The 57671-nt window shown below is 71.6% G+C and carries 50 protein-coding genes, 2 tRNA genes and 1 pseudogene (1 of these 53 cut by a window edge); 41 read left to right on the forward strand and 12 right to left on the reverse strand.

What is annotated here, in order from left to right:
* Positions 1-88: 88 nt before the first annotated feature.
* The 12 genes from ilvD (at position 89) to BKD30_RS01880 (ending at position 13745) form a co-directional block, all read left to right on the forward strand.
* On the forward strand, positions 89-1792 hold the full coding sequence (gene ilvD / locus BKD30_RS01825) for a dihydroxy-acid dehydratase (RefSeq protein WP_076701160.1): 1704 nt from the start codon (positions 89-91) through the stop codon (positions 1790-1792).
* 260 nt (positions 1793-2052) lie between these two features.
* Entirely contained in the window at positions 2053-4002 is a 1950-nt protein-coding gene (locus tag BKD30_RS01830) for an acetolactate synthase large subunit (RefSeq protein ID WP_076701163.1), read from the forward strand.
* Entirely contained in the window at positions 4002-4514 is a 513-nt protein-coding gene (ilvN, locus tag BKD30_RS01835) for an acetolactate synthase small subunit (RefSeq protein ID WP_076701166.1), read from the forward strand. The genes BKD30_RS01830 and ilvN overlap by 1 nt, the downstream gene beginning before the upstream one ends.
* A 52-nt stretch (positions 4515-4566) precedes the next feature.
* Positions 4567-5592 (forward strand): ketol-acid reductoisomerase, encoded by a 1026-nt coding sequence (gene ilvC, locus BKD30_RS01840; protein ID WP_076701169.1) that lies wholly within the window; start codon positions 4567-4569, stop codon positions 5590-5592.
* Between the two features lie 109 nt (positions 5593-5701).
* On the forward strand, positions 5702-6205 hold the full coding sequence (locus BKD30_RS01845; protein ID WP_076701172.1) for a hypothetical protein: 504 nt from the start codon (positions 5702-5704) through the stop codon (positions 6203-6205).
* 26 nt (positions 6206-6231) lie between these two features.
* Positions 6232-6453, forward strand: a complete 222-nt coding sequence (locus tag BKD30_RS01850) for a hypothetical protein (RefSeq protein WP_076701176.1) — start codon at positions 6232-6234, stop codon at positions 6451-6453.
* Positions 6454-6576: 123 nt separating this feature from the next.
* On the forward strand, positions 6577-8220 hold the full coding sequence (gene serA / locus BKD30_RS01855; RefSeq protein ID WP_235861275.1) for a phosphoglycerate dehydrogenase: 1644 nt from the start codon (positions 6577-6579) through the stop codon (positions 8218-8220).
* A gap of 99 nt (positions 8221-8319) precedes the next feature.
* A complete protein-coding gene (gene metG / locus BKD30_RS01860; protein ID WP_076701183.1) occupies positions 8320-9873 on the forward strand; it encodes a methionine--tRNA ligase in 1554 nt (517 codons plus the stop codon).
* Between the two features lie 329 nt (positions 9874-10202).
* The gene (locus BKD30_RS01865; RefSeq protein ID WP_218189236.1) at positions 10203-10826 is read left to right on the forward strand and encodes an alternate-type signal peptide domain-containing protein; all 624 of its coding nucleotides are present in this window, start codon (positions 10203-10205) and stop codon (positions 10824-10826) included.
* Positions 10827-10841: 15 nt separating this feature from the next.
* A complete protein-coding gene (locus BKD30_RS01870) occupies positions 10842-11495 on the forward strand; it encodes a signal peptidase I (protein WP_083955917.1) in 654 nt (217 codons plus the stop codon).
* 47 nt (positions 11496-11542) lie between these two features.
* Entirely contained in the window at positions 11543-12607 is a 1065-nt protein-coding gene (locus tag BKD30_RS01875; RefSeq protein ID WP_076701192.1) for a 3-isopropylmalate dehydrogenase, read from the forward strand.
* Between the two features lie 49 nt (positions 12608-12656).
* The gene (locus BKD30_RS01880) at positions 12657-13745 is read left to right on the forward strand and encodes a branched-chain amino acid aminotransferase (protein ID WP_076701195.1); all 1089 of its coding nucleotides are present in this window, start codon (positions 12657-12659) and stop codon (positions 13743-13745) included.
* A gap of 6 nt (positions 13746-13751) precedes the next feature.
* Here the strand turns inward: BKD30_RS01880 and BKD30_RS01885 are convergent, their stop codons facing one another.
* Together BKD30_RS01885 and BKD30_RS01890 are read right to left on the reverse strand one after the other, a co-directional pair.
* Entirely contained in the window at positions 13752-14213 is a 462-nt protein-coding gene (locus BKD30_RS01885) for a hypothetical protein (RefSeq protein ID WP_076701197.1), read from the reverse strand.
* Positions 14210-16681, reverse strand: a complete 2472-nt coding sequence (locus tag BKD30_RS01890; RefSeq protein ID WP_076701200.1) for a molybdopterin oxidoreductase family protein — start codon at positions 16679-16681, stop codon at positions 14210-14212. The genes BKD30_RS01885 and BKD30_RS01890 overlap by 4 nt, the downstream gene beginning before the upstream one ends.
* 276 nt (positions 16682-16957) lie before the next feature.
* Between BKD30_RS01890 and BKD30_RS01895 the strand changes: the two genes are divergently transcribed.
* Both BKD30_RS01895 and BKD30_RS01900 read left to right on the forward strand, forming a co-directional pair.
* Positions 16958-17389, forward strand: a complete 432-nt coding sequence (locus BKD30_RS01895) for a hypothetical protein (protein WP_159440529.1) — start codon at positions 16958-16960, stop codon at positions 17387-17389.
* A gap of 110 nt (positions 17390-17499) precedes the next feature.
* A complete protein-coding gene (locus tag BKD30_RS01900) occupies positions 17500-18279 on the forward strand; it encodes a fumarylacetoacetate hydrolase family protein (protein ID WP_076701205.1) in 780 nt (259 codons plus the stop codon).
* A 216-nt stretch (positions 18280-18495) separates the two neighbouring features.
* Here the strand turns inward: BKD30_RS01900 and BKD30_RS01905 are convergent, their stop codons facing one another.
* A complete protein-coding gene (locus BKD30_RS01905) occupies positions 18496-19113 on the reverse strand; it encodes a LysE/ArgO family amino acid transporter (protein WP_076701348.1) in 618 nt (205 codons plus the stop codon).
* Positions 19114-19357: 244 nt separating this feature from the next.
* Between BKD30_RS01905 and gltX the strand changes: the two genes are divergently transcribed.
* The 4 genes from gltX (at position 19358) to BKD30_RS01925 (ending at position 21960) form a co-directional block, all read left to right on the forward strand.
* On the forward strand, positions 19358-20860 hold the full coding sequence (gene gltX, locus BKD30_RS01910; protein ID WP_235861316.1) for a glutamate--tRNA ligase: 1503 nt from the start codon (positions 19358-19360) through the stop codon (positions 20858-20860).
* A gap of 5 nt (positions 20861-20865) precedes the next feature.
* Positions 20866-21654 carry an HAD family hydrolase gene (locus BKD30_RS01915; protein WP_076701353.1) on the forward strand — a complete coding sequence of 263 codons (789 nt, stop codon included), beginning with the start codon at positions 20866-20868 and terminating at the stop codon, positions 21652-21654.
* A 120-nt stretch (positions 21655-21774) separates the two neighbouring features.
* Positions 21775-21846: transfer RNA gene (locus BKD30_RS01920), tRNA-Gln, on the forward strand.
* 41 nt (positions 21847-21887) lie between these two features.
* A tRNA-Glu gene (locus BKD30_RS01925) sits at positions 21888-21960 on the forward strand.
* Between the two features lie 66 nt (positions 21961-22026).
* Here BKD30_RS01925 and BKD30_RS01930 read toward each other — a convergent pair.
* A complete protein-coding gene (locus BKD30_RS01930) occupies positions 22027-23265 on the reverse strand; it encodes an alpha-hydroxy acid oxidase (protein WP_076701208.1) in 1239 nt (412 codons plus the stop codon).
* A 308-nt stretch (positions 23266-23573) separates the two neighbouring features.
* Here BKD30_RS01930 and BKD30_RS01940 point away from each other — a divergent pair, with 308 nt between their 5' ends.
* A complete protein-coding gene (locus BKD30_RS01940) occupies positions 23574-24080 on the forward strand; it encodes an N-acetyltransferase (RefSeq protein WP_076701213.1) in 507 nt (168 codons plus the stop codon).
* A gap of 42 nt (positions 24081-24122) precedes the next feature.
* Here BKD30_RS01940 and BKD30_RS01945 read toward each other — a convergent pair whose 3' ends face one another.
* Positions 24123-24662, reverse strand: coding sequence for a DUF1697 domain-containing protein (locus tag BKD30_RS01945; RefSeq protein ID WP_076701216.1), 540 nt, complete (start codon positions 24660-24662; stop codon positions 24123-24125).
* On the reverse strand, positions 24659-25474 hold the full coding sequence (locus tag BKD30_RS01950) for an IclR family transcriptional regulator (RefSeq protein WP_083955920.1): 816 nt from the start codon (positions 25472-25474) through the stop codon (positions 24659-24661). The genes BKD30_RS01945 and BKD30_RS01950 overlap by 4 nt, the downstream gene beginning before the upstream one ends.
* A gap of 95 nt (positions 25475-25569) precedes the next feature.
* Here BKD30_RS01950 and leuC point away from each other — a divergent pair, with 95 nt between their 5' ends.
* The 12 genes from leuC to rsmD all read left to right on the forward strand — a co-directional run bounded on the left by leuC (position 25570) and on the right by rsmD (position 39183).
* Complete coding sequence (leuC, locus tag BKD30_RS01955) at positions 25570-27012, forward strand: 3-isopropylmalate dehydratase large subunit (RefSeq protein ID WP_076701355.1); 1443 nt, start codon at positions 25570-25572, stop codon at positions 27010-27012.
* Between the two features lie 31 nt (positions 27013-27043).
* On the forward strand, positions 27044-27640 hold the full coding sequence (leuD, locus tag BKD30_RS01960) for a 3-isopropylmalate dehydratase small subunit (protein WP_076701218.1): 597 nt from the start codon (positions 27044-27046) through the stop codon (positions 27638-27640).
* A 215-nt stretch (positions 27641-27855) separates the two neighbouring features.
* Positions 27856-29184, forward strand: coding sequence for a UDP-N-acetylglucosamine 1-carboxyvinyltransferase (murA, locus tag BKD30_RS01965; RefSeq protein ID WP_076701221.1), 1329 nt, complete (start codon positions 27856-27858; stop codon positions 29182-29184).
* Between the two features lie 58 nt (positions 29185-29242).
* A complete protein-coding gene (locus tag BKD30_RS01970; protein ID WP_083955921.1) occupies positions 29243-30070 on the forward strand; it encodes a lysophospholipid acyltransferase family protein in 828 nt (275 codons plus the stop codon).
* Positions 30067-31104, forward strand: a complete 1038-nt coding sequence (locus BKD30_RS01975; RefSeq protein WP_076701223.1) for an NAD(P)H-dependent glycerol-3-phosphate dehydrogenase — start codon at positions 30067-30069, stop codon at positions 31102-31104. Before BKD30_RS01970 ends, BKD30_RS01975 begins: the two co-directional genes overlap by 4 nt.
* Positions 31101-32252, forward strand: coding sequence for a D-alanine--D-alanine ligase family protein (locus tag BKD30_RS01980; RefSeq protein ID WP_076701226.1), 1152 nt, complete (start codon positions 31101-31103; stop codon positions 32250-32252). The genes BKD30_RS01975 and BKD30_RS01980 overlap by 4 nt, the downstream gene beginning before the upstream one ends.
* Complete coding sequence (locus tag BKD30_RS01985) at positions 32249-32764, forward strand: DUF3515 domain-containing protein (protein ID WP_076701229.1); 516 nt, start codon at positions 32249-32251, stop codon at positions 32762-32764. The genes BKD30_RS01980 and BKD30_RS01985 overlap by 4 nt, the downstream gene beginning before the upstream one ends.
* Before the next feature lie 172 nt (positions 32765-32936).
* Positions 32937-34001: an LCP family protein gene (locus tag BKD30_RS01990; protein WP_083955922.1), complete on the forward strand. Its 1065-nt coding sequence runs from the start codon at positions 32937-32939 to the stop codon at positions 33999-34001.
* An 88-nt stretch (positions 34002-34089) separates the two neighbouring features.
* Positions 34090-35175, forward strand: a complete 1086-nt coding sequence (thiL, locus tag BKD30_RS01995; RefSeq protein WP_083955923.1) for a thiamine-phosphate kinase — start codon at positions 34090-34092, stop codon at positions 35173-35175.
* Positions 35165-36250 (forward strand): DAK2 domain-containing protein, encoded by a 1086-nt coding sequence (locus tag BKD30_RS02000; RefSeq protein WP_235861286.1) that lies wholly within the window; start codon positions 35165-35167, stop codon positions 36248-36250. Before thiL ends, BKD30_RS02000 begins: the two co-directional genes overlap by 11 nt.
* 35 nt (positions 36251-36285) lie before the next feature.
* Entirely contained in the window at positions 36286-38583 is a 2298-nt protein-coding gene (locus BKD30_RS02005; protein WP_076701368.1) for an ATP-dependent DNA helicase RecG, read from the forward strand.
* Positions 38584-38619: 36 nt separating this feature from the next.
* Positions 38620-39183, forward strand: a complete 564-nt coding sequence (rsmD, locus tag BKD30_RS02010) for a 16S rRNA (guanine(966)-N(2))-methyltransferase RsmD (RefSeq protein WP_076701232.1) — start codon at positions 38620-38622, stop codon at positions 39181-39183.
* Positions 39184-39217: 34 nt separating this feature from the next.
* Here rsmD and BKD30_RS02015 read toward each other — a convergent pair whose 3' ends face one another.
* A complete protein-coding gene (locus BKD30_RS02015) occupies positions 39218-40444 on the reverse strand; it encodes an aminotransferase class I/II-fold pyridoxal phosphate-dependent enzyme (RefSeq protein ID WP_173892999.1) in 1227 nt (408 codons plus the stop codon).
* A 120-nt stretch (positions 40445-40564) separates the two neighbouring features.
* Between BKD30_RS02015 and coaD the strand changes: the two genes are divergently transcribed.
* The 6 genes and pseudogenes from coaD (at position 40565) to BKD30_RS02045 (ending at position 44946) form a co-directional block, all read left to right on the forward strand.
* A complete protein-coding gene (coaD, locus tag BKD30_RS02020) occupies positions 40565-41050 on the forward strand; it encodes a pantetheine-phosphate adenylyltransferase (protein ID WP_076701238.1) in 486 nt (161 codons plus the stop codon).
* A gap of 113 nt (positions 41051-41163) precedes the next feature.
* Positions 41164-41703 (forward strand): YceD family protein, encoded by a 540-nt coding sequence (locus tag BKD30_RS02025; protein ID WP_076701256.1) that lies wholly within the window; start codon positions 41164-41166, stop codon positions 41701-41703.
* Between the two features lie 15 nt (positions 41704-41718).
* Entirely contained in the window at positions 41719-41922 is a 204-nt protein-coding gene (gene rpmF / locus BKD30_RS02030) for a 50S ribosomal protein L32 (protein ID WP_076701258.1), read from the forward strand.
* A 61-nt stretch (positions 41923-41983) separates the two neighbouring features.
* Positions 41984-42667: pseudogene (rnc, locus tag BKD30_RS02035) on the forward strand (ribonuclease III); the annotation flags it as partial.
* 216 nt (positions 42668-42883) lie between these two features.
* On the forward strand, positions 42884-43849 hold the full coding sequence (mutM, locus tag BKD30_RS02040; RefSeq protein WP_076701261.1) for a bifunctional DNA-formamidopyrimidine glycosylase/DNA-(apurinic or apyrimidinic site) lyase: 966 nt from the start codon (positions 42884-42886) through the stop codon (positions 43847-43849).
* Between the two features lie 98 nt (positions 43850-43947).
* The gene (locus BKD30_RS02045) at positions 43948-44946 is read left to right on the forward strand and encodes an HNH endonuclease (protein ID WP_218189237.1); all 999 of its coding nucleotides are present in this window, start codon (positions 43948-43950) and stop codon (positions 44944-44946) included.
* A gap of 691 nt (positions 44947-45637) precedes the next feature.
* On the opposite strand, the gene BKD30_RS02050 is transcribed toward BKD30_RS02045, so the two are convergent.
* Complete coding sequence (locus tag BKD30_RS02050; protein WP_076701266.1) at positions 45638-45835, reverse strand: hypothetical protein; 198 nt, start codon at positions 45833-45835, stop codon at positions 45638-45640.
* A 44-nt stretch (positions 45836-45879) separates the two neighbouring features.
* Here BKD30_RS02050 and BKD30_RS02055 point away from each other — a divergent pair, with 44 nt between their 5' ends.
* The gene (locus BKD30_RS02055; protein WP_143588010.1) at positions 45880-46209 is read left to right on the forward strand and encodes a hypothetical protein; all 330 of its coding nucleotides are present in this window, start codon (positions 45880-45882) and stop codon (positions 46207-46209) included.
* On the opposite strand, the gene BKD30_RS02060 is transcribed toward BKD30_RS02055, so the two are convergent.
* The 3 genes from BKD30_RS02060 to BKD30_RS02070 all read right to left on the reverse strand — a co-directional run bounded on the left by BKD30_RS02060 (position 46206) and on the right by BKD30_RS02070 (position 51038).
* The gene (locus BKD30_RS02060; protein WP_076701371.1) at positions 46206-47180 is read right to left on the reverse strand and encodes an NAD-dependent epimerase/dehydratase family protein; all 975 of its coding nucleotides are present in this window, start codon (positions 47178-47180) and stop codon (positions 46206-46208) included. The genes BKD30_RS02055 and BKD30_RS02060 overlap by 4 nt on opposite strands.
* Before the next feature lie 97 nt (positions 47181-47277).
* Positions 47278-50019: an alpha/beta fold hydrolase gene (locus BKD30_RS02065; protein ID WP_076701373.1), complete on the reverse strand. Its 2742-nt coding sequence runs from the start codon at positions 50017-50019 to the stop codon at positions 47278-47280.
* Positions 50013-51038: a 3-oxoacyl-ACP synthase III gene (locus BKD30_RS02070; protein WP_076701271.1), complete on the reverse strand. Its 1026-nt coding sequence runs from the start codon at positions 51036-51038 to the stop codon at positions 50013-50015. Before BKD30_RS02070 ends, BKD30_RS02065 begins: the two co-directional genes overlap by 7 nt.
* Positions 51039-51291: 253 nt before the next feature.
* Here BKD30_RS02070 and smc point away from each other — a divergent pair, with 253 nt between their 5' ends.
* The 3 genes from smc (at position 51292) to BKD30_RS02085 (ending at position 57271) form a co-directional block, all read left to right on the forward strand.
* Positions 51292-54894 carry a chromosome segregation protein SMC gene (smc, locus tag BKD30_RS02075; RefSeq protein ID WP_076701274.1) on the forward strand — a complete coding sequence of 1201 codons (3603 nt, stop codon included), beginning with the start codon at positions 51292-51294 and terminating at the stop codon, positions 54892-54894.
* 158 nt (positions 54895-55052) lie between these two features.
* Complete coding sequence (locus BKD30_RS02080) at positions 55053-55850, forward strand: YrzE family protein (protein ID WP_143588011.1); 798 nt, start codon at positions 55053-55055, stop codon at positions 55848-55850.
* A gap of 131 nt (positions 55851-55981) precedes the next feature.
* Positions 55982-57271, forward strand: coding sequence for an APC family permease (locus tag BKD30_RS02085; RefSeq protein WP_076701375.1), 1290 nt, complete (start codon positions 55982-55984; stop codon positions 57269-57271).
* A 9-nt stretch (positions 57272-57280) separates the two neighbouring features.
* Here BKD30_RS02085 and BKD30_RS02090 read toward each other — a convergent pair whose 3' ends face one another.
* Positions 57281-57671, reverse strand: the end of a protein-coding gene (locus BKD30_RS02090; protein ID WP_083955931.1) for an MFS transporter. 899 nt of this gene lie beyond the right edge of the window; the window shows 391 of its 1290 coding nt (coding positions 900-1290); its start codon lies off the right edge, out of view; it ends in the stop codon at positions 57281-57283.

Genomic DNA, 57671 nt, shown 5'->3' on the forward strand with positions numbered 1-57671 from the left:
CCGGGCGAGCGGCGCGCCGGGAGCCGCCCCGTCGTCACGGAGCCGTCCCGGAGCCGACTCGCACGTCGGAGCGGCATAGACTCCGGGCATGAGCGTTGAGAACACGGTGGACATCAAACCTCGCAGCCGGGACGTGACCGACGGGCTGGAGAAGACGGCAGCTCGCGGCATGCTCCGCGCGGTCGGGATGGGCGACGAGGACTTCGGCAAGCCGCAGATCGGCATCGCGAGTTCGTGGAACGAGATCACCCCGTGCAACCTCTCCCTGGACCGGCTCGCGCAGGCCGCGAAGGAGGGCGTGCACGCCGCCGGTGGCTACCCGCTGGAGTTCGGGACGATCTCCGTCTCGGACGGCATCTCGATGGGCCATGACGGGATGCACTTCTCACTCGTCTCCCGGGACGTGATCGCCGATTCGGTGGAGACCGTGATGATGGCCGAGCGCCTCGACGGCTCCGTGCTGCTGGCCGGCTGCGACAAGTCGCTGCCCGGCATGTTGATCGCCGCGGCACGCCTGGACCTGGCTTCCGTGTTCCTGTACGCCGGGTCCACCATGCCCGGCCGGGTCAAGCTCTCCGACGGGCAGGAGAAGGAAGTCACCATCATCGACGCGTTCGAGGCGGTCGGCGCGTGCGCGGCCGGGCTGATGAGCCGCGACGACGTCGACCGGATCGAACGCGCCATCTGCCCCGGGGAGGGCGCCTGCGGCGGCATGTACACCGCCAACACCATGGCCTCGGTGGCCGAGGCCATGGGCATGTCCGTGCCCGGCTCCGCCGCCCCGCCGTCGGCCGATCGCCGCCGTGACAACTTCGCGCACCAGAGCGGCGAGGCCGTCGTCGAGATGCTGCGGAAGGGCATCACCGCCCGGCAGATCATGACCAAGGAGGCGTTCGAGAACGCCATCTCCGTGGTGATGGCCTTCGGCGGCTCCACCAACGCGGTGCTGCACCTGCTCGCGATCGCCCGGGAGGCCGAGGTCGAGCTCACCCTGGACGACTTCTCCCGGATCGCCGACCGGGTCCCGCACCTGGGCGACCTGAAGCCGTTCGGCCGGTACGTGATGAACGACGTCGACCGGATCGGCGGGGTGCCCGTCATCATGAAGGCCCTGCTCGACGCCGGCCTGCTGCACGGGGACTGCCTGACCGTGACGGGGAAGACCGTCGCGGAGAACCTCGCCGACATCAACCCGCCGGACCCGGACGGGAAGATCCTGCGCGCCCTGGCGGACCCGATCCACCCGACCGGCGGCATCACCATCCTCACCGGCTCGCTCGCGCCGCAGGGTGCGGTGGTCAAGTCCGCGGGGTTCGACTCGGACGTGTTCGAAGGCACCGCCCGCGTGTTCGACGGCGAGCGCGCGGCGATGGACGCCCTCGAACACGGCACCATCACCGCCGGCGACGTCGTCGTCATCCGCTACGAGGGACCCAAGGGCGGCCCGGGAATGCGGGAGATGCTCGCCATCACCGGTGCGATCAAGGGCGCGGGACTGGGCAAGGACGTGCTGCTGCTGACGGACGGCAGGTTCTCCGGCGGCACCACCGGGTTGTGCGTGGGGCACGTGGCCCCCGAGGCGGTCGACAGCGGGCCCATCGCGCACGTGCGCGACGGCGACCGGATCCGGCTGGACGTCGCCGCCAAGACCCTGGACGTGCTCGTCGACGAGGCCGAACTGGCCGCCCGGGCCGAGGGGTTCACCCCGCGCGTCCCCCGGTTCACCACCGGGGTGCTGGGCAAGTACGCGAAGCTGGTCCACTCGGCGTCGGAGGGCGCCTGGGTCGGCTGAACCGCCACCGGTGGACGGCTCGTCTCGCATAGTGAGACGGGCCGTCCGCGTGTTGACACGATTGTCGCGCCGGGACGACACTGGGGTCATGCAGAAGCTGATTGTCGTCGTACTCGACCGGCGCGTGGCGTAGGAGGCCTCTCCGCAGCTCCTGCAACGCACGCCCAACCCCGGTGCCGCAAGGCTGAGGGGTTTTTTTATTGCACGGCGCTCCGGCGCACCGCGGGCGACCATCACGAGCGAGATCGAAGGACCAACCGATGAGCAAGGGACAGACTGCCAGCCCGGCGCTGATGGCACACACGTCCCGGGCAGGCGCGCCAGCCCGGGAATCCGCACCGGTGCCCCCGGCGGTCCCGACGGTCCCCGATGGCGGCCGTGCCCCCGGGACCACCGCCGCGACGACCGCCGTCGCCCCCTCCGCCTCCTCCGTCCAGGGCCCGAACCGCGTCGTCGAGCCGGTGCAGATGACCGGCTCCGAGGCGATCGTGCGGACCCTGGAGGAGCTCGGTGTCACCGACGTCTTCGGCCTGCCCGGCGGTGCGATCCTGCCCACCTACGACCCGCTGATGGACTCCACCCGGATCCGGCACATCCTGGTGCGCCACGAACAGGGCGCCGGCCACGCCGCCCAGGGCTACGCGATGGTCACCGGCAAGGTGGGGGTGTGCATCGCCACCTCCGGGCCCGGCGCCACCAACCTCGTCACCCCGATCGCCGACGCGCACCTGGACTCGGTGCCGATGGTGGCCATCACCGGTCAGGTGTCCAGCGCCGTGATCGGCACCGACGCCTTCCAGGAGGCGGACATCGTCGGCATCACCATGCCGATCACCAAGCACTCCTGGCTCGTGACCGATGCGCAGGAGATCCCCCGGGTCCTCGCCGAGGCGTTCCACATCGCCGGCAGCGGACGGCCCGGTCCCGTGCTGGTGGACATCTCCAAGGATGCCCAGCAGGCAGCCATGACGTTCAGCTGGCCGCCGAAGGTCGAGGCCGCCGGCTACCGGCCGGTGCTGCGGGGCCACGCCAAGCAGTTGCGTGAAGCCGCCCGGCTGATCGCCGGCTCCTCCCGGCCGGTCTTCTACGTGGGCGGCGGCGTCGTCAAGGCTCACGCCGCGGAGGAGCTGCGTCACCTCGCCGAATACCTGGGCGCACCGGTCGTGACGACCCTGCAGGCGCGTGGCGTCTTTCCCGACTCCCACGACCTGCACTTCGGTATGCCGGGCATGCACGGGGCCGTGTCCGCCGTGGCCGCGCTGCAGCAGGCGGATCTGCTGATCACGCTCGGGGCCCGCTTCGACGACCGGGTCACGGGCCAGCTCTCCAGCTTCGCGCCGGGGGCGAAGGTGATCCACGCCGACATCGACCCGGCGGAGATCTCGAAGAACCGGACGGCCGACGTGCCGATCGTGGGCTCGGTCAAGGAGATCATTCCGGACCTCACGGACGCCCTGACCGCCGAGTTCGAGCACACCGGCCGGCCGGACCTGAGTGCCTGGTTGGCGACGCTGCGCCGGCTGCGGCAGACCTACCCGCTGGGCTGGACCGAACCGTCCGACGGACTGGTCGCCCCGCAGCAGGTGATCTCCCGGATCGGCGAGCTGACCGGGCCGGAAGGCGTGTACGTCGCCGGCGTGGGCCAGCACCAGATGTGGTCCGCGCAGTTCATCAGGTACGAACGGCCGCACGCGTGGCTGAACTCCGGGGGAGCGGGCACCATGGGCTACGCCGTGCCCGCCGCGATGGGGGCGAAGGTCGGCAACCCGGACCGCGTGGTGTGGGCGATCGACGGCGACGGCTGCTTCCAGATGACCAACCAGGAGCTGGCCACCTGCACGATCAACCGGATCCCGATCAAGGTCGCGGTGATCAACAACTCCTCGCTCGGCATGGTCCGGCAGTGGCAGACGCTGTTCTACGACGGCCGCTACTCGCACACCGACCTGAACACCGGGCACGACACCGCGCGGGTCCCGGACTTCGTCAAACTGGCCGAGGCGTACGGCTGTGCCGCGCTGCGCTGCGAGCGGGAGGAGGACATCGACGCCACGATCGAGCAGGCGCTGGCCATCAACGACCGGCCGGTGGTGATCGACTTCGTCGTCAGTCCCGACTCGATGGTGTGGCCGATGGTGCCCTCCGGGGTGAGCAACTCGGCGATCCAGGTGGCGCAGAATCTGACCCCGCAGTGGGAGGAGAACGACTGATGGCACGTCACACCCTGTCCGTGCTGGTCGAGGACAAGCCCGGTGTGCTCACCCGGGTCGCGGGCCTGTTCGCCCGCCGCGCCTTCAACATCAACTCCCTCGCCGTCGGTCCCACCGAGGTGCCGGGGGTGTCCCGGGTGACCGTGGTGGTCGACGCCGACGCCGGGCTCCTCGAACAGGTGACGAAGCAGCTGAACAAGCTGATCAACGTCCTGAAGATCGTCGAACTGCTGCCGGAGACCTCGGTGCAGCGCGACCACGTCCTGATCAAGGTGCGGGCCGACGCCGCCGCGCGCCTGCAGGTCGCCCAGGCGACGGACCTGTTCCGCGCCTGGATCGTCGACGTCGCCCCCGACTCGGTGGTGATCGAGGCGACCGGGACGGCCGAGAAGCTGAACGCGTTGCTGGCGGTGCTCGAGCCCTTCGGGGTGCGGGAGATCGTCCAGTCCGGGACCCTGGCGATCGGCCGGGGCCCCCGCTCGATGAGCGACCGCGCGCTGAGGAGCGCGTAGCGCGTAGCGTTCCACCCACTTTTCCGCAGCACAGAAGGAGAGATACATCCCCATGGCAGAGATCTACTACGACGACGACGCCGACCTGTCGATCATCCAGGGCCGGCACGTCGCCATCATCGGCTACGGCAGCCAGGGCCACGCCCACGCGCTCAACCTGCGCGACTCGGGGGTGGACGTGCGGATCGGACTGGCCGAGGGGTCGAAGTCCTGGGCGAAGGCCGAGGCGGAGGGCCTGCGGGTGCTCTCGGTCGCCGACGCGGTCGAGGAGGCGGACGTCGTCATGATCCTCACGCCGGACCAGGTGCAGCGCACGGTCTACGCCGAGTCCATCGCCCCGCACCTGACCACCGGTGACGCGCTGTTCTTCGCGCACGGCTTCAACATCCGCTTCGGCTACATCTCCGCGCCGGACGGCGTCGACGTGGCCATGGTCGCCCCCAAGGGCCCCGGTCACACCGTGCGCCGTGAGTTCGAGGCCGGCCGCGGCGTGCCCGCGCTCATCGCCGTGGAGAAGGACGCGTCCGGCAACGCCGAGGCGCTGGCCCTGTCCTACGCGAAGGGCATCGGCGGTACCCGGGCCGGCGTGATCAAGACCACCTTCACCGAGGAGACCGAGACCGACCTGTTCGGTGAGCAGGCCGTGCTCTGCGGTGGCGTCTCCCAGCTGGTGCAGTACGGGTTCGAGACCCTCACCGAGGCCGGGTACAAGCCGGAGATCGCCTACTTCGAGGTCCTGCACGAGCTCAAGCTGATCGTCGACCTGATGATCGAGGGCGGGATCGCCAAGCAGCGGTGGTCCATCTCCGACACCGCCGAGTACGGCGACTACGTCTCCGGTCCACGGGTGATCGATCCGCACGTGAAGGAGAACATGAAGGCCGTGCTGGCCGACATCCAGGACGGCACCTTCGCGCAGCGGTTCATCGACGACCAGGACAAGGGCGGCCCCGAGTTCAAGGAACTGCGGGCGAAGGGCGAGGCGCACCCGATCGAGGCCACCGGCCGCGAGCTGCGCCAGCTGTTCTCGTGGATCAAGTCGAACGACGACTACACGGAGGGTCAGGTCTCCCGCTGACCAGTGCCCCTACCGGTCCCGTCCAGGTGATGCTCTGCCCGTGCCGGCGTCTTCGGCTCCACCGGCGGGGCTAACCCGGTCAGCGGCCGCGATGGCGCAGAATCGGCGCATGGACGAGCACGACGAGGCGGCACGGATCATCGGACGCTCCCTCAGCACGCTCGTCGCCCTGAGCATCGTCACGATCGCCGTCGTCGGGGTTCTGGGCGCCCTGGGCCCGACCCAGTTCTGGCCGTGGCTGGCCTCCTGGCTCGTTCCCTGGGCGCAGACCTCCGGCTTCGCGGGCGCTGCCGCCTCGGTGGGTGGCCTGGCCGCGGTCATCGGTGCCGTGATCGCCTACCGAGGGGCACGGCGTCAAGCAGATGTGGCGCGGGCCGCCGCTGACAAGGCGGAGACCTGGCGCCGCGTCCAGTGGGCGTTCGACCTGCTGCTCGAAGGCGACCCCGATGCAAGTGTCGTGGCCTGGTTGACTCTCGCCTCCATCGTCGAGGACGAAGCCCACACCGACGCCGCGGACAAATCGCTGGTGCAGAGTGTCCTCGAGGTGTCCGGCTTCCAGCTGTCCGACTACCTGGACGAGCACCCCGGTGACGGGACAGGCGCCTCCGCGTAGAGTGGATGACTGAGGAGGGAACACAGATGGCACTGATCAACCCCGCTGCGGGATCGACGTCGTTCGGTCGTGCCCGGCGGCGGAAGTCCGTCGATCCCGCCACGACCCGCAAGGTCAGCGAACGGACCACGATCACCCACCGTGAGGCCGTCGCAGCAGCGCGTGCGAACGTGGCCGCCAGCCGGGTCCTCGGCGTCACGACGGACCCGCGGGTGGCCGCCTTGGCGAAGGAACCCCTGACCGACTGAACGGGCCTGCTGCACCACGCATGACCCCCTGTCGACTGCGGGTCGGACGGACCGACTAGTTAGGCTGGGACGGGCCTTCCCGCTCGCTGCGTCCATCTCGTTCGTCCCGTCCGAAGGAACCGTGTGACCACTGCTGCCGCTGCCGTGTCTTCTGCCGCCCCCGCCCCCGCCCCCGCCCCCGCCCGTCCCGTCGTGCTGATCGCGGAGGAACTCTCCCCGGCCACCATCGAGGCCCTCGGGCCCGATTTCGAGGTTCGCCGCGCCGACGGTGCCGACCGGGCGGAACTGCTGCCCGCGATCGCCGACGTCGACGCCGTCCTGATCCGGTCCGCGACCCGGCTGGACGCCGAGGCCATTGCCGCGGCCTCGAAGCTGAAGGTGATCGCCCGGGCCGGAGTCGGCCTGGACAATGTCGACGTCGCCGCCGCCACCCGGGCGGGCGTGATGGTGGTCAACGCCCCGACGTCGAACATCATCTCCGCGGCGGAACTGACCGTCGGCCACATCCTCTCCCTGGCCCGGAACATCCCGCAGGCTCACGCGTCGCTGAAGGCCGGCGAGTGGAAGCGCTCCAAGTTCTCCGGCGTCGAACTGTTCGAGAAGACCATCGGCATCATCGGCCTGGGCCGGATCGGGGGCCTCGTCGCCGAGCGGGTCAAGGCCTTCGGCACCGAGGTGATCGCCTACGACCCCTACGTCACCTCCGCCCGCGCCGCGCAGATGGGGGTCCGCCTGGTGGACCTGGACACGCTGCTCGCCGAGGCGGACTTCGTCACCATCCACATGCCGAAGACGCCCGAGACGCTCGGCATGCTCGGCGCCGACGCGTTCGCCAGGATGAAGGACACCGCGTTCGTGATCAACGTCGCCCGCGGCGGCCTGGTGGACGAGGCCGCCCTGGACGAGGCGATCACCGCCGGCAGCATCGCCGGCGCCGCCATCGACGTCTTCACCTCCGAGCCGGCCACGGATCTGCCGTTCATGGGGCACGAGCGCGTCGTCGTCACTCCGCACCTGGGCGCCTCGACCGGGGAAGCGCAGGAGAAGGCCGGCGTCTCCGTGGCCCGCTCCGTACGGCTGGCGCTGGCCGGGGAACTCGTGCCGGACGCGGTCAACGTCGCCGGCGGCGTCATCCACCCGGACGTGCGGCCCGGCATCCCGCTGATCGAGAAGCTCGGCCGGATCCTCACCGCGCTGGCCGCCGGATCGGTGACCCAGGTGGAGGTGCACGTCGCCGGGGAGATCGTCGAGCACGACGTGACGTCGCTGCAGCTCGCCGCGCTCAAGGGGGTGTTCCAGGACATCGTCTCCGAGCACGTCTCCTACGTGAACGCCCCGGTCCTGGCCGAGCAGCGCGGTGTCGCAGTGCGGCTGACCACCACCGCCGAGTCCCCGGACTACCGCAACCAGCTCACCGTGCGCGGCGCCCTGTCCGACGGTCGACAGGTGGAGGTCTCGGGCACCCTGACCGGGCCGAAGCAGAACCAGAAGCTCACCGGCATCAACGGGTACGAACTGGAGATGCCGCTGGACGACCACCTGATCGTCGTCATCTACCGGGACCGGCCCGGCGTCATTGCCGTGATGGGCTCCGTGCTGGGGGACAAGGACGTCAACATCGCCGGCATGCAGGTGGCCCGGACGGCCGAGGGCGGCCAGGCGCTGTCCGTGCTCGCGGTCGACTCCGTCGTCACCGCCGGCCAGCTCGAGGAGATCACGGAACGGATCGGTGCGGAGACCGTCCGTCAGGTGGATCTGACCGGGTGAGTACCGTCACCGCGGGCCGTCCGGATGCGGCCCGCGGTGACTGCCCGGAGTGGCCGTCATGGTCCGGGGCGGCCGATGCCCGGCCACTAGAATGACCCGGTGACGTCCCCGGATACCCGCCCCGCCTACTATCTGACCACCGCCATCACCTACCCGAACGGTGCGCCGCACATCGGCCACGCGTACGAGTACATCTCGGCCGATGCCATGGCACGCTTCAAGCGTCTCGACGGGTTCGACGTCTTCTTCCTCACCGGCACGGACGAACACGGGCTCAAGATCGCCCAGACGGCCGAGAAGGAGGGCATCACCCCGAAGGAGTTCGTGGACCGGCAGGCGGCGGTCTACCGCGAGGTGCACGAGCTCCTCGGCACGAGCTACGACCGGCTCATCCGCACCACCGACCCGGACCACTACGGGGCGGCCCAGGACATCTGGAAGCGGATGGAGGCGAACGGGGACATCTACCTCGGCAAGTACGAGGGCTGGTACTCGGTGCGTGACGAGGCGTTCTACGCCGAGGACGAGACCGTGGTCCGGGACGGGGTGCGGTACTCGAAGGAGTCCGACACCGAGCTGACCTGGACCGCCGAGGAGAGCTACTTCTTCCGCCTCTCCGCCTACCAGGAGAGGCTCCTGGCGCTGTACGAGGCGCAGCCGGAGTTCGGTGCCCCCCGGTACCGGTTCAACGAGGTCATCTCGTTCGTCAAGCACGGACTCGAGGACCTGTCGATCTCCCGCACGTCCTTCGACTGGGGTGTGCCCGTGCCGGACGCGCCCGGACACGTCATGTACGTCTGGGTCGATGCCCTGACGAACTATCTCACCGGTGTGGGGTACCCGGATGTCGAGTCCGCGCAATTCGCCAGGTTCTGGCCCGCGGACCTGCACATCATCGGTAAGGACATCTCGCGGTTCCACGCGATCTACTGGCCGGCGTTCCTCATGAGTGCGGGCCTCGAACTGCCCAGGCGCGTCATGATCCACGGCTTCCTGCAGAACAACGGCGTCAAGATGTCCAAGTCCCTGGGCAACGTCGTGGCTCCGGCCGACATGATCGCGCAGTACGGGCTCGACCCGGTCCGGTACTTCCTCCTGCGTGAGGTGCCCTTCGGTGCGGACGGCAGCTACAGCCACGACGCGATCGTCGGCCGGAAGAACGCGGACCTGGCCAACAACCTCGGCAACCTCGCCCAGCGGTCCCTGTCGATGGTCGCGAAGAACTGCGGGGGCGCGGTGCCGGAGCCGGGCGCGTTCACCGCCGAGGACGAGGGCCTGCTCGCGCGGGCCGCGGACCTGTTGCGGGTCAACCGCGAGGCCTACGCGGTGCAGGATTTCCACGGTGCGCTCGAGCAGACGTGGCGGGTGCTCGGCGACACCAACGCCTACTTCGCCGAGCAGGCCCCCTGGGTGCTGCGCAAGACGGACCCGGCCCGGATGGCCACCGTGCTCTACGTGACGCTGCAGGTGGTGCGCACGGTCGCCACCCTGGCCCAGCCGGTGATGCCGGAGTCGTGCGGCAAGCTGCTCGACCTGCTGGGCGTGACGGACGACGGGCGGGACTTCGCGGCGCTGGACGCCCCGCTGACGCCGGGTACGCCGCTGCCGGCCCCCGTGCCGGTCTTCCCCCGGCACGAGGAACCGGCCGCCTGATCCCTGCCGGACCCGCATCAGCGGCTGACTCGTCCGCCGGGGACTCTGCACGAGCGCTTCCGACGTCGACTCCCGGGACGACACGCCGATTTCACTGGCGGATTTGCATCTCATGTGATTTAGTTACTGACCAGTAGATGCAGCTGCATGTTGTGTGGGGGATGCAGTGAATCGCTCGGTGATTGGGCACCGGGTGGTTACGCTTCGGGGGATGCCGTGACGGTCACCGTCACGGCGGGCGCGCGCGCCGATCCGGGCGGTGGGTTTCCTCCGGGCTCCGGCGGAGGCACCTCGGGACCGTTCTTCCACCTGCCTCGCAAGGATCGATGATGACCACGCTCTCGTTCTCCCCTGCCCCGATCGACGGATCTCGCCGCCCCTGGCGGCGTCACGCCACCCGTGCCGTCGTCGCCGGCGCCCTGGCGGTCGGGCTGCTGACCGCCGGCGGCGGCACCTTCTCCCGCTGGTACGAGTCCCAGCCCCTGACCGGCGACACGATCTCCTCGGGCCAGCTGTCCATGACCCCGGCCACCACCACGCGGTGGAACGACCAGAACGGGCCGATCGACCCGGCCAGCTACCGGATGGTTCCCGGGGACACCGTCACGTTCGCCACCGACACCACCATCACCGCGGTCGGGGACAACCTGCGCGGCACGCTCGGCGTCGACCACTCCCGCCTGGTGGTCGCGGACCCGCCCGGTGCGGCCGGGCTGAACGTCAGCATGGTGGTCTCCGGCCTGACCGACACCAACGGCACCGACGGGTACACGGTGGTCGGCCAGAAGGGCGCGACCGTCAACGACAACGGCCGAAAGGCGACGGTGACCATCACCATCGTGTGGCCGTCGACCCGCCCGGACGGCACCCCGTGGGGCAACGGCCCCGGCTCGGGAGAGGCGTCCAGCGTGGATCTGAGCACCGTTCGACTGGTGCTCTCCCAGAACGTGTAGCGGGCGGAACCGGTGATGGCTGTCCTGGCGACGTGGGCCTCCCCGGCGCGTCGTCGACCGACACCCGAGCCGGGCCCGTCCGCTACACCCCTCTCGGCCCTGCGCCGGGTGCTGTCCGCCGCGGCCGCCGCCGTCGTCGTCGCGGCGCTGCTCGCCCTCGTGGCCGTGCCGCGGGCGCTCGGCTGGGTGCCGCTGACCGTGCTGTCCGGATCGATGGAACCGGCCATTCCCACCGGCAGCCAGGTCGTCGTCCGGCCCGTCGGCTCGGCCGAGGACGTCGCGCGGGTGTCGATCGGCGACGTGATCACCTTCCTGCCGCGCCCGGACGATCCGACGCCGGTCACGCACCGGGTGGTCGCGGTCGGATCCGGTGCGGACGGGAAGCCGTCGTTCACCACGAAGGGCGATGCCAACCGCGACCCGGACGCCGCCGCGGTGACCGTCCTGCAGCTGCGCGGGGTGGTGATGTACCACGTGCCCGTGGCCGGGTACCTGGCCACCGCGGTGGACCCAAACCAGAAGCGCATCGTCGTCCTGATCGGCGGCATCGCTCTGGCCGGGTACGCCGGCTGGCAGCTGATCCAGGCGAGTCGAAGCTTCCGGCGGGAGCGCGCCGGCCGGGTCCGTCACCGGTCGCGCCCCGCTGGGGGCGTCAGCCCGTCCGAGTGACGACACGAGATTCTCGCCATCCGACCCCCCCGGCTAGCCTGAACCGCATGAGTGAGAGCATCCGGCTGGCAGTGATCGGTGGCGACGGCATCGGCCCGGAGGTGGTGGCCGAGGGACTGAAGGTGCTCGACGCCGCGCTGGCTGGCACCGACGTCACCGTCGAGAAGACCGACTTCGCGCTCGGTGCGGCGCACTGGCTGGAAACCGGCGAGGTGCTCGACGACGCCACGCTGGAACGGCTGCGCGGCTTCGACGCGATCGTGTTCGGCGCGGTCGGCGCGGCGCCGGGGGACACCCGCGTGCCCTCGGGGTTGATCGAACGGGACCTGCTGCTCAAGCTCCGGTTCAGCCTCGATCACTACGTCAACCTGCGGCCGTCGCTGCTGCCCGCCGGTGTGGCGAGTCCGCTCGCCGCGCCCGGGGAGATCGACTTCGTCGTCGTCCGCGAGGGCACCGAGGGCCCGTACGCGGGCAACGGCGGGCGACTGCGCGCCGGGACGGACGCCGAGATCGCGACCGAGGTCTCCGTCAACACGGCGTTCGGCGTCCGCCGCGTCGTGCGGTACGCCTTCGAGCAGGCCGCCGCCCGGCCCCGCCGGAAGTTGACCTGGATCCACAAGACCAACGTGCTGGTTCATGCCGGACGCCTGTGGCAACGCGTCGTCGAGGAGGTCGCCGCCGACTACCCGCAGGTGGCCGTCGACTACCTGCACGTCGACGCCGCCACGATCTTCCTGGTCACCGACCCGTCCCGGTTCGACGTCATCGTCACCGACAACCTCTTCGGGGACATCATCACCGACCTCGCGGGCGCCGTCGCCGGTGGCATCGGCCTGGCGGCGTCGGGCAACATCAACCCGGACCGGACGGCGCCGAGCATGTTCGAACCGGTGCACGGCTCCGCGCCGGACATCGCCGGGCAGGGGATCGCCGACCCGACGGCGGCCATCCTCTCGGTCGCCATCATGCTGGAGACCCTCGGCCAGGCCGAGGCGGGCGCCCGGGTGCGGGCGGCGGTCGCGGCGGACCTCGCCACCCGTGGCCCGGCGCGGAGCGGCACGGTGGCGACCGGGGACGCGATTGCTGCTCAGCTCGCCGCGCGAGCACAATAGGAGGGCAGCGGCGCCCCACGCCGCACGATCGACGAACGGTGAGGACGAGATGACCACGGTTGCTGACGGATTGACCTTCGCACGCACGCTGAGCGAGAACCCGCGCAGTGCGGCCGAGCGGGCGGAGATCCTGCAGAACCCCGGGTTCGGCGACTGGTTCACCGACCACACCGCCGTCATCGACTACCACGACGGCGCGTGGCACGACGCGCGGATCGAGCCGTACGGGCCGATCCCCATGGATCCGGCCTGCGCCGTCCTGCACTACGCCCAGGAGATCTTCGAAGGACTGAAGGCCTACCGACACGCCGACGGGTCCATCTGGACCTTCCGACCGGAGAAGAACGCCGCCCGGATGAAGCGCTCGGCGCACCGGCTGGCGCTGCCGCAACTGCCGGAGGAGTTGTTCGTCGAGTCGCTGCGGCAGCTCGTCGACGTGGATCGCGCGTGGGTGCCCGACGGGCAGGGCGAGAGCCTGTACCTGCGGCCGTTCATGTTCGCGACGGAGAACTTCCTCGGCGTCCGCCCGTCCCGCGAGGTCACCTACCGGGTGATCGCGTCGCCGGCCGGCAACTACTTCGGCGGCGAGGTCGCCCCGGTGTCCATCTGGCTGTCCGAGCAGTACGCCCGGGCCGGCCGCGGCGGCACGGGCGCCGCCAAGTGCGGCGGCAACTACGCCGCCTCCCTGCTGCCGCAGCTCGAGGCCGAGGCGCACGGCTGCAAGCAGGTGCTGTTCCTGGACGACGGCGCCGTCGAGGAACTCGGCGGCATGAACGTCTTCTTCGTGTACGCCGACGGCCGGCTCGTCACTCCGGCCCTGTCCGGCTCGATCCTCGAGGGCGTCACCCGCGACTCCGTCCTGCAGCTGGGCCGCGACCGCGGCCTCGACGTCCAGGAGCGCCAGGTGATGATCGATGAGTGGCGCGACGGCGTGGAGTCCGGCCAGATCACCGAGGTGTTCGCCTGTGGCACCGCGGCCGTCATCACGCCGATCGGGGAGTTGAAGACCGAGCGCGGCACGGTCTCCTCGCCGGCGTCCGAGACCGGCGGTGTGACCATGGGCATCCGTGGGCAACTCCTCGGCATCCAGACCGGTACCGCCGAGGACACCCACGGCTGGCTGACCCGGCTGGTGTGAGGGCTCTCACTCGGCGACGATGAGCGCCTGCGGGGCCGCCTGCTTCATCCGCGTGGACAGCCAAGCGAGCTGGGTGCCGGTCTCACCGTCGCAGCGGCTGACGACGTCGATCAGTTCCTGATCCCGCAGCCCCTGGGCGGCCTGCTCGACCGCCGTCCAGGTGATGTCGACGAGGCTTGCCAGCAGGTACAGGTCCTGCAGGTCCCGCAGCAGGCCCACGGGCCCGGACCGGGTCTGCGAGAGCTCGTCCGCGTGCAGCCGCTCCGGCTCGTCCTCCTCCGCCGCCTCCCCGTAGCGCTCCACGATCGGGGCCAGCGCCCGCTCGTGTGTCTCGCACTGGTCGGCCAGGGACCGGCACAGGTAGTAGACGTCCGGTTCGGCCGCGTGGCCCTCGGCGACCTGGCGGAAGGACGCCGCGAGCGTGTGCTCGGACCGGTGCAGCAGGCCCAGGTAGATGGGCAGTTTCATGACCGTGCCTCCGTGGTCGCCGGTTCGATCGTCTCGCGCACGTCGGCCGCCGCTCCGCCGACGGTGGCGGGCACGTGCCCGGGCCGCGCCGGCCGGGACGCCGTCGTCGTCGGCGCCGGGGCCGGCCCCTGCCCGTCGGCGACCTTCGTGACCCGGACGGCGCAGACCTTGAACACCGGCTGCTTGGACACCGGGTCCCATTCCGTCAGGGTCAGTTCGTTCGCGGCCCGGTGCCGTTGGCCGGGGTCGTCGACCCGCGGATCCGGCTCGTCCCAGTAGCCGTAGTGGAAGGGCGCGAACACGGTGCCGGGCCGCACGTCGGCGACCCGCACCGGGGCAGTGAGCCAGCCGCGGCGGGACTCGACGCGGGCGACGTCGCCCTCGGCCAGGCCCAGGGCCGCCGCGTCGTCGGCGGACAGCTCGACCCAGACGTCCGGGGCGGCGGCGTTCAGTTGCGGCGACCGGGCGGTCTTGGTGCGGGTGTGGAAGTGGTAGGCCGTCCGCCCGGTGCTGAACCGCAACGGGTACGCGTCGTCGGGTCCCTCGTGCGCTCCCTGGTAGGGGGCGGTCTTGAACAGCGCGCGGCCGGCCGGGCCCATCGCGCGGTAGGCCTGCGGTCCCACGGTCGCCCCCGTGGCGAGGTCGTGGCCGTAGGTCTCGCAGTAGTCCGGATCCGAGGGGAACGCGGCGTCGTCGTAGAGCCGGACGGTGCCGTGCGGCCGGTCCTCGGTGGCGGGCCAGGGGATGCCGCTGCCGCCGCGGAGGCGGTCGTAGCTCAGCCCCGAGTAGTCGCAGGGCCGGCCCCGGCTGCACGCGCGCCAGGCGTCGAAACCGTCCTCGGGGCCGGCCCAGTCGAGCAGCGGCGCGCCGGACCGGGTCCGGAAATCCATCCGCCGGGAGTAGTCCAGGAAGATGTCCAGGTCGCTGCGCGCCTGCCCGGGCGGATTCACCGCCTGCTCCGAGAGGTGGACGGTGCGGTTGACGTTGGTGAAGGTGCCGGTCTTCTCGCCCCAGCCCGCCGCGGGCAGGACGACATCGGCGTAGGCGGCCGTCTCGGTCAGATACAGGTCCTGCACCACCAGGAACAGATCCTCGCTGGCCAGGATGTCCCGGATCCGGGGCAGTTGCGGCATCGACACCGCCGGGTTGGTCGCCGAGATCCACAGCAGTCCGATCGAACCCTGCTCGGCGTACCGGAAGATCTGCGCCGCGTGGGTCGGTGGAGCCCAGTGGGGGATGGTGATCGGGTCGACGTCCCACAGCTCCGCCAGTTCGCGCACGTGGTCCGGGTTCTCCCAGTTCCGGAACCCGGGCAGGTCCCCGTCGGCACCGCACTCCCGGTTGTTCTGGGCGGTGGGTTGGCCGTTCATCTGCAGGACGCCGCAGCCGGGCCGGCCGAGCAACCCCCGCAGCAGGTGCAGGTTGTTGACCTGGCACGACGAGGCGGTGGCCTGGGAGGACTGGTAGAAGCCCTGCAGGACGGTGGAGAGCACCCGGTCCGAAGTGCCGAAGATCCGGGCCGCCGCCCGCACGTCGTCGGCGTCCACCCCGCACTCGCGGGCCACCGCCTCCGGTGTCCACGGCTCGACCTGCGGCGCCAGGTCCTCGAAGCGCAGGGTGTGGGCGGCGATCCAGTCCTCGTCGATCCAGCCCTGGTGGATCACCTCGCGGATCAGCCCGTGCATCAACGCCAGGTTGGTGCCCGGCTTCACGGCCAGGTGCACGTCGGCGTGCCGGGCCACCTCGGTCCGGCGCGGGTCGACACAGACCACCGCGGGCCGGTCCGGCCCGGCGATCCGGTCCAGCACACGCGCCCACAGCACCGTCTGGGTCTCGGCCATGTTGTGCCCGTACAGGAAGATCGCGTCGCACGCGTCGATGTCCTCGTAGCTGCCGGGCTGACCGTCCGCACCGAACGTCTCCTTCATGGCCGCGGCGGCGGTCGCCGTGCACAGCCGGGTGTTGCCGTCCATGTGCGGGGTCCCGATGCCGGCCTTGCCCAGGATCCCCAGCGCGTAGTACTCCTCCAGGAACATCTGGCCGGAGGTGTAGAACCCGTGGCTGAGCGGCCCCTTCGTCTCCAGCAACTGCCGGCTGCGGGCGACGATCGCCTCCATCGCGGTGTTCCAGTCGGTCTCCACCAGCTCGCCGTCGCGTCGGATCAGCGGGACGGTCAGCCGGTCCCGGTGCGCAACGCCTTGCCAGGAGGCGAAGAGTCCCTTCGGGCCGAGTCGGCCGTGGTTGACGGCGTCGACGGCCCGGCCGCGAACGCCGACCATGGCGTCGTCCTTGACCGCGATGTCGACCGCGCAGCCGTTGCTGCACAGCACGCACGCCGACTGCACCCAGCGGTCCACGTCGGCATCCGCCAGTCCTTCGGCGAGCACCTGGTCCACCCGCACGGGCCACGGCGCATCACGGGCGTACGGGGTCCGTGTACCCCAGATGTCGGCGATCCGATCGACCACGATGTCTCCGTTCCTGTGCTGGTTGCGCCGGTCGCGGTCCGCTCCCGCTGCACCGGGTGCCGCGTCCGAGCGGACGGCTGGCCGACTGTTTCCCTTCTCGACAGTAGGCTGTCGACCCGGTCACCGGAAGGGGGGCCGTGACGAGTCCTTCCGACGGCGTGACCTGCGGATGCGGTGGAGGCGTGGTGTGCGGTTGTCTCCCTGGACGTGCCGGTCGGTCGGTTCTACCCTGACCGTGGACGGCGCCGGGGCCGCCCGCCGGCGAAGGAGTGCACCATGAGATCGATGATCGTGCGAATGCTGGGCACACTGGCGGTGCTCGCCGTCCTGCTCGGCCTGACCGCCCCCGCGGCCGGTGCGGCGACGACCGTCCCGGGGCGTGCGGCGGTCGCGGTGGCGGTGCCGGCGGCTGCTGCGACGACGGACTACTGCGGGACGCGGACCACCGCCTGGGTGCCCGACGGCTGGGGCACGGCGGACTTCCGGTCAGCGTGCGCGTTGCACGACGCCTGCTACAGCGCCACCTCGACCACCAGCCGACTGGCCTGCGACAATGCCTTCCTCACCCGGCTGCGAACCGCCTGCGCGACCGCCTACGGGGGCTGGAACCCGCTGCGCTACGCCTGCTACGGGGTGGCCTGGACCTACTGGCAGGTCGTCCGCAGCTGGGGTGCCTTCGCCTACGCCGGCACGGGTTCGCCCGCCTGACCTACCGGTGTCGGCCCCATCATCGGTCGCGATCGCCGGTCGCTGAGACCGGCGGGGCCCGGTCTCGTCGCTGGTCCGGCGCCGAGCCGCGCTGACCTAGGGTAGACCGTATGCGCATAGCCCGGTTCGCCACCAGTGATTCGGAACCCTCCTTCGGCGTCGTGCACGGCGACCCCGGCGCGGAGGAGGTCTTCACCATCAAGGGCGACCCCTTCTATCAGCAGCTGGTGCCCACGGGTGTGCGTCACCCGCTCGACGACGTCCGGCTGCTCGCGCCGATCATCCCGCGCAGCAAGGTGGTCGGCGTCGGTCGCAACTACGCCGACCACGCCGCGGAGATGGGCAACGAGCTGCCGCCGTCGCCGCTGCTGTTCTTCAAACCGAACACCGCGGTGATCGGGCCCACCGACCCGGTGCTGATGCCCGAGTTCTCCGAGGAGATCTCCTACGAGGCCGAGCTCACCGTCGTGATCGGCAAGATCTGCAAGGACGTCCCCCCGGATCGGGTGAAAGACGTCGTCTTCGGGTACACGTGCGGCAACGACGTCACCGCCCGCGACATCCAGCGCACCGACAGCCAGTGGGCCCGCGCCAAGGGCTTCGACACGTCTTGCCCGCTCGGGCCGTGGATCGAGACGGATCTCGACCCGGACAACCTGCGGATCACCGGCGCACTCGACGGTGACGTCGTCCAGGACGGCAGCACGTCGGACATGATCTTCGGCGTCACCGACCTCGTCGTCCACGCCTCCCAGGCGTTCACGTTGCTGCCCGGCGACGTCATCCTCACCGGCACTCCCGCCGGCGTCGGGACGATCCGGGAGAACCAGCGCTTCGAGGTCGAGATCGAGGGCATCGGCACGCTGAGCAACCTGTTCCTGCGCCGCTGACCCCCTCCGGGGCGCCCTCGGCCCGCGCCGCCGGCGGCCACAGCGTGACCTCGCCGGTTCCTGCCGCACCGGGGGCGTAAGACACCACGACGTCGGGATGAACCGGCGAACTCACGCCTGGGGACGGCCGAGGTCGGGACGAACCGGCGAGCTCACGCCTGGGGCCGGCCGAGGTCGGGACGAACCGGCGAGCTCACGCCCGGGGACGGGACCGCGTCAGGCGCCGAGCAGCAGCCGCAGACCGAGGGCGGCCATCACGACGGCGATCGCGCCGTCGAGGATCCGCCACGTCGCCGGGCGTCGGAACCAGCCGGCCAGCAGGCCCGCGCCCCAGCCCAGCGCCACGAACCACACCACGCTGGCCACCATGGCGCCGCCGGCGAACCACCAGCGGCCCGGGTCGCCGTGCACGGCAGCCAGCGAGCCGACCAGCAGCACGGTGTCCAGGTACACGTGGGGGTTGAGCCAGGTCAGGGCCGCGCCGGTGAGCAGCACGCGCCGCCGCGACAGGGAGGTGCCGCCGACGTCGGCGGTCATCCGACGCGGGTGCAGCGCGCGGCGCGCCGCCAGCACGGCGTATACCAGCAGAAACGCCGCGCCCACCAGCCGGACCGCCAGCAGGACGGCCGGCACGGCGGTGACGAGCGCTCCCAGGCCGGCGACGCCCGCGAGGATGAGGACCACGTCGGACACCAGGCACAACGCCACCAGCGCCCCCACGTGCTCGCGGCGGATGCCCTGGCGCAGGATGAAGGTGTTCTGGGCGCCGATGGCGACGATCAGTCCGAGACCGGTACCGAGCCCGGCGAGGGCGGTGGCGAGCGCGAGGGGCACCTGTCCACGGTAGTCGCCGACCGGACGGCGCAGATCCCGATGACGGCGCTGCAGGCCCCGCCGATACACTGGCCCCACCATGTCCAACGATGCTTCCGTGCCCCCTGCCTCCATCGACAATCCGGCCGACGACCGGGCCGCCACGCCCGCCGCCACCTCGGTCGACACCTCTGCCGGCCCGATCCACGCGCCCGCCGACGTCGCCGCCGGCGCGCCGACGGCACCCAACGCGTCCTCCGCCGGGCTGCCCGCCGTCACCGACGACACCCCGGTCCGCGTCCGGTTCTGCCCCTCGCCGACCGGCACGCCGCACGTCGGGCTGATCCGCACCGCCCTGTTCAACTGGGCGTACGCCCGGCACACCGGCGGCAAGCTGATCTTCCGGATCGAGGACACCGACGCGGCCCGCGACAGCGAGGAGAGCTACCATCAGCTGCTCGAGGCGCTGCGCTGGCTCGGCCTGGACTGGGACGAGGGGGTCGAGGTCGGCGGCCCGCACGGCCCTTACCGGCAGTCCCAGCGCGGCGACGTCTACACGTCCGTCCTCGCCCAGCTGACCGAGGCCGGGCACCTGTATGAGTCGTTCTCGACGCCGGAGGAGGTCGAGGCACGACACCGCGAGGCCGGCCGCGACGTCAAGCTCGGCTACGACAACCACGACCGCGACCTCACCGACGACCAGCGCGCCGCGTTCCGGGCCGAGGGCCGCGAGCCCGTGCTGCGGCTGCGGATGCCGGACGAGGACATCACCTTCACCGACCTGGTCCGCGGCGAGATCACCTTCCGCGCCGGGTCGGTGCCGGACTTCGTCGTCGCCCGCGCCAACGGCAAGCCGCTGTACACGCTGGTCAACCCCGTCGACGACGCCCTGATGGGCATCACCCATGTGCTCCGCGGCGAGGACCTGCTCTCCTCCACCCCCCGCCAGATCGCCCTCTACCGTGCCCTGATCGACGTCGGCGTCGCCTCGTACATGCCGCTGTTCGGCCACCTGCCGTACGTGATGGGCGAGAAGAACAAGAAGCTCTCCAAGCGGGACCCCGAATCCAACCTGTTCCTGCACCGCGAGCGGGGGTTCATCCCCGAGGGGCTGCTCAACTACCTGGCGCTGCTGGGCTGGTCCCTGTCGGCGGACCAGGACGTGTTCGGCGTCGAGCAGTTCGTCGCGGCCTTCGACGTCCACGACGTGCTGCCCAACCCGGCGCGGTTCGACGTGACGAAGGCCGAGGCGATCAACGGCTCGCACGTGCGCCTGCTCGACCCCGACGACTTCCGTGACCGGCTGATCCCGTACCTGCGTGCCGCCGGCGTCGTGGGGGAGGCCCTGACGGACCGGGAGCAGGGCATTCTCGCGGCCGCGGCGCCGTTGATCCAGGAGCGCATCACGCTGCTCGGTGAGGCGCCGGCCATGATCGGCTTCCTGTTCGCCGCGGACGCGGACATCACGGTCGACGACGACGCCCGCAAGGGCATGCCCGCGAACCTGACCGAGGCACTGGACGCGGCGATCGCGGCGCTGGAGCCGCTGGACACGTTCGACGCCGAGGCGACGCAGGCCGCCCTGCGCGCCGCCCTGGTCGACGGACTGGGCCTGAAGCCCCGGCACGCCTTCGGGCCCGTGCGGACGGCCGTCTCCGGGCACCGGATCTCCCCACCGCTGTTCGAGTCCCTCGAGATCCTCGGCCAGGAGTTCGCGCTGGCCCGGCTGCGGGCCTTCCGTGCCGACGCCGCGGGTGAGGCGTCGTGACCGACATCCGGACCGCCGCGCCGCGGGACACGGGCACCGGGGGGACCGGTCCGTACCCGGTCGAGGGCGTGCTGCTGGATATCGACGACACGACGGTGGACCTGCACCGGGCCATGGACGCCACCTTGCGGTCGGTCGCCCGGCAGACCGGGCTGGACGTGCCGGCGGAGCTGGAGGTGGAGTACGCACTGGACTTCTCCCGGGACCCCGACGGGTTCTACGACCGGTACCTGGCCGGCGAGCTGGACTTCGCCACCCAGCGCCAGTACCGGGTCCGCGCCGCCCACGAGCGCCTCGGTCTGGAGCCGATCGCCGATCTGGACGGCTGGGACGCCCTGTACACGGCGATCCTGCCGACCCACTTCACCGCGTTCGACGACGTCGTGCCGCTGCTGGACGCGCTCGACGCTGCCGGCATCCCGTACGGCGCGCTGAGCAACAACGTCGCGGACTATCAGCGGGCCAAGCTGGACCGGGCCGGGCTAACCCGGATCGGCGTCCTGGTCGGCACCGACACGCTAGGGGTGGCCAAGCCCGATCCGGCGATCTTCGTCGAGGGTGCCCGGCAGCTGGGCGCTGCCCCGGAACGCACGCTGTACGTGGGAGACAATCCCGCGGTCGACGCCGTCGGGGCGACCGACGCCGGGCTGGTGGGGGTGTGGCTGGACCGCGGGCGCACCGGCGGCAACGGTGCGGTGGGACAGGGGACCGGGAGCGGGCCTGGCGGCGGCGCGGGCTTCGCCGGCGCCGTGGTGGGCTCCCTGACGGACGTGATGGACCTCATCGTCCGCTGAGACCTGCCGGTTTTGCTCGCCGGGGCGGGCCTGGGGTAGTATTTCTGGTTGTTGCCCGAACGTCGCGGACGGTTCCGGCCCGGGATTCCGGAACGGATCGAGCCGTGACGGCGGTGGCAATGGGATGTGGTGTAATCGGCAACACTACGGTTTCTGGTACCGTCATTCTAGGTTCGAGTCCTGGCATCCCAGCGCAGGGACCGCGTATCGCAAGACCGGTCCAGGCACGACACGGCCCCATCGTATAGAGGCCTAGTACGCCGCCCTCTCACGGCGGTAACGCGGGTTCGAATCCCGCTGGGGTCACGGTTGTCGGCCGGTTCCGAGTCTCACTCGGAACCGGCCTTCGTCGTCTCCGGGGCCCTTCCCCGCTCAGGACCGGGGCCGCGGGACCAGGCGCTCCAGCTGCGTGACGTGGGCCGGGGTCAACTCCTCCAGGGTGTGTGCGCCGAGCAGCTTCATCGTCCGCACGATCTCCTCGGCCAGGATGGCCACGGTCCGGTCGACCCCGGCCCGGCCGCCGGCCATCAGCCCGTACAGGTACGCGCGGCCGATCAGGGTGAACGAGGCGCCGAGCGCGATCGAGGCGACGATGTCGGCGCCGTTCATGATGCCGGTGTCCACGATCACGTCGACGTCGCCGCCGACCTCGCGCACCACCTCGGGCAGCAGGTGGAACGGCACGGGGGCGCGGTCGAGCTGCCGGCCGCCGTGGTTGGACAGCACGATGCCGTCGACACCGGCGTCCACGAAGCGCCGTGCGTCACCCAGGCTCTGCACGCCCTTGATCGCGATCTTGCCCGGCCACAGGTCCCGGATCACCGCCAGGTCGTCGAAGTTGATCGTCGGGTCCATCGCCATGTCGAGCAGGTCGGCGACGGTGCCGCCGGTCGAGGACAAGGAGGCGAACTCGAGCTTCGGGGTGGTGAGGAAGTCGAACCACCACCACGGCCGTGGTAGCGCGTCGACGATGGTCCCGAGACTCAGCTGCGGAGGGATGGAGAACCCGTTGCGCCGGTCCCGCAGCCGGGCGCCGGCGATCGGGGTGTCCACGGTGAAGAACAGGGTCTCGTATCCGGCCTTCGCCGCCCGCTCGACCAGCCCATAGGAGATCTCCCGCTGCCGCATGACGTAGAGCTGGAACCAGTTCCGGCCACCGGGATTGGCGGCCTGCACGTCCTCGATGGTGGTCGTGCCGAGGGTGGAGAGGGTGAACGGGATGCCGGCGGCGTGGGCGGCGCCCGCGCCGGCCGTCTCGCCCTCGGTCTGCATCAGCCGGGTGAATCCGGTCGGGGCGATGCCGAACGGCAGGGCGGAGGTGGCGCCGAAGACGGTGGCCGTGGTGTCGACCTTCTCGACGTCGCGCAGCACCTGCGGGTGGAACTCGATGTCGGCGAAGGCCTGCCGCGCCCGGGCGATCGAGATCTCGCCCTCGGCGGAGCCGTCCGTGTAGTCGAACGCCGCGCGTGGGGTGCGCCGTTTCGCGATCGCCCGGAGGTCCTCGATGGTGAGGGCGGACTCGAGCCGTGCCTTCTTCCGGTCGAGCTGCGGCCTCTTGACCTGCAGGTACTCGAGGATGTCGGTCGGCTTCGGGAACTGACGTTGCACCATGGGGTCAGCCTTTCATGCCCGGACCGGGATCGGCCCGACCAGGCGCCGTCACCGGCGCTCAGTCCGCGGCGACGATCCCGAGCTGCGTCTATCAGCTCCTTGGCCTCCGCCGCGCTCAGCGTCGTCGAGCACGCGACGTTGCCCGACGCCAGCAGGGGACGCGAGCACGAGACCCGCGACGATCGGCACTGCGAGTCCGATCCCGGCGGATGCCAGACCGCGGGGGAGCCGGAGCGTCACGACGGCTCGACCAGCCCGGCCCCGAATCTGACACAGGCCTTCGCGCACGAGCGGCGGTTCGTCCAGCGTTGAATGCCGAGTACGAGTCGGTAGCGCTGACAGCGCGGCACGACGTCGCCGGTTTCGACTGCGGCGTCCCGTCGCTGAACGCATGGCTGGGCGAGCGGGCGCTTCGCGCGCAGCGCGCGGGCACGGCACGCACATTCGTCTGGGTGACCGCGGAAGCGCCCGAACAGGTGTGGGCGTACTTCTCGCTGGCACCGACCGAGCTGGCTCGCGACTCTCTGACGCGCAGTCAATCATCGGGTTACAGCACGGTGCCCGGCTACCTGCTGGCCAGGCTGGCGGTGCACACCGCTCTGCGTGGGTCCGCTTACGGTGCACAGGTGCTCGTCGACGCCCTGAGTCGCGCCGCAAGCGCTGCCGAGGGCGGAGGCGGCAGATTGGTGGTGGTCGACGCGCTCGACGACGCCGCGGTGAGCTTCTACCGGCATCATGACTTCACCCCGGTGAAGGACAACCCGCGTCGACTCGTCCTGAAGACGGCCACCATCCGTGACCTCTCCGGACGATGACTGATCAGCCGGTCCCCTGATCGGCCCCGCCGCCACCGGCGCTCAGTCCGCGGCGACGATCCGGAGCAGCGTGCGCAGATTCCGCGTCGTGGTCGTCTCCGTGAACTGCCGTTTCGCGGAGATCTTCGCCAGCGGAGCGGCCAGGGTCCCGCCCACCGGCGCCGTCCAGGCCACGGCCAGCGGGTGCAGGCGCACGGGTTCGTTGTCGCTCGTCGTGTCGCCCACCTCCGCGGCGGCCTGCACGAGCGCGTCGAGCGCCGCCGGGTCCGAGGAGAGGGTCAGGTAGGCGTGCTCGTCCGTCGAGTCGGCGGGAAACGGGCAGTCGGCCGCGATCTGCGCCACCTGCTCCCGGGTGAGCACGACCACCCAGGCGTCGTAGCCGAACGCCGTCCGCAGTCGCTGTTCTATCAACTCCTTGGCCTCCGCCGCGCTCAGCGTCGTCGAGCACAGGACGTTGCCCGAGGCCCGCAGGGTGCGCACGTCCGTGAGCGGTTCGTCGTCGAGGGCTGCCTTCAGCTTCGCCGACGTGACGGTGACGCCGCCGACGTTGACGCCGCGCAGGAAGACGGCGAACCGGTTCACGCCCGGTCCCGGCGAGGGGAGGCGGCAGCGGTGAGGCCGTCCGCCGAGAGCCGGTCCGCGGCGACCGGGTCGCTCTCGGTCGCTCCGGCCGCGCCATCGGCGGCGGACCGCAGTGCGTCGGAGAGTTGCCGGGCGGACCGCACGACGACGTCGGCGTGCAGGCGGCCGGGCTGGCGGGTCAGCCGCTCGATCGGGCCGGAGATGGAGACCGCGCCGATCACCCGACCCGACGGGGCGCGCACCGGTGCCGAGACCGAACCGACGCCGGGCTCCCGCTCGGCCAGGCTCTGCGCCCAGCCGCGGCGGCGCACCCCGGCCAGCACGGTGGGCGTGAAGCGCGCCCCCTGCAGTCCCTCGACCAGCCGGTCGTGGTCCTCCCAGGCCAGCAGCACCTGCGCCGCCGAACCGGCTCGCATGGACAGCTGGGTTCCCACGGGGATGGTGTCGCGCAGGCCGATCGGCCGCTCCGCCGAGGCCACGCACACCCGCCGGTCGCCCTGCCGGCGGTACAGCTGGGCGCTCTCCCCGGTCGCGTCCCGCAGGGCGATCAGCACCGGGCCGGCAGCGGCGGTGAGCCGGTCCTCCCCGGCGGCGGCGGCCAGTTCGACCAGTCGGGAGCCGAGCACGAACCGGCCCTGCACGTCGCGGCCGACCAGCCGGTGGTGCACCAGGGCGACGGCGAGCCGGTGCACGGTCGGGCGGGCCAGCCCGGTCGCCGTGACCAGCTGCGCGAGGGTCGTCGGGCCCGACTCGAGCGCGTCGAGCACGAGAACCGCTTTGTCGATCACGCCGACTCCACTAGAGTTGTCCATGTACTGATATTGCCGTCTCACTATTCGAGAAGCAAGGCGGCGATGCGAGCCCGGTCCGGGATCAGCCCGGATGCGACCGAGAAGGAGTGGACGTCGTGGGCAGGACTCTGGCGGAGAAGGTCTGGGACGACCATGTCGTCCGGCGTGGCGAGGACGGTCAACCGGACCTGCTCTACATCGACCTCCACATGCTCCACGAGGTCACGTCCCCCCAGGCCTTCGAAGGGCTGCGCCTGGCCGGCCGTGGGCTGCGCCGGCCGGATCTGACCATCGCCACCGAGGACCACAACACCCCCACGGTCGCCATCGACCGGCCGATCGCGGACCCCATCAGCCGCACGCAGATCGAGACGCTGCGCGCGAACTGCGCCGAGTTCGGCGTCCGGCTGCACTCCCTCGGTGACGCCGAGCAGGGCATCGTGCACGTCGTAGGACCCCAGCTGGGACTGACCCAGCCGGGCCAGACGGTCGTCTGCGGTGACTCGCACACCTCCACCCACGGCGCCTTCGGAGCCCTCGCGTTCGGGATCGGCACCTCCGAGGTGGAGCACGTGATGGCCACCCAGACGCTGCCGCTCCAGCCCTTCAAGACCATGGCCATCACCGTCGAGGGCGAGCTCGGCGAGGGCGTCAGCGCGAAGGACATCATCCTGGCGGTGATCGCGAGGATCGGCACCGGCGGCGGTCAGGGCCACGTGCTGGAGTACCGCGGATCGGCCATCCGGGCCCTGTCCATGGAGGCGCGGATGACGATCTGCAACATGTCGATCGAGGCCGGGGCCCGCGCCGGCATGGTGGCACCCGACGAGACGACGTTCGCCTACGTCGCGGGCCGTCCGCACGCCCCCGGCGGGGCGGACTGGGACGACGCCGTCGCCTACTGGCGCACGCTGCACACCGACGACGACGCAGTCTTCGACGCCGAGGTCGTCCTCGACGCGAGCACCCTCGAACCGTTCGTCACGTGGGGCACCAACCCCGGCCAGGGCGTTTCCCTGTCGGAGTCGGTGCCCGATCCGGAGGCGCTGAGGGACGAGGACGCGAAGGCCGGCGCCCGGCGCGCGCTGGAGTACATGGACCTGGCCGCGGGCACTCCGATGAAGGACATCCGCGTGGACACCGTGTTCCTGGGCTCCTGCACCAACAGCCGGATCGAGGACCTGCGGGCGGCCGCCGACGTCATCCGCGGCCGCACCAAGGACCCGGAGGTGCGGATGCTGGTGGTGCCGGGCTCCGCTCGGGTCCGCCTGCAGGCCGAGGCGGAGGGCCTGGACCGGGTGTTCACCGACTTCGGCGCCGACTGGCGGTTCGCCGGCTGCTCGATGTGCCTGGGCATGAACCCGGACCAGCTGGCCCCGGGAGAGCGGTGCGCCTCGACGTCCAACCGCAACTTCGAGGGCCGGCAGGGCAAGGGCGGCCGCACCCACCTGGTGTCCCCGGTCGTCGCGGCCGCCACCGCGGTGCGGGGCACCCTGTCCTCGCCGCTGGACCTGGCCCCCCGAGACACCGTCCCGCGGGACGCCCCCGTCCCCGCCTGACGCCGACACCACATCCGGGAGAGAAGAACCGATGCAGAAGTTCACCACGCACTGCGGCATCGGCGTGCCCCTGCGCCGGTCCAACGTCGACACCGACCAGATCATCCCCGCCGTCTACCTCAAGCGGATCACCCGCACCGGCTTCGAGGACGGCCTGTTCGCGAGCTGGCGGAAGGACGAGGACTTCATCCTCAACCGTGAGCCGTACACGCGCGGCAGCGTGCTCGTGGCCGGCCCCGACTTCGGCACCGGCTCCAGCCGGGAGCACGCCGTGTGGGCGCTGAAGGACTACGGCTTCGCCGCCGTGCTCTCATCCCGGTTCGCCGACATCTTCCGTGGCAACGCGGGCAAACAGGGCCTGGTCACCGCGCAGCTGGCGCAGGACGACGTCGAACTGATCCTCAAGGAGCTGGAGAACGCGCCCGGGACCGAGGTGGAGGTCGACCTCGCGACCCAGGTCGTCACCTGCGGGGCCATCGCAGCGCCCTTCGAGATCGACGCGTACACCCGGTGGCGGCTGATGGAGGGCCTCGACGACATCGGGCTGACGCTGCGGCACGCGGAGGACATCGCCGCGTTCGAGGCCGAGCGCCCCGCCTTCAAGCCCACCACGCTGCCGATCCGCTGATCGGGACGCTGACCCGCTGCTGACCTGCGGGGGTGCCCGATCCGCGCGTGGTGAACGCCACGAGACACAGCGGGATGACGAGCGGCCGCCTTCGTGTTGCACCCGGGGTGCGTCCGTCATGCTCTTATGCTTGACGTCAGGCAGGCGTGGCGCGCGCTCCCGACGGCGGCAGCGCCGACCGCACCACGCAGTATCGACGAACGAGGTCTTGATCTATGGCGAATGTGTTGACGATCCGGGGTGGTGTGCCCCTGGCCGGTCGGGTGACCGTCCGAGGCGCGAAGAACCTGGTTCCCAAGGCCATGGTGGCGGCCCTGCTCGGCAACGAGCCGTCCGTCCTGCGCAACGTCCCGGAGATCAAAGACGTCGCCGTGGTGACGAAGCTGCTGAAGCTGCACGGGGTGGCGGTGACGAAGGACCCGGTCGGCGGGGACCTCACCCTGGACCCGACGCACGCCACCCAGGCCAGCCGCGCCGACATCGACGCTCACGCCGGCGATTCCCGGATCCCGATCCTGCTGTGCGGGCCGCTGATCCACAGCGTCGGTGAGGCCTTCATCCCCGACCTTGGCGGCTGCCGGATCGGGGACCGGCCCATCGACTTCCACCTGTCCGTGCTGCGCAAGTTCGGCGCCGTCGTGGAGAAGGGCAACGCCGGCATCCACATCACCGCCCCGCGCGGGCTGCAGGGAGCGAAACTCGAACTGCCGTTCCCGTCGGTGGGTGCCACCGAGCAGGTGCTGCTCTCGGCGACCCGGGCCGAGGGCATCACCGAGCTGCGCAACGCCGCCACCGAACCCGAGATCCTCGACCTGATCGCCATCCTGCAGAAGATGGGCGCCATCATCAGCGTCCTGACGGACCGGACGATCCGGATCGAGGGCGTCAAGAGCCTCGGCGGCTATCAGCACCGGGCCCTGCCGGATCGGATCGAGTCGGCCTCCTGGGCGTCGGCGGCGCTGGTCACCCGCGGCGACATCTACGTCGAGGGCGCCCGGCAGCAGGACATGATGACCTACCTGAACGTGTTCCGGAAGATCGGTGGCGCGTTCGACATCGACGACGCCGGCATCCGGTTCTACCACCCCGGCGGCAAGCTCAGCCCGCTGGTGCTCGAGACGGACGTGCACCCGGGGTTCATGACCGACTGGCAGCAGCCGCTCGTCGTCGCGCTGACCCAGGCGGACGGGGTGTCCATCGTGCACGAGACGGTCTACGAGAACCGGTTCGGCTTCACCGACGCCCTGGTGCGGATGGGCGCCAACGTCCAGCTGCACCGCGAGTGCCTCGGCAGCGTCCCCTGCCGGTTCGGCCAGCGCAACTTCCTGCACTCCGCCGTCATCTCCGGGCCCACCCAGCTGACCGGCACCGACATCGACGTCCCCGACCTGCGCGGCGGGTTCAGCCACCTGATCGCTGCGCTGGCCGCGACCGGGACCTCCCACGTGACCGGCATCGAGCTGATCAACCGCGGCTACGAGCGGTTCACCGCGAAGCTGGAGGCGCTCGGCGCCGACTTCGACCTGACCCCCATCGATCAGTGACCCGCCGGCTGCGCGGCATCGGTCCGGATGGGGCGCGGGCGCGGCACGGGAGGACGACGTGACGCCCCGCACGAGCCCCGTCGACGCCCGGGAGATCTGGACGTTCCGCGGCTTGGCCGCCGTCGCCATCCCGGCGCTGAACGCGCTCATCACCCACCGCTGGCGGGGCGCCGAGCGGTTGCCCCGGGACACCGGTTTCATCGTGGTGCCCAACCATGTGACCGAGATCGACCCCTTGATCGTCGGTCACTTCCTCTACAGCAACCGCGTGCTGCCGCACTTCCTGGCCAAGGAGTCCCTGTTCCGGGTCCCCGTGCTGGCCCCGATCCTGCGCTGGGTCAAGCAGGTCCCCGTCTCCCGGGGCGCGACGACGGCGGGCGGGTCCCTCGCGGTCAGCCGCCAGGTGATCGACGAGGGCGGGGCGATCATCGTCTACCCCGAGGGCACGCTCACCCGCGACCCGGACCTGTGGCCCATGCGGGGGCGGACCGGTGCGGCGCGGCTGGCCCTGCAGACCGGCGCGCCCGTCGTGCCGATCGTGCACTGGGGTGCGCAGGAGCTGTTCCCGCGCTACGCCAAGCGGCTGTACCCGTTCCCGCGCAAGCGGGTGACGGTCGTCGTCGGGGCGCCGGTCGACCTGGCCGAGTTCGACGGCCGTCCGCTCGACCGCACCGTCCTGGCCGCGGCCACCGAGAAGATCATGGCCGCCATCACCGCCGAGCTGACGACGCTGCGCGGCGAACAGCCCCCCGCCGTGCGCTGGAACCCGGATCAGCACGGTCAGAGCGCCACCGGCCGGCACTTCGACGGCGCGACCGGGACGGCCCCGCACCCGGGGACCGCCCCCGACGGGGACGTTGCGGGCGGTCGCGAGGACGACCGGTGAGCCCCGACGGGTTCACCCGGATCGCCGTCATCGGCGCCGGCAGCTGGGGCACCACCTTCGCCAAGGTCCTGGCCGACTCCGGCCAGGGGGATGCGCCCGCCACCGCGGTACGGATCTGGGGGCGGCGGGCCGCCGTCGTCGAGGACATCACCGTCGCGCACCGCAACGACGCCTACCTGCCCGGTGTCGCCCTGCCCACCGCTCTGACCGCGTCCACGGACCTGCCCGGGGTGCTGCACGGAGCGGACCTGGTCGTCCTCGCCGTGCCCGCCCAGTCGCTGCGGGCCCAACTGCCAAGGATCCGGGAGCTGCTCGCCCCCGGCGCCGTCGTCGTGTCCCTGATGAAGGGACTCGAACTGGGGACGAACGCCCGGATGAGCGAGGTGATCGCCACGGGGCTCGGGCTGCCACCGGAGCGGGTCGTGGTGGTCTCCGGCCCGAACCTGGCGATGGAGATCGCCCGGGAGTCACCGACCGCGTCCGTCGTGGCCTGCGTCGACGAGACCGTCGCCGGCCGGGTGGCCGCGGCCTGTTCCCCGCCGTACTTCCGGCCCTACACCAATACCGACGTCGTCGGCGTGGAGTTCGGCGGCATCGTCAAGAACGTCATCGCGCTCGCCGTGGGTATCTGCGAGGGCAGGCAGATGGGGGACAACGCCAAGGCCTCGGTCATCACCCGGGGCCTGGCCGAGACCACCCGGCTCGCGCTCGCGCTCGGTGGCCGGGTGGAGACCATGGCCGGGCTCGCCGGGCTCGGCGACCTGGTGGCCACCTGTTCGTCGTCGCTGAGCCGCAATCACACGGCCGGCCGCCTGCTCGCCACCGGACTGAGCGTCGAGCAGGTGATCGCGACCATGCGGCAGACCGCCGAGGGCGTCAAGTCGGCCCGCCCGGTGTACGACCTCGGCCGCAGCCTCGGCGTGCGGATGCCGATCACCGAGAACGTCGTCGCGGTCCTGGACGGGACGATCTCGGTGGACGAGCTCGCCCCCCGCCTGCTCGGCCGCGACCTGAAATCCGAAGGAGAACAGTGACCGAATCCGCCCAGACCGGTCTCGCGCGCGGACGGGACGGCAGGATCCGGGTCGCCGTCCTGTTCGGGGGCCGGTCCAGCGAGCACGCCGTCAGCTGCGTCACGGCCGCCGGCGTGCTGCGGGCGATGGACCGCCGCCGGTACGACGTGGTGCCGATCGGCATCAGCCGCTCCGGCCAGTGGGTGCAGATGGACGACGCCACCGTCCAGTCCTTCAGTCTGGACAGAGGTGCCCTGCCGGCCATCGAGGACGCACCGGCGACCGTGGTCACCGCCCCCGGTGCCGGCTCGCACGAGCTGCTGGTGACCGCTCCCGGGGAGCCGCCGCGCAGCCTCGGCACCGTCGACGTCGTGTTCCCGCTGCTGCACGGACCGTTCGGGGAGGACGGGACCGTCCAGGGGATGCTGGACCTGCTCGGTGTGCCCTATGTCGGTGCGGGTGTGCTCGCCAGCGCCGTCGGGATGGACAAGGACTTCATGAAGATCGTCTTCGAGCACGCCGGACTGCCGGTGGGCCCGTACGAGGCGATCACCGACCGGCAGTGGGTCAGCGACCGGGCCGGCTGCCTGGACCGGGTGCGCCGCCTGGGCCTGCCCGTGTTCGTCAAACCCGCCCGTGCCGGGTCCAGCATGGGCATCACCCGTGTCGCCGACCCGGCGGCACTGGAAGCGGCCATCGAGGCGGCCCGCCGGCACGACCCGAAGGTCGTCGTCGAGGCCGGGATCGGCGGACGGGAGATCGAGTGCGCGGTGCTCGACCAGCCCGCACCGGAACGCGCGATCGCCAGCCTGCCGGGGGAGATCGTCGTCGCCGACGACCAGCACACCTTCTACGACTTCGACGCCAAGTACGTCGACGCCGGCGCCGCCGTCCTCAGCTGCCCGGCGGACCTGCCGGCCGAGACGACCGCGCGGATCCGGGAGCTCGCCGTCGCGGCGTTCGACGCGATCGCCGCGGAGGGACTGTCCCGGGTCGACTTCTTCTACACTCCCGAGGGAGACCTGCTGATCAACGAGATCAACACCATGCCCGGTTTCACCCCGATCTCGATGTACCCGCAGATGTGGGCGGCCACCGGGGTCGACTACCCGGAACTGATCGACCGGCTGCTGGAGCTGGCGCTCAGCCGGAGCACGGGCCTGCGGTGAGACGCCAGCGGCCCGTCACCGACCCGGCACGGCGTGGAACCAGGACCGCGGCCGTCGTCGCGGGGACGAGCCTGGCACTGGTGCTGAGCGGCTGCGCCGCGGCGGTGGACGTGGCGCCGGCACCGCAGTCGAACGACCCGCGCTGCGCGCCGGTGATGGTCGCCCTGCCCGACGTGCTCGCCGGTCTGGACCGGCGCACCACCACCAGCCAGGCCACCGCCGCTTGGGGGGACCCGTCCGCGGCGGTGCTCCGATGCGGGGTACCGGTGCCGGGCCCGACGACGCAACGTTGCGTCACCGTCAACGGTGTCGACTGGGTCGCGATCCAGGAGCAGAAGACCTGGCGACTGATCACCTACGGCCGTGAGCCTGCGATCGAACTGCTGCTGGACACCGGCCGGGCCCCCTCGAGCAGCGTGCTCGTCGACCTCGCCGGTCCCGTGTCGTCGCTGCCGCAGTCCCGCCGGTGCCTGGGCGCCCAGGACGTCCCGCTGCCGAGTGCGACCGGCTGAGCCCGCACGAGGTCGACGGGGGCGGGTACGGATCATCTGCGGGCGACATCACCGTCATCGTGCAGCACACGGTCAGCCGCACGCCTTAGGATCGAACGGACCTTTGACGTGGCGTGACCGGGCCGAGCCCGGATGCAGGAGTTCCGGGCCGAGCCCGGATGCAGGAGGACAGATGGACGAGCCGGGCTACCAGGACACCCGCACCCTGGGGCCGCTCGCGGCCTCCGAGCAGCGGGTCGCCGCCCGGAAGAAACTCCGCCGCAAGCGGCTGACCCGCACGATCGTCGTCGCGGTGGTCGCCGTGATCGCGATCATCGCCGTCGTCGTCGGCACCTGGGTCGGCGGCATCGCGCGCACCTTCGACCAGAAGACCGTCAAACTGGAGAACGTGTTCCCGAGCGGGAACCGACCGGCGGCGGCCGGCGGGGGAGCCCGCAACATCCTGCTCCTGGGCAGTGACACCCGCGGCAGCCTGGCCGACCTGAACAACGCCGCCGCGACCAACCAGCGCGCGGACACCATCATGCTCGTGCACGTCCCCGCCGACGGGAAGGGCGTGTACGCCATGTCCATCATGCGTGACTCCTGGGTGGACATCCCCGGCGCCGGTCAGGGCAAGATCAACTCGGCGATGGCGATCGGCGGCATCCAGCTGCTGGTGCAGACCCTCGAGGGGATGCTCGGCACCCGGATCGACAACGTCGCCGCGCTCGACTTCGCCGGCTTCGAGAAGCTGACCGACGCCATCGGCGGCGTGCCCGTCAACGTGCCGAAGGACTTCACGGCCATCGACGGGCTCCAGTTCAAGGCCGGCAACCAGGTGCTCGACGGCGCGCACGCCCTGGCCTTCGTGCGCGAGCGGCACGCCTTCGCCAACGGCGACTACCAGCGGGTCAAGGACCAGCAGATGTACCTGAAGTCCCTGATGAACAAGATGCTCTCCCCGTCCGTGCTGGGCAACCCGGGGATGATCTCCGACGCCGTCACCCAGTTCTCCCCCTACCTGGGGGTCGACCGGACCTTCACCTCCGGCGACGTGATGGGGCTGGCCTGGAAGCTGCGCAACGTCCGCGGCGGTGATGTGCAGATGTTCACCCTCCCCAACGCCGGCACCTCCTTCTCCAGTGACGGTCAGTCGATCGTGGTGGTCGACGACCAGGCCGTGGCGGACGTCGGCAAGGCCCTGCGCGAGGACACGATGGCGCAGTACGTCGCCGGCCTGCCGGGCGGGCAGTGACGCCGACCGGCCGGTGACGCCGAGTGGCCGCGCGTCGTCGGGTGCAGCGTCGGGGTGAATCGTCGGTGGACCGGGCTAGGGTCGGATCATGACCTTCCCGGACGGTGCCGACCCCGCGCGCGCCCGCGATCCGCTCGGTCGGGCGGCCGGTGACGAGTTAGACGTCGATCAGGGCCGGGTCGGCGGTCTCGGCGAGGCGGACCTGCTCGCGGCGTTCCTGCCGCGGCTGCCGCGCGGGGCCCACGACGACGTCGGCAACGGCGACGACGCCGCGGTGCTGCGGATCGGCGATCCGCGGGTCGTCGCCACCGTCGACACCCTGGTCCAGGACCTCGACTACCGGCCGGTCTGGCCCAACGGGCGCGTCACCCGCGGTCACGACGTCGGGTTCAAGGGCGTCGCCCAGAACCTCTCCGACCTCAACGCCATGGCCGCGTACCCGATCGGCCTCCTGGTCAGCCTGGCCATGCCCGCCGACACCCCGGTGGACTGGGTGCTCTCCCTCGCCGACGGGATCGCCGATGCCATCCACACGCTCGGTGCGGAGGGCTGTTCGGTGGCGGGCGGCGATCTCTCCGGCGCCCGGGAGGTGGTGCTGACCATCACGGCGCTCGGCCGGCTCGACGACGCCGGCCCCGTCCTGCGCTCCGGTGCCCGCCCCGGCGACGAGATCGCGGTGATCGGCCGGGTCGGGGAGGCCGCCGCCGGGCTGGCCCTGCTGGAAACGGCGCCGGAGTCCGGGTCCCCCCCGGGAGCACCGGCAGGGGCGGCACTGTTCGAGGAGCTCATCAGCGCCCAGCTGCGCCCTCGCCCGCCGCTCGGCGCCGGTGCCGCGGCGGCCCGCGCCGGTGCCCACGCCCTGATGGACCTCTCGGACGGCATGCTGCGCGACGCGGAGCGACTGGCCCGGGCCAGCGGCGTGCGGGTCGACCTGGACACGGCTCGACTGGCCGGTTTCGCCGACCGGCTCGCCCCCGCGGCGGCCCTGCTCGGCGCGGACCCGATGCACTGGTGCCTGGCCGGTGGAGAGGACTTCGGCCTGCTCGCTGCCTTCACCCCGGGCACCGTCCCGGCCGGGTTCACTGCGATAGGCTCGGTGGCGGACGGTGCCGCGGAACTGCTGGTCGACGGCCGTCCGTCAACGACGACAGGATGGGATCACTTTGCAGCCTAAGGCCGGCCCCTCCGCGGCCGTCATCCACCGCTGGTTGACCCACGCCGAGACCGTCCTGACCGATCACCGCCGCGAGTTGAACGCCATCAACGTCTTCCCCGTGCAGGACTCGGACACCGGCTCCAACCTGGTCCAGACCATCACCGCCGCCGTCGCGGGCCTGCCGGCACCACCGCAACCGGTCCGCCACGTGGGCGAGGACCGGGAGACACCGGGCCCCGTGGACCTGGGCGCGATCCTCGGCGCAGCCGGGGCTCAGGCCCTGGAGCACGCCCGCGGCAACTCCGGCACCATCCTCGCCGTGATGCTCAGCGCCATGGCCGAGCCGCTGGCCGGATACGCGCGGCTGACTCCTCCGGCCCTCGCCGCTGCCCTGGAGCGCGCCAGCGTCCGCTGCTGGTCCGCGCTCAGCGACCCCGTCCCGGGCACCATGCTGTCGGTGATCGAGGCCGCGGCGACGACCTGCGCCGTCCAGGCCGTCGACCGCGACGGGGACGAGAGCCACCTGGGCCTGGTCGCCGTCCTCGACGCGGTGATCGGTGCCGCCGCCGCCGCGGTCGCGGCGACCGAGGAGCAGAACGACGTGCTGGCTCGGGCCCGCGTCGTCGACGCCGGTGCCGTCGGGCTGCTGCTGATCCTGCAGTGCCTCCGCTGGGCCGTGACCGGGGACCCGGTGGCCGTCGAACCGCTCCAGCGGCTGGACGGCATGGACCACGGGGAGCACCCGGACGCCATGGACGGCGTCGAGATCATGTGCAGCATCAACCTGAGCCCGCTCGACGCCGCCAGCCTGCGGATCACTCTGGACGAGCTCGGGGAGTCGGTGATCCTGACGGCGATCACCCCGGTCGGGCAGACCGCGTCCGACGCGGAGACGTGCGACGAATCGCGTGGGTCCGGCGATGCTGCGTCCGGCGCGGAGGTCCCCGGCGCCGCCTATCGATGGCGGTTGCACGCCCACGTCCCGCATGAGGTCCACGACCGTGCCCTGGCGGCGATCAGCGGCAGCGGCGCCCCGGAGAACCTCCTCGTCACCCCGCTGCGGGCGGAGGAGACGCCGGAGCCGAACCAGTGAGCGGGCCGGCGCCGCAGCGCCGGCGCTCCGCTTCGATGCCGACGGTCCTCGATCCCCGCGCGCACCGGCTCGACAAGGTCCTCGGCAGGAGCGCCGCGACCAAGCTCGAGAAGAGCCTGCACATCCGCACCGTCGGGGCGCTGCTGAACCACTTCCCCCGCCGGTACCTCGAGCGGGGCGAACTGCAGAGCATCACCGGGCTGCCGATCGGCGAGGAGGTCACGCTGATCGCCGACGTGCTCTCCTGTAGCCGGCGGCCGATGCAGCGCCGCAAGGGGTACATCACCGAGGTCCTCATCACCGATCGCGACGCCCGGCGGCCCGGAACGCTCAGCCTCTCGTTCTTCCAGGCCCGCCAGGCGTACCAGGACCTGCAGCCCGGCGTGACGGCCCTCTTCAGCGGCAAGACCGGCCTCTACCGGCACCAGGCCACCCTGACCAATCCCCACTACCTGGTGCTGGACGGTGCTGACGAGGACGCCGGCACGGACCTTGCCGACCGGCCCATCCCCGTCTACCCGGCCACGTCCGACCTGACGAGCTGGTGGATCGGGCAACGGGTCGAGGCGGTGCTGAAGCACCTCGGCATCGGTGCCGATCCGGAGAACGCCGTCCACCTGCCGGACGTCGTGCCCGCCGGTATCGCCGCCCGCGAGCACCTCGGCGACCTCGTGGCCGCCTACCGTGACATCCACGCGCCGGTCCGGGTGGCGGACGCCTACCGTGCGCGGCACCGCTTCCGCTACCAGGAGGCGCTCATCCTGCAGACCGCGCTCGCCCGGCGACGCGCCGAGCAGCAGGCACAGGTGGCCGTGGGCCGTCCCCGCCGGGACGAGGGCCTGCTGCCCGACTTCGACGCCGCCCTGCCGTTCAGCCTCACGGACGGGCAGCGGGACGTCGGCGAGAGTCTCGACGCCGCGCTCTCCCTCGATCACCCGATGAACGTCCTGCTGCAGGGTGAGGTCGGGTCCGGCAAGACGCTCGTGGCCCTGCGCGCCATGCTGCAGGTGGTCGACGCGGGAGCGCAGGCCGCCCTGCTGGCGCCCACCGAGGTGCTCGCCGCCCAGCACCACGCCTCGATCACCGCGACCCTCGGACCGCTGGCCCAGGCGGGCATGCTCGGGGGCGCCGACCACGCCACCCGCGTCGTCCTGCTGACCGGCAGCATGTCCACCGCCGCCCGGCGCGAAGCGCTCCTCGCGGCCGCGTCCGGGGAAGCGGGCATCGTCGTGGGCACCCACGCGCTGTTGTCGGAGACCGTCCAGTTCGCCGAGCTCGGGCTCGTCGTCGTCGACGAACAGCACCGCTTCGGCGTCGAGCAGCGGGACGCTCTGCGCACCCGGTCCGGGGTGCCGCCGCACCTGCTGGTCATGACCGCCACCCCGATTCCCCGCACCGTCGCAATGACCGTCTTCGGGGACCTCGGCGTCCTCTCCCTCGAGGGACTGCCCGCCGGGCGCGCACCCATCGACACGCACATCGTCCCGCTCGCCGAACGACCCGTGTGGCGGGACCGGATCTGGCAACGCGCCCGCGAGGAGGTCGACGCCGGCCGCCAGGTCTACGTGGTGTGCCCCAAGATCACCGGGGGCGACGCCGGCGGCACGGGTTCCGACGACAGCGACGGCACGGGTTTCGAGGACCGGGAGACCGACGGCGCGGGTGCGGCCGGCGACGGGGCCGGCGGGGACTCGGCCGACGACCGGAGCGCGCGGCCGCCGCTCGCCTCGGTCGAGGAGACCGTCGCCCTGCTGCAGCGGACACCGGCGCTCGCCGGGGTGCGGATCGGTGAGCTGCACGGCCGGCTCGACCCCGCGGACAAGACGGACGTCATGGCCGCCTTCCACCGCGGGGACGTGGACGTGCTCGTGTCCACCACCGTCATCGAGGTCGGCGTCGACGTGGCCCGGGCGACCCTGATGGTCATCCTCGACGCGGACCGGTTCGGCATCTCCCAGCTGCACCAGCTGCGTGGCCGGGTCGGACGCGGCGGTCTTCCCGGCACGTGCCTGCTCGTCACCGGCCTGGAGGACGGTCACCCCTCGCGAGCCCGGCTCGACGCCGTCGCCAGCACCACGGACGGGTTCCGGCTCGCCGCGGAGGACCTGAAGCTGCGGCGGGAGGGTGACATCCTCGGTGCCCGGCAGTCGGGCGGTCACTCGACGTTGAAGCTGTTGCGGGTGATCGAGGACGAGCGGATCATCGCCGCCGCGCGACAGGACGCGCAGGCGATCGTCGAGGACGACCCGGACCTGACCGGTCATCCCGTGCTCGCCGGCGCCATCGACGACTATCTCGACCCCGAGGCCGAGGAGTATCTCGACCGTGGCTGACCATGCGGTCGGTGACCGCCGGGCCCGGTGCGCCTCATGAGCCGGATCATCGCCGGCACCGCCGGCGGCCGGACCCTGGCCTCCGTGCCCGGTGACCACACCCGGCCCACGACCGACCGGGTCAAGGAGTCCCTGTTCTCCGCGCTGGAGGCCGCCGACGCGATCCGGGGTGCGCTCGTGCTGGATCTGTTCGCCGGTTCCGGCGCGCTCGGGCTCGAGGCGCTCAGCCGGGGCGCCCGACGGGCGACCCTGGTCGAGTCGGCCCGGCGGGCCGCCGACGTCTGCCGGCGCAACGCACGGCTGCTGCAGGCCGAACTCGGGCCCGCCGCCGTCCGGGTGCGGCAGGAGAAGGCCGCCACCTTCCTGGCCGACCCGGATCCGCACGGCTGGGACCTGGTCTTCCTGGACCCGCCCTACTCCGTGCCCGAGCCCGAACTCGCCGGGGTGCTCGGCCTGCTGCGTCCGGCGCTGCCCGCCGGCGCGCTCGTCGTCGTCGAGCGCTCGTCCCGGTCCCCGGAACCCGCGTGGCCGGACGGGCTCGTCCCGGTCCGCGACCGCAAGTACGGCGAGACCCGGCTCTGGTACGCCCAGCCCGCCTGAGCGCGCCGAGCGTCCACCGGCGACGCCGGGCGGATCAGTGCCCGAATGCCTGCAGCCGGCGGACCGCCTCGGCCAGCACGTCCTCCCGCTTGCAGAACGCGAACCGGATCAGCCGGGCCGACGCCGCGTCGGTCGCGCTGCCGGGACGGCAGAACGCGCTCAGCGGGATGGCGGCGACCCCGGCCGTGCCCGGCAGCCGTCGGCACAGTTCGGCGCCGTCGGTGACGTCACCGGTCAGCAGCGGTGTGGCGTCCGCGACCACGAAGTAGGTGCCCGCGGGGACGGTGACGTCGAATCCGGCTCCCCGCAGCCCGTCGATCAGCAGGTCTCGTCTGCGCTGCAGGGCGGCGGCGAACCCGGCGTAGACATCATCGCCCAGGCCCAGCCCGAGCGCCACCGCCCCCTGCAGCGGACTGCCGGAGGAGTAGGTGAGGAACTGTTTGACCGTGCGCACTCCCGCCACCAGGTCCGCCGGGCCGGTCAGCCAGCCGACCTTCCACCCGGTCACGGAGAAGGTCTTGCCCGCGGAGGAGATGGTCAGCGTGCGCTCCGCCGCGCCCGGCAGCGTCGCGACCGGGACGTGCCGGCCGCCGTCGAACACGAGGTGCTCGTACACCTCGTCGGTGACGATGATCGCGTCGTGCCGTGCCGCCTCCTCGACGACGCGGGCCAGCAACGCCGCCCCGAAGACGGAGCCCGTGGGGTTGTGCGGATTGTTCACGAGGATGACGCGGGTCCGGTCGGTGACCGCCGCCGCCAGCTCGTCCTCGTCGGGCAGGAAATCAGGTTCGCGCAGCGGCACCGTCACGTGCCGTGCCCCGGTCAGCTCGATCACGGCGCCGTAGGAGTCGTAGAACGGTTCGAAGGTGAGCACCTCGTCACCCGGGCCGGCGAAGGCGAGCAGGGCCGCGGCGATCGCCTCCGTCGCGCCCGTCGTGACCAGCACCTGCTCCGCCGGGTCCACGGTGAGCCCGTAGAACCGCGCCTGGTGCGCGGCGATCGCCTCGCGCAGCACGGGCAGCCCGCGTCCGGGCGCGTACTGGTTCGCCCCTTCCGCGATGGCGTGCCGGGCGGCGTTGAGGATCTGGACCGGACCGTCCTCGTCCGGGAACCCCTGACCGAGATTCACTGCGCCGTGCGCGGCGGCCAGTCCCGTCATCTCCTCGAAGATCGTTCCGGCCAGGCTTCCCTCCGCGCCGAGCAGGTTCGCCCCGTGCGCGGCCCGTCGCCAGGGCGCGGTACCGGTGTTCGTCGTCGTCATGGGTCCAGTCTGTTCCCTCCGGTCCCGCCGATCCATCGACGTCCAGATGGCGCGCATGACGCGCCGACATGCTTGGACGCCGGGCCGCACGGGTGCCCTCCCGTCGGTACCATGCGGAGTATGCGCCGCGCCGTCTGCCCCGGATCCTTCGACCCCCTGCACAACGGGCATCTGGAGATCATTGCCCGGGCCTGCAATCTGTTCGACGAGATCATCGTGGCGGTGTCGACCAATCCGGCCAAGTCCTACCGGTTCACTCTGGAGGAGCGGCTGCAGATGACGCGGGAGACGCTCTCCGCGTTGCGGGGCATCACCATCGAAGCGATGGGGGAGGGCCTGCTCGCCGAGTTCTGCCGTCGGCACGGCGCCGACGCCATCGTCAGAGGGGTGCGCACCTCCGCCGACTTCACGTTCGAGGTGCCGATGGCCACCATGAACCGGCACCTCACGGGGGTGGAGACGGTGTTCCTCGCCGCGGACGCCGCGTACGTGCACCTCTCCTCGACCCTGCTCAAGGAGGTCGCGTCGCTCGGTGGGGACATCTCCGGATTCGTGCCGCGCTCGGTGTACCGCCGGATGACCGCGCCGTCGCCCGGACGTGCCTGACCGTTGTCCTTTTTGAGGGATCGACCCCCGACGGGCTAGAATGATCAGTCGGTCATCTGTTTCTTCGGGAGTTCATCATCAGCCGCGTACATCAGCACCAGGCACAGGATGCCCTGGTGGTCAGTGTCCGGGAACTGCAGCGCAGTCCCGGGGTGATGCGTACTCTCGTCGAACGGGTCGAGGCTCCGAACGACCTGGGGACCCCGACGATCGGCATCCCCGCAGGCTCGGACATCGAGCTGGACCTGCGGTTGGAGGCGGTGCACGAAGGTGTCCTGGTATCCGGCTCGGCGACGGCCCACGCGGTCGGCGAGTGTGTCCGGTGTCTGGACCCCATCGCGTACGACCTCACCGTGGACGTGCAGGAACTGTTCTCCGCCGACCCCGAGCCGGTGAAGGACGAGGACGGCGACGACCTGCCCCGGATCGAGCACGAGAGTGTCGACCTGGAGCCGCTGCTGCGTGATGCCGTGGTGACCGAACTGCCGTTCCAGCCGGTGTGCCGGCCCGACTGTCCGGGCCTGTGCCCGCAGTGCGGGGTGCGGCTGGAGGACCATCCGGGGCACCGGCACGAGGCGCGTGACCCGCGCTGGGACGCGCTGCAGTCCCTGGTGACGGACCCGGACGAGACCGATCAACGCAAGAGCAACTGAAGAAAAGAGTCAATCGTGGCTGTTCCCAAGCGGAAGACCTCCCGCTCGAATACGCGTTCCCGCCGTTCCCAGTGGAAGGCCGAGGTGCCGACGCTGGTCAAGACCGTCGAGAACGGACGGGTGTCCTGGAGCCTGCCGCACACCGCCAAGGTCGTGACGGACTCCGCCGGGACCCCGCTGTTCCGCGAGTACAAGGGCCGCAAGGTCGCCGACGTCTGAGATCCCCGCGGTCCCGGCCGACCGTTCTGCCCCGCAGGATGGGTCCGGCCGCACCCGTCCCATGAGCGATCTCGACTGGCTTCAGGAGCAGCTCGGCGTCACGATCGACGCCGAGCTGCTCTCGCTCGCGCTCACCCACCGCTCCTACGCATATGAGCACGGTGGCATCCCGACGAACGAGCGGCTCGAGTTCCTCGGTGACTCGATCCTCGGCTTCGCCGTCACCGACTTCCTGTACCGGGAGAACCCCGACTTGTCGGAAGGCGAACTCGCCAAGCTGCGCTCCGCCGTCGTGAGCACCCGCGCCCTCGCCAACGTCGCCCGTGGTCTGGGTCTGGGCGACCAGATCTACCTCGGTCAGGGCGAGAAGATGACCAACGGCCGGGACAAGGCGTCCATTCTCGCCGACACCATGGAGGCGATCTTCGGGGCCACCTATGTGGACCGCGGTATCGATGTGGCCCGTGATCTGGTGATGCGCCTGGTGGGTCCGTTGCTGACCGATGCCGAGGCGTTGATGGCCAGCACGGACTGGAAGACCAGCATCCAGGAGTACGCCGCGCTGCGGCAGCTGTCGCCCGTCGAGTACCGCGTCGTCGGCGAGGGGCCCGACCATGCCCGCCGATTCACCGCAACCTTGAAGGTCGCCGGCGAGGTGTACGGCGTCGGGCGGGGGCACTCCAAGAAGGAGGCGGAGCAGGAGGCTGCGGCCGCCGGCTGGCGGGTCGCCGCCAAGCGGAGCGCCGTCCTCGGCGCGGTGACCGGCAACGGGCATGCCCCGACCGGTGAGGCCGCCGCGGACGCCGTCGACGGCGCGGCCCCGGCCGGTGCGGGTCTCGCCGTCGCGGCCTCCGCGGATGCCGGTCCGGCCGGTGCGGATCTCGCCGATCCTGCTGGCGGGTCAACAGGAAGTGCTCGCGCCGCCCGATCCGGGCGACGCGCCCGGTAACCGCCCGACACGGTGCCCGAACTCCCCGAGGTCGAGGTCGTCCGCCGCGGCCTGGCCCCTTGGGCCGTCGGTCGGACCGTCACCGCGGTCGACGTCGTCGATCCCCGGTCGGTTCGCCGGCAGCCCGGCGGCCCCGAGGCCTTCACAGCAGCCCTGAGGACACGGCGTCTCACCGCTGCCGTGCGCCGCGGCAAGTTCCTCTGGCTCCCGCTCGCCCCCACCGACCACGCCGAGGACGCCACCGCGCTCGTCGTGCACCTCGGTATGAGTGGTCAGGTGCTCATCCAGTCCGCGGACCGGCCGGACGAGAAGCATCTGCGGATCCGGTTGCGGCTGATCCCGGATGCTTCGCCGGACCCCGGCACGGTTCCGGGCGAGCCGGCGCACCAGCTGCGCTTCGTGGACCAGCGGATCTTCGGTGGCATGCACGTCGACCGGCTGGTGCCCACCGACGACGGTGCCGCCGGCGGTACCGGCAGTGACCTGGCGCTGATTCCCGCCAGTGCCGCCCACATCGCGCGCGACCCGCTGGATCCGGCCTTCGACGTCGACTCGTTCACCGAGCGGCTGCGGCGGCGGCGCACCGGCATCAAGCGGGCGCTGCTGGACCAGGCGCTGATCTCCGGGATCGGCAACATCTACGCCGACGAGTCGCTGTGGCGGGCACGGCTGCACTACGCGCGGCCGACCGAGACGCTACGGCGCGGCGAGGTGGAGCGGCTGCTGGCCGCCTGCCGGGAGGTGATGGGAACGGCGCTGGAGGCCGGTGGCACCAGCTTCGACGCGCTGTACGTCAACGTCAACGGCCAGTCCGGCTACTTCGACCGATCGCTCGCCGTCTACGGTCAGGCCGGCCGGCTGTGCCCGCGCTGTGCTGCGAACGGTAGGCACAGCGTGATCCGGCGGGACTCCTTCATGAACCGTGGCTCCTTCACCTGCCCGGTCTGCCAGCCGCGCCCGCGCCGCGCCCGCTGGTGAGCCGGGCGCGACGCGACGCCTGGCAGATGTGCCGAGGTCCGTGTCGGGTTGCGTCATAATGATGTTGCCGATGTCACGACACTGCGAAAGACTACAACGTGCCGAAACCACTGTTTATAACTCTCCTCATCGCGGCCCCGATCCTTGTCGGCGGAATGACAGGAAGCGTCATCGCGGCACTGATCGCGATTGGACTTGTACTAATTGCTAGTCCAATCATTTGGAACATCCGAAAGGACCGGTACTTCAATTCAGAGCAATTTCAAGCGCTTCGGTCCGAGATCGCGTCTGTCGTTACGGAGCACAACGAAGTAGTGAACTACGTGGCTGAGATTCGAACGAATGGATCGTTCGAGCTTGGGTCATCCTCTTCTGGCCAGTACGCACACCTGGCAACGTTCGAGAACAACTCCACATGGAACAACAGGCGAGACAGGAATCTCGCTGAATACGCTCCTCACGTGCACAATGCGTCGCTGCAGGTTGTCCGTAGCGCGAGCGCGGATCCGATCAGGTACCTTATGAAGTATTTCTCTATCAAAGCCGACACGGACACACTCGCGGACGTCCAACGTGTTGCGGAAAACATCGCACGGCTTGAGGAAGCTATCGGCAACGTCAGTGGTCGCGAGGCTGCAATCGCGTCGAGGATCAATCCGCCAGCGTTCATCCTCGAGCGCTACGCGGAGCAATTTTGGAGTCAGGTGGGGGTTCATCTGTCTTCAATCACGGTGCCTTATCCCCACTACAAGTTTCAATATACCTCTGCGGGCGGCAACAGCGGCCAAACCGCGAGCATCGACCTCAATACATCAACACTTGAGGCACTGTCGACGACCCTTGTGGAAAAGATTCGCTGGACGAAGTCGGCGGCCGGTCAGCGCGCACTGATGACCGCTCGACTTCGAGGACATATTAAGGAGCGCGACCGATACACCTGCCAACAGTGTGGCATTTCGGTGGCAGCCGAACCGCACTTGCTGCTCGAGGTCGACCATATCATCCCGGTGTCTAAGGGGGGCCTGAGTATGCCCGAAAATCTTCAAACGCTCTGCTGGCGTTGCAACCGATCAAAGGGAGCAAGAGTGGTGGCTTAGCCGATGCGGGAGTCTTTGCTTTAGCCGTCCGTGATTGGTTCCTGAGCAACAACGGTTCCTCGCCGTCTACGGGCAGAGCGGGCAGCTGCGTATACGCTGCGCCGCGGACGGCCGACACCCCGTGATCCGGCGCGATCCGTTCCTGAACCGTGGCTCCCTTACGTGTCCCGTTCGACCCGAGTCATGCCGCGTACGTGAACGCGGTTGTCAATGACATCAGGGCGTTGGCCAAGCAGCGGTTCATGACCAGGGACGACGGCGACCGAATCGTGCGAGAAGGCAGCGGCCGACGTGCCGTGACCGGCACCGATGAATCCTGGGCCATATAACGCCCGCGGCTCAGCTTGCCGGACGACGCCGCCGGCGAACACGGCACAGGCCGCGATCCGTGTGGACCCTGTTTGCTCCGTGTCTGAGGCCCACATGCAGCAGCAGGACGGGGCCGACTGCCCGGCTACCACCGCGGCTGTGACGAGTGGAACGTATGGGGAGGCAGCCACGGCTCGGGGATCACTACTGTCCCACTTGCTATGGTGCGTGGACCGCTCAGCTGCTCCCGACGATGGGCGGCATCGTGGGCGCCCCAGTACTCGGCGGCACGCGGCCCTTGCGACAGTTCGGTGGCGGCCGAACTTCTCCACGAGTGAGAACCAGTGGCGGACGTGTGAGCAAGACTGACCGGCTACCACCATCACCCGCGATGGGAGGAATTCCCGACGGTCCGGTCACGCCCGGTGGTGGCGTGCAGGACGAACCGGAGGGCAGCGAAGGCCGTGAGGCCGACCAGCAGCGCCAGGACCAGCCCCAGCCGCGGCACCAGCGCCATCGTCACGACATACGGGACGAGGAACAGGAGCGCCCGCCGCCCGGCCCGGGACAGTGCCATCATGGGCCCCACGGTAGACGGTCGTGGACGACGGCGGAAGGACCGGCATGGCAGTGAGTGCACAGCGGGTGGACGAGCGGGACATGACCCGGGTCGACGATGACACCGTGCCGCTTCGGGTGCTCGACCTGTGGTTCGACACGAGGCACGGGACCCTCGAGGCGGTGTCGGCCTCCGACGTGACCGTCGACGACCTGGCCGAGTTCTCTCTCTGGGTGAACGAACGCGGCCGGACGACGGCGCACGTCAGTGAGGTCTACCGGCCGCTCATGGACGCGTCGGGCGGTCTCGTCTTCGCGAAGATCGGCGAGTTTCGGCACGAGCCGCAGGCCGAAATGGCACCCCGGCCGAAGCACCGGACGGACCCAGCGTCCTAGCGGCCGTAGTGCGCCGCGAGGCGGGCCAGGCCGTCCTCGATCGACACCGCCGGCGCCCAGTCCAGCACCTCGCGGGTGTGCCGCTGGTCGAACCAGTGGGCGGTGGAGAGCTGCTCGGCAAGGAACCGCGTCATCGGCGGCTCGTCGGCACTGTCCTTCGGCCGGCGCCGCACCCGCCACGCCGCTTCGATGACGCCACCGACCGCTCGGGCGAGGCCCCCGGGCACGTGCCAGGCCGGCTCGGGGACGCCGGCCGCCCGGCAGATCCCGCCGATCAGCTCACCGACCATCCGCGGCTGCCCGTTCGTGACCACGAGGGCCTGCCCGTGCGCGTGGTCCATCCGGTGCAGCCCGGCCACGATCGCGGCAGCGGCGTTGTCGATGTACGTGCTGTCGATCAACGCGGCACCGGCGTCCAGCATCGGCAACCGGCCACGCCGTGCCCGGTCGACGACCCGCTCGACCAGCTGCGTGTCGCCCGGCCCCCAGACGATGTGCGGCCGGATCGCGGCCACCCGGAAGCCCGGCGCGTCGGCGGCGAGGGCCAGCAGCTCCGCGGCCGCCTTCGTCCGCGCGTACTCGCCGCGGGCGCGACGCGGGTCGGCCGGCCCCGCGCCGGCACCGACGATCGAGGTCCCGGCATGGGCCACCGACGGCGAGGAGACGAACACGACGTCGGCCACGCCGGCCACCCGGGCGGCGTCCAGCAGGGTGGCCGTCCCGTCGACGTTGACGGCGAGGAAGTCGCGAGGGTCCCCGGCGAAGGAGACCTTGGCCGCGAGGTGGATGACCGCGTCGACGCCGTCGACGGCGCGGGCGACGGCGGCCGGGTCGGTCATGGACCCGAGGGTGTCCGCCGCCCCGGTCACGCGGGCCGGTCGGCGCTGGAAGGTGCGGACCGCGTGGCCGTGGGCGACGAGCCGCCGCGCGACCACGGATCCGAGCAGGCCGCTCGCCCCGGTGACCAGCACTCGGCGCGGACCGACGAGCGGGTCGACGAGCGGGCCGACGAGCTGGTCGGTACCGGCACGGCTGCTCGCTGCAGCGCCGTCGGGAGTCACGAGGTGCTCACGGCGCGGTCGCGCGGCGGCCGGCCAGGACGTCGGACGCCCAGCCAGCGAGCGCACTACGGTCGACCTTGGAATTGTGGCGGACGTCGGTCGGCAGCCGGCGCACCTGCAGCACCGCGGCCAGGTCCAGGTGGGGCAGTGCCGCAGCCAGTGCGGCCCGCAGAGCCTCGGCGGTTCGCCGGGGTGCGGGTCCGTCGGACCGGGCGTCGGGTCGCGTCTCCACGACGGCGACGGCGACCTGCGCTCCGTCCGGCCCGACGCCCACCAGCGCGGTGCGGGCCACGCCGTCGACGTCGGCCATCCGCTGCTCCGCCTCGACCGGGGTGACCGGGCCCCCGCTGGTGCGCAGCACGTGCGCCAGGCGCCCCTCGACCCACAGCCGTCCGGCGGCGTCCAGATGGCCGACGTCACCGGTGCGATGCCAGCCGCGATCCGACGCGGCCGTCTCGGTCAGGTACAGCCGGTCGTAGTGGTCCTTCACGTGCGGGGCGGCGACGAGGATCTCGCCGGAGACGGCCGGCACGGCGGAGGGGTCCCCGACGGGCGAACCGGCCGCGTCGAAGGCGCTGATCGCCACGTGCGCACCCGGAACCGGGGCGCCGACGCACACGCCGTTGCCCGCACCGGTGACCGCGCCGGCCGCGGCGTCCGCTGCGGCGGCCCGGATGCCGGGCAGATCGACGTCCGTGACCGGCAGCGCCTCGGTCATGCCGTACGGAGTGTGCAGCCGGGCGTGCGGCACCAGCACCGACACGGCGGCGAGCAGCGGCTCCCCGATGGGCGCACCGGCGGAGAGCAGCAGGTCGACCCCGGCGAGGGCCTTCCTCTGTGTCTCGTCCAGCCCGTCGGCGGTCGCGAGCACGTTGACCAGGGCGGCGGGGGAGGCGAATACGGCGGTCGCCTCGATGGCCGCCGCGGCGTCGGCGAGGGCGGCCGCCGTCAGCGTCGAGGGTGCGGTCACGTCCATCGCCGGGCTGACCGAGGTCGCGCCGAGCGCGGGGCCGAGCAGCGCGAAGGGCGCGAACGCGGCCACCAGCGCGGTGCCCGGGGCGAGCCCGTAGGTGGTGGACACGGTCCGGCACATCGCGGAGAGCTGCCGGTGCGTGTAGGCGACCCCCTTGGCGGGGCCGGTGGAGCCGGAGGTGAACAGGATCGCGGCCGGGTCGTCGGGCGCCGGTTCGGGGTTCGGTGACTCGGCTGCCGCTGTGTCGCCCGCGGCGAGCACCTCGGCCAGACTGTGGTCGACGCCCAGTGCCCGGCGCGTGAGGCGATCCGGGGTGCGCAGGCTGATCCGGCGGCCGGGCCAGCCGAAGAGCCGCGCGGCGGTCAGGGCGCGGTCGATGCCGATCACCCAGTCCGGTCCGGCGCCGCGCACGGCCCGGCTCAGGCCCCGGGCGCCGAGCCCGGCGTCGGCGACGACGATCACGGCGCCCAGGCGCAGGCTCGCGTAGATCAGGCAGGTCAGGTCGATCCCCGGGGGCACGAGCAGGCTGATCCGGTGCCCGGGGCGGACGCCGACGGCGAGCAGGCCGCGGCGCAGCCGGTCGACGCGGGCGGCCAGCTCGTCCCAGCCGAGTCGCGCCGGCGCAGGACTGCCGGAGCTGTCGTTGCCGGTGCTGTCGCCGCCGGCGCGGGTGTTGCCGGACGGACCGCCGTCGGCGGCCATGTCGACGACGGCGGTGGCGGGATCATCGGCGCGCTGCTCGAGCGTGGCCCACAGGGGCCGGTAGTCGCGGTCCGCCAGGGTGAGCCGCGATCCGCGCGGTGCTTCGGCGGCGTCGTCGGACACGCGGTCGCCCGGCACCCGGCGGCCCAGCCAGTCCAGGATCGACGCGGCGACCGGCGCGTCCTCGACGACCAGGTGCCCGGCGCCCTCGAACCGGTGCACGTCGGCGTGGGGCCGTCGGTCGATCAGGTCGCGCAGATAGCGGTCGGCGAAGATCGGGTCGTCCGGGCCCCAGAGCAGCAGGACGGGCACGGTCAGGCCGTGGACACCGGTGGCGATCCGGTCCAGTTCGGGGAAGCTCGGGGTGGTCTCGTCGACGGGGATGTCGGCCACGAACTGCCCGACGCCGCCGCGTCGACGCCCGTGCCGGTACGGGGCCCGGTAGGCGCGACGGATCGCCGGGTCCAGTCGCGGCCGCGCCAGGCCCAGCGTGATGTCCAGGAACGCCGTCGTGCTCACCGTGCCGGGCCGGTGGATCGCCGGGTGCAGCGCCAGCCGCAGCGGCCACGGGATCGACTGGTCCGCGGGCTGGTGCACGGCGGTGTTCGTCAGCACCACCCCGGCGAGCAGCTCGGGGTGGTCGATCGCCCAGCCCAGGCTGATGCTGCCGCCCCAGTCGTGACCGACGGTGACGACGGGCCCGGTCAGGCCGAGCGCGTCGGTCAGGTCGCCGAGGTCGGCGACGCGGTCCGCGAGCCGGCGCGGACCGGTACGGGCGGAGAGACCCATGTCGAGCTGGTCGACGGCGACGACGCGCCACGGGCCCACTGCGCTGATGCCCGGGACCGTGCCCCGGGCGGCCGGTTCGAGCAACGACCGCCACAGGTAGCTCCACGTCGGGTTGCCGTGCACGCACAGCAGCGTGCCGACGGGGCCAACGTCGTCGGGCAGCAGGGCGGCGTTGTCGAGCACGTGCCAGCGGTGCACGGCGCCCGCGTCGACGGCGGCGGAGGACGTGACCGGCAGGTACCGGGAACACCCCTCGGGGACGCCCGGCCAGGCGGCCGTCACCAGGCGATCTCCAGCATCGCCGTGTTCAGACCCGAGCCCACGCCCATGCACAGCACCCGGTCCCCGGTGTTCAGCGTCTGCGACTCGGTGGCCAGCGTCATCGGCAGGGAGGCCGGGCCGACGTTGCCCCACGTCGGGAACGTCAAGGGCACCCGCGCCCGGTCCAGGCCGACGGCGTCGATGATGGCGTCGGTGTGGATGGTGCTCACCTGGTGGGTGACGTACCGGTCCATCCCGCGCCAGTCCCAGCCCTGCTCGTGCGCCTCGCGCCAGGCGTCGACGACGAGCTCCAGGCCGCCCTTGAGCAGACCGCCGTGGTCGGTGTACATGCCGTCGACGCCGCCGACGCACAGTTCGTGGTGCTCACTGCCCGCGCGGGAGACGCCACCGATGATGCGGTGGGAGCCCGGGTGCGCGTCCGCCGGACCGAGAACCGCCGCCGCCGCGCCGGAGCCGAGCGTCAGCGTCGCGAACTCGCGGTTGAAGTCACCGCGGGTCGCGTCCGGCCCGTTCAGCCGGTCGATGGTGGCCTCCTGGGTGGCCTGCGCGTCCTCGCCGTTGACGATGACGGCGTACTGGATCTGCCCGGTGTCGATCATGTTCGCCGCCAGCGAGATGCCGTTCACGAAGCCGAGACAGGCGTTGGCGATGTCGAAGTTCAGGGCCGAGGAGGGCAGACCGAGACCGTGGTGGATCTTCACCGCGACGGACGGCTCCAGGTTGATACGGGTCACCGACGTGTTGATCAGCAGGCCGACCTGACCGGGTTCGATGCCGGCCGAGGCCAGGGCCTTCGCGCCGGCCTCGATCGCGGCGTCGTCGAACGCGGTGCCCGGGGCCCACCAGCGCCGCTCCCGGATGCCGGCCACCCGTTCCAGCAGCTTGCGGGAGAGCCGCAGTCGCTTCAGCGCGCCCGCGAGCCGGTCGTCGAACTCGGTGCTGGGCACCACCACGGGCGCCTCGATGCTCGTGACGGAGAGCAGGGCCGTGTTGCGGTGGAGGAAGGTGGCGTTGCCGGTCAAATCACGAGCTTTCGTCGTCTGGGGCTTGCTGGAGCACTGCCGGCCGCACCGACGCGCGGACGCGTCCGCGAGCGGACGCGTCCGCGCGTCGTCCGGGTGGACGCGACACGACACAGTCAACTATGGACCGTCAGCACCCTTCGTTGCATATGCATTGCGGTGAATACTACCGGTCCAGCCGATACGCTGACCGGGAGTGCGGCCGGACCCGGACGCGCCATCGGGCCCGCGGACGAGGCGAAAGGAGGTCCCGGTGCACCTGAAGACCCTCACGGTGCGCGGCTTCAAATCCTTCGCCTCCGCCACGACCTTCCAGTTCGAGCCGGGCGTGACCGCCGTCGTCGGGCCCAACGGCTCGGGCAAGTCCAACGTCGTCGACGCGCTCGCCTGGGTGATGGGGGAGCAGGGCGCCAAGACGCTGCGCGGCGGCAAGATGGAGGACGTCATCTTCGCCGGTACGTCCGGTCGCCCGCCCCTCGGACGGGCGCAGGTGTCGCTGACCATCGACAACACCGACGGCGCCCTGCCGATCGAGTACACCGAGGTGACGATCTCCCGGACCCTGTTCCGGTCCGGCGGCTCCGAGTACGCGATCAATGGGGCCACCTGCCGGCTGCTGGACATCCAGGAACTGCTCTCCGACTCCGGGCTCGGCCGGCAGATGCACGTCATCGTCGGGCAGGGCCAGCTCGACGCCGTCCTGCACGCCACCGGGGAGGACCGCCGCGGGTTCATCGAGGAGGCCGCCGGCATCCTCAAGCACCGGCGCCGCAAGGAGAAGACGGTCCGCAAGCTGGAGGCGATGCAGGCCAACCTCACCCGGCTGACCGACCTGACCGGGGAGATCCGGCGGCAGCTGACGCCGCTCGGCAAGCAGGCGGCGGTGGCCCGCCGCGCCCAGCAGGTCCAGTTCGAGGTGCGCGACGCGAAGGCGCGGTTGCTGGCCGACGAGCTGGTCACCCTGACCGAGCGGCTCGCCACCGACCTGGCCGACGAGGAGGCGTTGCGCGCCCGCCGGGCGGAGCTGGAGGCCCGGCTCGAGGCCGGCCGCACCCGGCAGGGCGAACTCGAGACCGCCGCTGCCCGCGCCACTCCGGCCCTGAACGCCGCCCGGGACGACTGGTATCGGCTCTCCTCCCTGCGGGACCGGTTCATCGCGCTCGCCCACCTGGCCGACGAGCGACGGCGGCTGCTCGGCAGTGCGGAGGCGCCCGCCCGCGGCGGCCGGGACCCCGACCAGCTCGAGCAGCAGGCGGCCGCCGTCCGCGCCGAGGAGGCTGAGCTCGGGCAGGCGCTCGACACCGCCCGGGAGGCCCTGACCGCGGCGCTCGACGCCCGCGCCCGTGCCGAGGCCGACGCCGCCGCCGAGGACAAGCGGCTCACGGCGCTGATGCGCGCCGCCGCGGATCGGCGCGAGGGGATCGCCCGGCTCACCGGCGCGGTCGGTGCCGTCCGCACCCGGGTGGAGTCCGCCGAGGCGGAGCTCGGCCGGCTGCGCGAGATGATCGCCGACGCCACCGCGCGGGCGGAAACGGCCCGGTCCGAGTTCGCGGCCCTGGAGGGCCAGGTCGCCGGGGTCGAGGAGGGCGAGGAGGGCCTGGACGCCGCGTACGAGCAGGCCAGCGCCGTCGTCGAGGGGCTGCAGGCGGAGCTGGAGAGCGCGGCCAAGGACGAGCGCGATGCCGAACGGGAACGCGACGCGCTCACCGCCCGGGTCGAGGCCCTGCAGGTGGGCCTGGACCGGCGCGACGGCGGGGAGACGCTCCGCGGGGCGGTGCTCGACGGCGGGTTCGACGGCGTCGTCGGCGGCGTCGCCGAGCTGGTCGGCGTGGCCGCCGGCTACGAGCCCGCCATCGCCGCGGCGCTCGGGACGGTCGCGGAGGCGCTCGCCGTGACCGACCACGAGGCCGCGCGGCGGGCGCTGGACCTGATGCGGGACCGGGATGCGGGTCGGGTCGACCTGTTGGTCACCGACGCGGTGGTCCTGCCGGCGCTGCTACCCACCGACGCCGTCCTGCCCGACGGCGCCCTCCGCGCGACGTCCCTGGTCCGGGCCGAGGCGGCCCTCGGGGCCACACTGGACAGCCTGCTCGCCGACGTCGTCGTCGTTCCCGACCCGCAGGTGGCGGCCGCGGTGCTCACCGACCACCCGCGGGCCCGGGTGGTGACCGAGGACGGCGACGTGTTCACCGTCTACAGCGCGCACGGCGGCGCGGCCAGCGAGGCCAGCCTGATCGAGCTGCAGGCCGCGATCGAGGAATCCCAGACCCAGCGGGCCGCCGCGTCGGCCCGCTGGGAGCAGGCCCGGTTCGCCCAGTCCGGGATCACGGCCCGGCTCACCGACGCGCAGACCGAGGCCACCGCCGCGCTGGACGACCTGCACGCCTCCGACGCCCGCCTGGCGGCCGTGGCCGAACGGCTGGCGGGATTCGGCTCGGCCATGCGGTCGGCCGAAGCGGAGCGGACCCGGCTGGAGGCCGCCGTGGAGACGGCGCGCGCCACGATCGAGCGCGAGCAGGCAGCCCTGGCCGCCGCCGTCGACCGGCTCGCCGCCGCGCAGCGGGCCCCGGAGCAGGACGCCGATGTCGTCGGGGAGCCGGACACCGACCGCCGCGACGAGCTCGCCGCCGCGGCCACCGCCGCCCGCGCCGCCGAGATGGAAGCCCGGCTGGCCGTGCGCAGTACCGAGGAGCAGCTCACCTCCTGCAGCCAGCGCGCGCAGTCCCTCGAACGGGCCGCCCGCGCCGAGAAGGCCGCGCGCGCCGAGGCGGAGCAACGGGCCCGGCGCCGCCGGTATCAGGCCGGCAAGGCGCTCGCCGTCGGGTCGGCCGCCGTCGTCGTCGCCGAGCACGTCACCGTCTCGCTCGACCTGGCCGCCGCCGCCCGCGACGCGGCCGAGCAGACCCGCGCGCGGCTGGACACGGAGTTGACCGAGCTGCGCGGCGGCAACGAGGACATCGGTCGGGAGCTGGCGCAGCTGGTCGACAGCGTGCACCGCGACGAACTGGCCCGCGAGCGGCAGCGCACGCAGATCGAGGCCGTGCAGAACCGGGCGGCCGACGAACTCGGGCTCAGCGCCGAGCACCTGATCGCCGAGTACGGCCCCGACGTGCCGGTACCGGTCGCCGCGGGCGGTGATAGCAGAGTCGAAGACAAGTGGGCCGAACTCGGGCCGGCGACCACCGAAACCGTGCCGTTCGTGCGTGAGGAGCAGGCCAAGCGGCTGCGGAAGGCCGAACGGGATCTCGCGGCCCTGGGCAAGGTCAATCCGCTGGCGCTGGAGGAGTTCGCGGCGCTCGAGGAGCGGCACCGGTTCCTCGCCGGCCAGCTGGAGGATCTCAAGGCCAGCCGGGCCGATCTGCTGCAGATCATCACCGAGGTGGACCGACGGGTGCAGGAGGTGTTCGGTGCCGCGTTCGCCGACACCGCCGCCCAGTTCGAGCACGTCTTCGCCCGGCTGTTCCCGGGTGGTGAGGGCCGGCTGGTGCTCACCGACCCGGACGACCTGCTCGCCACCGGCGTCGAGATCGAGGCGCGGCCGGCGGGCAAGAAGGTCAAACGGCTGTCCCTGCTCTCGGGCGGGGAGCGATCGCTGACGGCGGTGGCCCTGCTGGTGGCGATCTTCATGGCCCGGCCGAGCCCGTTCTACGTCATGGACGAGGTGGAGGCCGCGCTGGACGACACCAACCTGCAGCGCCTGATCGGCATCCTCGAGGAGTTGCAGGCGTCGAGCCAGCTGATCATCATCACGCACCAGAAGCGGACGATGGAGATCGCCGACGCCCTGTACGGGGTGAGCATGCGCGGCGACGGTGTGTCGGCGGTGATCAGCCAGCGGATCGGGGTCCTGCAGTAGCGATCCCGCGGTAGGGCTCGGCGAGGCCCGCGACACGCCGACACGTCTCCGGGTGTCCCGGCTTACTAAGTGTGCTGATTGTCGCTACGCTGGCCGGATCAGCAGTCTCGACCGTCCAGCCCCGGCGGGTCAGGCACGAATTGAGAGGGGTGGTGGCCATGTCCTCGGCAACACCTTCCAGCAGGGGCGACACGTCCCCGCGTTCCGACGACCACGCGGGCGACCGCCAGCACGACGACGACGCCGCCAAGCCGTCCTGGCGGGAGGACGTGCTCGGGGACGACCAGCGCGTGCTGCCCCGCAACATCTCCTGGGGTGCCGTGATCGCCGGCGTGATCACGTTCCTGGCGTTGACCCTGGTCTTCTCCCTGATCACCGCGGCCATCGGACTCGGCGCGGTGGACCTGACCGGATCCGGCTCCGGTTCCGGTGGCGCCGGGGGCTGGGCCATCTTCTGGTCCATCCTCACGCTCGTGGTCGCCCTGGCGGCCGGCGGTTATATCGCCGGCGTGCTGGCGGGCAAGTCGGGTCTGATCCACGGCTTCCTGACCTGGGCGACGTCGTTGCTGGTCGCCGTGGTCCTGGCCGGCGTGCTGCTCGGCAACGTCCTGGGTGCGGCCGGCATCATCCTCGGCGGCACGGTCTCGACCATCGGTCAGGCCGCCGGGAACGCCGCGCCGCAGGTCGCCAGCCAGGCGCCGAGCGTGGGACCGAGCCAGGCGGCGCAGGCCAGTCAGGCCGCCAGTCAGGCCGCCGACCAGGCCAGCCAGGCCGCGAGCCAGGCGGCGCAGCCGGTGACCCAGGCCGCGCAGACGGCGTCCAGCAGCGCGATCTGGACGTTCGTCGGCATGGTCATCGGGGCGATCATCGCCTCGATCGCCGGGCTGTTCGGTTCCCGGTCGGTCGTCAGCGGCCGGGTCGCGGAACGACGGTCCAGCAGCGGTACGCATCGGTGAGCAGTGAGCTCGACGGCACCGGTGGGGCGGCCCCGCGCCGCCCCACCGGTGCCACCGCGCGTACCGGCAACGACCGCCCGGCCGGCGCCGACCCGGACCGCGGGGAAGCCGGCACCGCGGCGTCTTCGCCGCTGAAACAGGACATCACGGGTCCCCTGCTGTACCTGTTCATCCTCGGTGACGTCCTCGGTGCGGGGATCTACGCCCTGGTCGGGAAGATCGGGGCCGAGGTGGGCGGGGCGGTGTGGATCCCGCTGCTCGTCGCCCTCGTGCTGGCCATGCTGACCGCCTGCTCCTATGCCGAGCTGGTCACCAAGTACCCACGAGCCGGCGGTGCCGCGGTCTTCGCCGAACGTGCTTACGGCGTCCCCGTCATCTCCTTCATGGTGGGCTTCTGCATGCTGGCCGCCGGGGTGACCAGCGCCGCCGGCCTGTCCCTGGCCTTTGCCGGGGACTACCTGCGGACCTTCCTCGATGTGCCGACGGTGCCGGCCGCCCTGGTGTTCCTGGTGCTGGTCGCCCTGCTCAACCTGCGCGGGATCAAGGAATCGGTCCGCAGCAACCTGGTCATGACCGTGATCGAGGTCTCCGGGCTCGTCCTGGTGATCGTGCTCGTCGCCTTCATGCTCGGTGGCGGCCGAGGCGACCCCGCCCGGACGCTGCAATTCACCGAGGGGGTGCAGCCGGCCACCGCCGTGCTCGGCGCCTCCCTGCTGGCGTACTACTCGTTCGTGGGATTCGAGACCTCCGCCAATGTGGCGGAGGAGGTGCGGGACGTCTCCCGCGTCTATCCGCGGGCACTCTTCGGTGCCCTGATCACCGCCGGCGTCGTGTACGTGCTGATCGGGCTGGCCTCGGTGACCGCGGTGCCGGTGCCGGACCTGGCCGCGTCCAGCGGGCCCCTGCTGGACGTGGTCCGTGCCACCGGCTTCGGCGTCCCGTCCTGGCTGTTCGGCCTGATCGCGCTGGTCGCGGTGGCCAACGGCGCGCTGCTGACCATGATCATGTCCAGCCGCTTGACCTACGGCATGGCCCGGCAGCGTCTGCTGCCCGCCCCGCTCGGGCGGGTACTGCGTGGCCGTCGCACCCCGTGGGTGGCCATCGTCGTGACCACGCTGGCGGCCATGGCGCTGACGGTCACCGGTGACCTGGCGGCCCTGGCCGAGACCGTGGTGCTGCTGCTGCTCTTCGTGTTCATCAGCACCAACATCGCCGTGCTGGTGCTGCGTCGGGACCCGGTGTCACACCGGCATTTCACGGCGCCCACCGTCGTGCCCTGGCTGGCCGTCGCGTCCTGTCTGGTGCTGTTGGCGCAGCAGAGTCTTCAGACGTGGCTACGGGCGGGCATCCTGCTGGCGATCGGGCTGGCGCTGTTCGCGGCGGTCCGGCTGGCCGACCGCCGCCGGAGCCGGGCGGTCTAGCAAGAACGTTCAGCGCCGGGCCGGGAGCGTCTCTCGCGCCAGCAGCCACGGCACGGTGGCCACCAGGCAGATGGCGCCGGTGATCCCGAATGCCCACCCGTAGGACAGGGCGTCGACCAGCAGCCCGGCGACCACGGGACCGGCGATCGCCCCGGTGTCCATGGCCATCTGGAACACGGCGAGCACGCGCCCCGATCCGCGTTCGGGGCCGATGACGTCGGCCACGGAGGCCTGCTGCGCCGGGCCGAGCAGTCCGGCGCCGACGCCGGCGACGACGGACGCGACGACGAACACCCACACCACGGGCACGAGACCGAGCACCATGGTGGCCACCCCGGCCAGGGCCAGCCCCGCCAGGATGAGCGGCCGGCGCCCGAAGGTGTCGGTCAGCCGGCCGGCG

The sequence above is a fragment of the Tersicoccus phoenicis genome, from assembly GCF_001968835.1.
Classification (GTDB): Bacteria; Actinomycetota; Actinomycetes; order Actinomycetales; family Micrococcaceae; genus Tersicoccus; species Tersicoccus phoenicis.

Excerpts from the sequence above, each read along its gene's own strand:
- ilvD (WP_076701160.1), top strand. The coding sequence starts at position 89 with ATGAGCGTTGAGAACACGGTGGACATCAAACCTCGCAGCCGGGACGTG.
- BKD30_RS01830 (WP_076701163.1), top strand. The coding sequence starts at position 2,053 with ATGAGCAAGGGACAGACTGCCAGCCCGGCGCTGATGGCACACACGTCC.
- ilvN (WP_076701166.1), top strand. The coding sequence starts at position 4,002 with ATGGCACGTCACACCCTGTCCGTGCTGGTCGAGGACAAGCCCGGTGTG.
- ilvC (WP_076701169.1), top strand. The coding sequence starts at position 4,567 with ATGGCAGAGATCTACTACGACGACGACGCCGACCTGTCGATCATCCAG.
- BKD30_RS01845 (WP_076701172.1), top strand. The coding sequence starts at position 5,702 with ATGGACGAGCACGACGAGGCGGCACGGATCATCGGACGCTCCCTCAGC.
- BKD30_RS01850 (WP_076701176.1), top strand. The coding sequence starts at position 6,232 with ATGGCACTGATCAACCCCGCTGCGGGATCGACGTCGTTCGGTCGTGCC.
- BKD30_RS01865 (WP_218189236.1), top strand. The coding sequence starts at position 10,203 with ATGACCACGCTCTCGTTCTCCCCTGCCCCGATCGACGGATCTCGCCGC.
- BKD30_RS01870 (WP_083955917.1), top strand. The coding sequence starts at position 10,842 with ATGGCTGTCCTGGCGACGTGGGCCTCCCCGGCGCGTCGTCGACCGACA.
- BKD30_RS01875 (WP_076701192.1), top strand. The coding sequence starts at position 11,543 with ATGAGTGAGAGCATCCGGCTGGCAGTGATCGGTGGCGACGGCATCGGC.
- BKD30_RS01880 (WP_076701195.1), top strand. The coding sequence starts at position 12,657 with ATGACCACGGTTGCTGACGGATTGACCTTCGCACGCACGCTGAGCGAG.
- BKD30_RS01885 (WP_076701197.1), bottom strand. The coding sequence starts at position 14,213 with ATGAAACTGCCCATCTACCTGGGCCTGCTGCACCGGTCCGAGCACACG.
- BKD30_RS01895 (WP_159440529.1), top strand. The coding sequence starts at position 16,958 with ATGAGATCGATGATCGTGCGAATGCTGGGCACACTGGCGGTGCTCGCC.
- BKD30_RS01900 (WP_076701205.1), top strand. The coding sequence starts at position 17,500 with ATGCGCATAGCCCGGTTCGCCACCAGTGATTCGGAACCCTCCTTCGGC.
- BKD30_RS01930 (WP_076701208.1), bottom strand. The coding sequence starts at position 23,265 with ATGGTGCAACGTCAGTTCCCGAAGCCGACCGACATCCTCGAGTACCTG.
- BKD30_RS01950 (WP_083955920.1), bottom strand. The coding sequence starts at position 25,474 with ATGGACAACTCTAGTGGAGTCGGCGTGATCGACAAAGCGGTTCTCGTG.
- leuD (WP_076701218.1), top strand. The coding sequence starts at position 27,044 with ATGCAGAAGTTCACCACGCACTGCGGCATCGGCGTGCCCCTGCGCCGG.
- murA (WP_076701221.1), top strand. The coding sequence starts at position 27,856 with ATGGCGAATGTGTTGACGATCCGGGGTGGTGTGCCCCTGGCCGGTCGG.
- BKD30_RS01990 (WP_083955922.1), top strand. The coding sequence starts at position 32,937 with ATGGACGAGCCGGGCTACCAGGACACCCGCACCCTGGGGCCGCTCGCG.
- thiL (WP_083955923.1), top strand. The coding sequence starts at position 34,090 with ATGACCTTCCCGGACGGTGCCGACCCCGCGCGCGCCCGCGATCCGCTC.
- BKD30_RS02005 (WP_076701368.1), top strand. The coding sequence starts at position 36,286 with ATGCCGACGGTCCTCGATCCCCGCGCGCACCGGCTCGACAAGGTCCTC.
- rsmD (WP_076701232.1), top strand. The coding sequence starts at position 38,620 with ATGAGCCGGATCATCGCCGGCACCGCCGGCGGCCGGACCCTGGCCTCC.
- BKD30_RS02015 (WP_173892999.1), bottom strand. The coding sequence starts at position 40,444 with ATGACGACGACGAACACCGGTACCGCGCCCTGGCGACGGGCCGCGCAC.
- coaD (WP_076701238.1), top strand. The coding sequence starts at position 40,565 with ATGCGCCGCGCCGTCTGCCCCGGATCCTTCGACCCCCTGCACAACGGG.
- BKD30_RS02050 (WP_076701266.1), bottom strand. The coding sequence starts at position 45,835 with ATGATGGCACTGTCCCGGGCCGGGCGGCGGGCGCTCCTGTTCCTCGTC.
- BKD30_RS02055 (WP_143588010.1), top strand. The coding sequence starts at position 45,880 with ATGGCAGTGAGTGCACAGCGGGTGGACGAGCGGGACATGACCCGGGTC.
- BKD30_RS02080 (WP_143588011.1), top strand. The coding sequence starts at position 55,053 with ATGTCCTCGGCAACACCTTCCAGCAGGGGCGACACGTCCCCGCGTTCC.